Source organism: Pseudomonas sp. FH1 (assembly GCF_000510895.2).
Taxonomy (GTDB): domain Bacteria; phylum Pseudomonadota; class Gammaproteobacteria; order Pseudomonadales; family Pseudomonadaceae; genus Aquipseudomonas; species Aquipseudomonas azotoformans_A.
Map to the genome: position 1 here is coordinate 1 of NZ_AOHM01000005.1, position 57,671 is coordinate 57,671.

A 57,671-nucleotide genomic window follows, 5' to 3' on the forward strand; every position below is an offset into this window, starting at 1 on the left:
CGGAGCATTCGCACTTTTTTGGCGAGCGGGCTTGTTGTGGCGAGCGGGCTTGCCCCGCGTTGGAGCGCGAAGCGCTCCCAAATAACCAATCGCGAATAAGCGGGGCCGCTACGCAGCCCAACGCGGGGCAAGCCCGCTCGCCACAGGAAGCTTGCTCGCCACAGACCCCGCGTCAACCTGACATAAAGTTACAAGTTTTTTGTCCTACAAAATTTCCGTAGAAAGCCTACAAGCTCTAGGATCTGTCCTAGACTCATGACCGATGGGTCCGTTCGAAAACAAAAACCCCGCAAAAAATCGAAACTTTCCAACTCTGCCGTAGGTCCAGTTTTAAGGTAAGGCGAGCACCCGCGGTTCACGCGAAATGCCCGTCCATCCAATCTTTTTTGGCTAACCGTGCAACTGGCATACGCCTTGCCAGTTTGTACAGTGCTTGTGCGCCTGGCCGCAGGATGTGGCCATCGGAGCTAATGGCAGCGGGCCATTAGCCGACCAACATGTGGGAGAGAACTATGATCAGTGCCGCTGTAGATATTCAGGGAGAGCGTGTCAGTCAGCCGGTAGGGGGACCTTCGTTGGTCGACCTGCCCACCACTGTGCGGCCGATCGTGAGTCAGAATCCTAATCGCAAGAAAGTCCTGTTCGTGACCTCCGAATTTGCCGATCTGGTGAAAACCGGCGGCCTGGGCGATGTGTCCGCGGCCCTGCCCCGCGCCATGGCCCACCTGCACGATGTGCGGGTGCTGATTCCCGGTTACCCCCAGGTGATGGAAAGCGATAACCCGATCCATATCATCGGCGAGCTGGGTGGCCACGCCGCGCTGCCGCCGTGCAAGATCGGGCGCATGGACCTCAAAGACGGCCTGGTCATTTATGTGTTGATCTGCCCCGAATTGTACGAGCGTGAAGGCACGCCCTACGGCGCCAATAACGGCCGCGACTGGCCGGACAACCATATCCGTTTCGCCCGCCTGGGCCTGGCTGCCGCCGACATGGCCGCCAACCTCGCGCAGATCCACTGGTGCCCGGACCTGGTGCACGCCCACGACTGGCCCGCTGGCCTGGCGCCGGCGTATATGCACTGGCGTGGGTCACGCACGCCGACGCTGTTCACCATTCATAACCTGGCCTATCAGGGCGTGATCAGTTTGGCTTCCACGCCGGAACTGGGCATTCCACCCCACGCCCTGCAGCAGGAAGGCATGGAGTTCTACGGCAAGATGTCGTACCTCAAGGCCGGCATGGCGTATTCCAGCCACATCACCACGGTGAGCGCCACCTACGCCCGGGAAATCACCACCCCGGAATTCGGCTGCGGCCTGGATGGCTTTCTTGCCAGCAAGACCCAGCAAGGCTTGCTCAGCGGCATTCCCAACGGCATTGAAGACAGCTGGGAAACCTCCACCGACCCGCACCTGACCCACAACTTCAACATCGGCGACTGGGAAGGCAAAGCGGTAAACGCCAGCCAGGTGCGCGAGCTGTTCGGCCTGAATGAATCCACCGGCCCGCTGTTCGCCGTGGTCTCGCGCCTGGTGTTCCAGAAAGGCCTGGACCTGACCGAAGCCGTCGCCAGCTTTATCGTCGAGCAAGGTGGGCAGATCGCAATCATCGGTCGCGGCGAGCCGGAAGAAGAAAACGTTATGCGTGAATTGGCGCTGCGTTTCCCCGGCCAGATCGGTGTGCGCATCGGCTTCAACGAGACCGACGCACGGCGCATGTTCGCTGGCAGTGACTTTTTGCTCATGCCGTCGCGCTACGAGCCGTGCGGCCTGAGCCAGATGTACGCCCAGCGCTTCGGCTCGCTGCCCGTCGCGCGCAATACCGGTGGCTTGGCTGACACCATCGAAAATGGCGTGACCGGCTTTCTGTTCAATGAGTCCACGGTCGACAGCTACAAAGAAGCCTTGAGCCGCGCGTTCAAGGTGTTTGCCTACCCTGGCCTGCTCAATGCCATGCGCTGCCGGGCGATGACGCAACCGTTCAACTGGAGCCAGGCGGTGGAACCCTACGCCGAGCTGTATGAGCAACTTGTGGCCAAGGCCTTGGGGAAATCCGCTAAATAATCAACGGGAGGTCTCTATAGATGCCGTTACGGACTCTGGAAACCTGGCCCCACGGCGCAATCATGCTGGACGCGCAACACACGCGTTTTGCCTTGTGGGCGCCAGACGCGTTTTATGTCAGCGTTGAATTGGAAAATGGCAAGTCCGTCGCCATGCTGCCCCAGGCAGATGGCTGGTTTGAAACCGAAATAGCGTGCCCGGCGGGCACGCGCTACCGCTTCAATATCGATGGGGAGATGGATGTTCCCGACCCTGCCTCCAGGGCACAGGCCTCGGATGTGCATGGCTGGAGCCTGGTGGTCGACCCCCTCGTTTATCAATGGCGCCACAGCCAGTGGCAGGGCCGTCCCTGGCACGAAGCCGTCATCTATGAACTGCACGTCGGCGCGATGGGTGGCTATGCCGGCGTCGAGAAGCACCTGCCGCGCCTGGCCGAGCTGGGCGTGACCGCGATTGAATTGATGCCGCTCGCGCAGTTCCCCGGCGAACGCAACTGGGGCTATGACGGTGTCCTGCCCTACGCGCCCCAAGCCTCCTACGGCACGCCCGATCAACTCAAGCACCTGATCGACAGCGCCCACGAACAGGGCCTGGCGGTGATTCTCGATGTGGTCTACAACCACTTCGGCCCCGACGGCAACTACCTCGGCCAATACGCCAAAGGCTTCTTCCAGGAAGACGTGCACACCCCATGGGGCGCCGGTATCGACTTTGACCGGCGTGAAGTGCGGGATTTCTTCCTCGATAACGCCTTGATGTGGCTGCTCGAATACCGTTTTGACGGCCTGCGCCTGGACGCGGTACACGCCATCGACAACCCGGACTTTCTGAAACAACTGGCGCACCGGGTTCGCGAGCAAGTCGACACCGGTCGACACGTCTGGCTGATGCTGGAAAACGAGCTCAATCAGGCCAGCCTCCTGCAGCACGATTTTGACGCGCAATGGAATGATGACTTTCATAACGTCCTGCACGTATTGCTGACCGGCGAAACCGACGCCTACTACAGTGACTTTGCCGAAGAGCCTACCGCCAAACTGGCGCGCTGCCTGGGCGAAGGCTTCATCTACCAGGGGCACACCACCCGGCATGGCCATGAACGCGGCGAACCCAGCGGGCACCTGCCGCCGAGCGCGTTTGTGACGTTTTTGCAGAACCATGACCAGATCGGCAACCGCGCCCTGGGCGAGCGCCTGCATCAACTCTGCTCGCCCCCGGCTTTAGAGGCGGCGACAGCCCTGCTGCTGCTCTCGCCGATGATCCCGATGATGTTCATGGGCGACGAGGTCAACGCCAGCGAACCGTTCCTGTTTTTCACTGACCATCATGGCGAACTGGCGCAAGCCGTGCGCGAAGGTCGGCGTAACGAATTCGCCGACTTTGCTGCGTTCCACGACCCTGAGCGACGTGAACGCATTCCTGACCCCAATGCCCTGGAGACCTTTCAGCAATCGTCCCCGGCCTTTGCAGACCATCCGCATGCCCAGCTCTACCGCCAACTACTGAACCTGCGCCACCAGCATATCGTGCCGCACTTGCCCGGCAGCCTTGCCTTGGGCGCGCAGGTGCTGGCGGAAGGTGCCGTGAGCGCCCGCTGGCACCTGGGCAACGGCAGCCTGTTGCAGATCGATCTCAACCTGAGTGCCGCGCCGCTGGATTACCCGGCGACCGGCGCCGTCCTTTTCGAAACGCCTGCCAACCTCGGCGCCCAGCTGCCGGCGTACAGCGCACGCGTTACCCTATCCCCTGTTGGAGAGCACCCTTGAGCGAAGCGAACCTGGAAATCCTCGCCAGCCGAGCGGGCCTGGCCGTCGATTGGATCGACGCAAACGGCCGCCCGCAACGTGTGAAACCCCACGCCCTGCGCGCCGTTCTCAAAGGCCTGGGCCACCCGGCCGACAGCGATGCCGAGATCGACGCCAGCCTGCTCGAACTGGAACAGGCGCAACACGACAAACACCTGCCACCCTTGATGACCATCGACAGCGGCGAAGGCCTGGACCTGGCCCGTTACTTCGAACCGGACACCCTGTGCCGGGTCAGCCTCGAAGATGGCGAAACCCTCGACTTGCGTCTGGATGGCGACGCCGTATTACCCGGCGTCATCGCCCTCGGTTACCACCAGGTGCGTATCGCCGAGCAGACCTTCACTTTGGCCGTCGCCCCCACCCACTGCTACAGCGTGGCCGAGGCCGTCGACAGTCGCCCCGCCCGCGCCTGGGGCCTCAGCGCGCAACTGTATAGCCTGCGCCGCCTGGGTGATGGCGGCTTTGGCGACACCCTGGCCCTGGAACACTTGGCTCGTTCGGCCGCCGAGCGCGGTGCCGACGCCCTGGCCATCAGCCCGATGCACGCCATGTTCAGCGCCGACACCGAGCGCTACAGCCCGTATTCGCCGTCGAGTCGTTTGTTCCTCAACAGCTTGTACGCCTCGCCCGGTTGCATTCTAGGGGAGCGCGAGGTGCGCAACGCCATCGAAGCCCTCGGTCTGACAGACGAGCTGCACGATCTGGAACAACACAGCCTGATCGACTGGCCGAGAGCCGCCAAGGCCAAGCAGCGTCTAATGCGGGCGCTGTATGAGGACTTCCGCCACGGCCAGCATCCACAACACGCCGACTTCCTGAGTTTCCGCCAAGCCGGTGGTGAAGCGCTGGAAAATCACTGCCGCTTCGAAGCCGTGCAGGCCGTGCGCGCCGCCAAGGGGGAAGACCTCGACTGGCGCCACTGGCCAGAAGACTGGCGCAACCCGCAGAGCCCGACACTCGCAGCATTTGCCGCAGAAAACCCGGATGAGATCGGCTACTTCGCCTTTAGCCAATGGCTGATCGCCCGTTGCCTGGAACGCGCGCAACAAGCGGCCCGTGGCAGCGGCATGGGCGTCGGCTTGATTGCCGACCTGGCCGTGGGCGCTGACGGCGGTGGCAGCCAGGCATGGAGCCGTCAGGACGAGCTGCTCGCGGACCTGACCGTGGGCGCGCCACCCGACATTCTCAATCGCGCAGGTCAGGGCTGGGGCATCTCCGCGTTCTCGCCTGAAGGCCTCAAGCGGAACGGCTTCCGTGCCTTTATCGAAATGCTGCGCGCGAACTTCGCCCATGCCGGTGGCCTGCGTATCGACCATGTGATGGGCCTGCAACGCCTGTGGGTGATCCCCATGGACGCTTCGCCGCGTGAAGGCGCCTACCTGTATTACCCGGTGGAAGATCTGTTGCGCCTGCTGGCCCTGGAATCCCATCACCACCACGCCATCGTGCTCGGTGAAGACCTGGGCACGGTGCCGGACGGCCTGCGCGAAAAACTCATCGCTCGCTCGATCCTCGGCATGCGCGTGTTGCTGTTCGAGCAAAACCACGAGGGCCAATTCAAGCCGATCCTCGACTGGCCGGACAATGCCCTGGCCACCACCAGCACCCACGACTTGCCGACGCTCAACGGCTGGTGGCACAGCCGCGATATCGACTGGAACATCCAGCTCGGCCTGATCGACGCGCCCACCGCGGAGCAATGGAGCGAACACCGCCTGCGCGAACGCCAGGCACTGCGCCAGGCCTTGAGCCAGGACCCGCAGAACTTCGTTGAAGAAATCCGCAATGAAACCGACCACATGATCGACGCCAGCGTGCGCTACCTCGGCCATACCCGTGCGCCGTTGGTGCTGTTGCCGTTGGAAGATGCGCTCGGCGTCGAGGAGCAGGCCAACCTGCCCGGTACCACCGACACCCACCCCAATTGGCGCCGCCGCTTTGTGGGGGAGGCCTCCAGCCTGCTCGACAATGCCGGTGCCGCCCGCCGCCTCGAACTGTTGGCCGTCGCGCGCAACCAAGCCTATGAGCGTGACCGATGAACGCACTGCCCCTGCGCGCGACCCAGCGCCTGCAATTCCATAAAGGTTTTACCCTGGATGACGCGGTGCCGCTGGTGCCCTACTTCGCCCGCCTCGGCATCAGCCACCTCTACGCTTCGCCGCTGCTCAGCGCCCGCGCCGGGTCCATGCACGGCTACGACGTGGTCGACCCCACCCGCGTCAACCCGGAACTGGGGGGCGAAGCTGCCTTGCGCCGCCTGGTTGCCGCCTTGCGTGAACACGAGATGGGCCTGATCCTGGATATCGTCTCCAACCATATGGCCGTCGGTGGTGCGGATAACCCTTGGTGGCTGGACCTGCTGGAATGGGGGCGCATGAGCCCCTACAGCGAGTTCTTCGATATCCAGTGGCATTCACCCGACCCCTTGCTCAAAGGCCAGTTGCTGATGCCGTTCCTCGGCAGCGATTACGGCGAAGCCTTGCAGAGCGGCAGCGTGAGCCTGAAGTTCGATGCCACCCATGGCGCGTTCTATGTTGAGCATTACGAGCATCGCTTTCCGATCTGCCCACGGGACTACGCGACGATCCTGGGCAGCGATGAATTACTCAAGCCATTGTCCGACCGTTTCAGCGCCCTGGCCTATCAGGACGACGCTTACCACGAGGCCGCCTGGCTCAAACAGGCCCTGGCCGAGCGGGCCACTGAGGACGAAGTGCGCCAGGCCATCGACGCACAACTGGCGAGCTTCGACTTCGACCGCCTGCACCAACTGCTTGAACAACAGGCTTACCGCCTCGCCAGCTGGCGCACCGCCGCGGACGATATCAACTGGCGGCGCTTCTTCGATGTCAATGAACTGGGCGGCCTACGCGTAGAACGCACGGCGGTGTTCGAGGCCACCCATGGCAAGATTTTCGAACTGATCAGCGAAGGCTTGGTGGATGGCCTGCGTATCGACCATATCGACGGCCTGGCCGACCCGCGCGGGTATTGCCGCAAGCTGCGGCGCCGGGTGGATTCGTTGTCACCGCAGCGGCATCTGCCGATCTTCGTGGAAAAAATCCTCGGCGAAGGCGAAACCCTGCGCGAAGACTGGCAAGTGGACGGCACCACCGGCTACGAATTCATGAACCAGCTGTCGCTGCTGCAACATCACCCCGACGGCTTTGAGCCATTGGCCCAATTGTGGACCCGTCACAGCGAACGGCCTTCGGCGTTCATCGAGGAGGCGCGGCTGGCACGTCAGCAAATCCTTAACGGTTCCCTCGGCGGCGACTTTGAAAGTGTGGCCCAAGCCCTGCTGCAAGTAGCCCGCGACGATGTGATGACCCGCGACCTGACCCTAGGCGCCATCCGCCGCGCCTTGCAGGAACTGATCGTGCACTTCCCGGTGTACCGCACCTACATCAGCGCACGTGGCCGCAGCGACGCCGACGACCAGGTGTTCCAACACGCCATGGACGGCGCGCGCACCACCTTGGGCGAAGGCGACTGGCCCGTACTCGATCACCTGGAAAAATGGCTGGGCGGCCAGCCCTGGCGCAATCGCCCGGTGGGCCGCGAACGCAAGATCCTCAAGCACGCTTGCGTGCGTTTCCAGCAACTGACCTCCCCCGCTGCCGCCAAGGCCGTGGAAGACACTGCGTTCTATCGCTCGGCGGTATTGCTGTCGCGCAATGACGTGGGCTTCATCACCGAACAGTTCAGCGCGCCATTGGCCGACTTCCATGCCGTCAACCAGCAGCGCTTGCAGACCTTCCCCGACAACCTGCTGGCCACCGCCACCCATGACCACAAGCGCGGCGAGGACACCCGCGCGCGCCTGGCGGTGTTGAGTGAATGCGCGCCGTGGTTTGTTGAGCAGGTGGAACACTGGCGCACCCTGGCCGCCCCGTTACGGACCGACACTGCGCCCTCACCGGGTGATGAATTGATCCTCTATCAAGTCTTGCTCGGCAGTTGGCCGCTGGATCAGGGCACCGACTTTGACGGCTACCAGCAGCGCCTGTGGCAGTGGCAACAAAAGGCCCTGCGCGAAGCCAAGTTGCAGAGCAGCTGGAGCGCGCCCAACGAAGCCTATGAACAAGGTGTCGAAGCATTCCTTTCACGGCTATTGCTCAGTGAAGAAGGCCACGCACTACGCACCGCCATTGGCAATGCCGCTCAGGCGATTGCCCCGGCCGGCGCGCTGAATGGCCTGGCGCAATCCTTGCTTCGCATGACCGTACCGGGTGTACCGGACTTGTACCAGGGCGATGAGTTCTGGGACTTCAGCCTGGTCGACCCGGACAACCGCCGCCCGGTGGATTACAGCGCACGGCAACAGGCGCTGGCGACCCCACCGGACATCGGCGAACTGTTGTTCAACTGGCGCGACGGGCGTATCAAACAGGCGTTGATTGCCCAGGTGCTGGCCTTGCGCAAGGCCCAGCCTGACCTGTTCCGCAGCGGCACCTACACGCCGCTGGAAGTGGTCGGCGCACACGCCGAACGGGTGGTCGCATTCAGCCGCGAACATCACGGTAAACGCTTGCTGATGGTGGTGCCACGCTGGCCCCATTACCTGCTTGAAAACGGTGTGCATCCCCAGATCAACGCGCAGGTTTGGGGCGATACACGGGTGAAATTACCGTTCGCCGCCACAACGCAAAACTGGAAGGGACTTTTTCATACAGGCGCAGTCACACCAGACAAGGAGCTGTTGGTTAGCGCTGCCCTGGGGGATTTCCCGGTCAATGTCTTTATCAATCCTGATGATCAAGAAAGCTGAAAATTTTCTGTGAGGAGCATTGTGATGAGTACTGAAGACAAACGCATACGCGAACTGGCGCATCAGATCTGGGAGTCCGAGGGCAAACCCCATGGTGAAGATGCACGCCACTGGGAGATGGCGCGCAAACTGGCAGAAGCCGAAGCGCTGACGCCGAGCAAGCCCAAGGCAGCCGCCAAGCCCAAGGCCAGCGCCCCAAAGCCGCCGGCGAAAGCCAAACCCGCGGCACCTGCGGCCAGCAAGCCGGCGCCACCGGCCGCTAAAAAACCACCGGCGCCCAAAAAGCCCAAGCCTTGACCCCTCGCCTCTTGTCGGCGCTGTCGGCAAGAGGTGATTTCACCTTCCAGACTCTCAGCTGAAATTTCGTCAGCACGGCCGCGTTCGGCCCGAAAAAAGACCCTTGCAGGAGCAACTCAATGAGCAAACCCGATAAAACCCCTTCGACGCCGGGCAGCGAGCCGTCGCGGATTCGTGAAGGTTTGCCCTTCCCCCTCGGCGCCACCTGGGACGGCCTGGGTGTCAACTTTGCCTTGTTCTCGGCCAACGCGACCAAGGTCGAACTGTGCCTGTTCGATGATTCCGGCGAAGTCGAGCTGGAGCGCATCGAACTGCCCGAATACACCGACGAAACCTTCCATGGCTACCTGCCCGACGCCCATCCAGGGCTGATTTACGGCTATCGCGTATACGGTGCGTATGACCCCGCCAACGGCCACCGTTTCAACCACAACAAATTGCTGATCGACCCCTACGCCAAGCAATTGGTGGGCGAGCTGAAATGGTCCGAGGCGTTGTTCGGCTACACCATCGGCCACCCGGACGACGACCTCAGTTTCGATGAACGCGACAGCGCACCCTTCGTGCCCAAATGCAAAGTCATTGACCCGGCACACACCTGGGGCAACGACCAGCCGGTGCGCGTGCCGTGGGATCGCACCATCATCTACGAGACCCATCTGCGCGGCATCAGCATGCGCCATCCATCCGTCGCTGAATCCGTGCGTGGCACCTGCGCCGGGCTCATGGAAGACGACGTGCTCAAGCACATTCGCCAGTTGGGCATTTCATCAGTCGAATTGCTGCCAGTGCATGCCTTTGTCAATGACCAGCACTTGCTGGAAAAAGGCATGACCAACTACTGGGGCTACAACAGCATCGCGTTTTTCGCGCCAGACCCGCGCTACCTCGCCAGTGGCAAGATCGCCGAGTTCAAGGAGATGGTCGCGCACCTGCATGAGCAGAAGCTCGAAGTGATCCTCGACGTGGTCTACAACCACACCGCTGAAGGTAACGAGCGCGGCCCGACCCTGTCGATGCGCGGTATCGACAACGCTTCGTACTATCGGCTGATGCCGGATGACAAACGCTTCTACATCAACGATTCCGGGACCGGTAACACCCTGGACTTGAGCCATCCGTGCGTACTGCAGATGGTCACCGACTCCCTGCGTTACTGGGCAACCGAGATGCACGTGGACGGTTTCCGCTTCGACCTGGCAACCATTCTTGGCCGCTACCGCGATGGTTTCGACGAACGCCACAGCTTTCTCGTGGCGTGCCGCCAGGACCCGGTGTTGCGCCAGTTAAAAATGATTGCCGAGCCCTGGGACTGCGGCCCTGGCGGCTATCAAGTGGGTAATTTCCCGCCGGGCTGGGTGGAATGGAACGACCGTTTCCGCGACACCGTTCGGGCGTTCTGGAAAGGCGACGACAGCCAGTTGGCCGACTTCGCCGCACGCATGACGGCCTCCGGCGAAATGTTCAACCATCGTGGACGTCGCCCTTACAGCTCGGTGAACTTCATCACCGCCCACGACGGTTTCACCCTGTACGATCTGGTGTCTTACAACGACAAGCACAACGAGGCCAACGACGAAAACAACCAGGACGGCAGCAACAACAACCTGTCCTGGAACCACGGCGTCGAAGGCCCCACCGACGACCCGGACATCAACGCACTGCGCCTGCGCCAGATGCGTAACTTTTTTGCCACGCTGTTGCTGTCTCAAGGCACACCGATGATCGTGGCCGGGGATGAATTCGCTCGCACCCAGCACGGCAACAACAACGCCTACTGTCAGGACAGCGAGATCGGTTGGATCAACTGGGACCTGGACGAAGATGGCAAGGCGCTGCTCAAGTTCGTCAAGCGCTTGATCAAGCTGCGCCTGGCCTACCCGATCCTGCGTCGTGGGCGCTTCCTGGTAGGCGACTACAACGAAGACATCGGTGTGAAGGACGTTACCTGGTTGGCGCCGGATGGCAATGAAATGACTACTGAGCAATGGCAGGACAGCCATGGCCGCTGCCTGGGCATGCTGATGGATGGCCGCGCGCAGGAGACGGGCATTCGCCGGCCCGGCGCGGATGCCACCTTGTTGCTGGTGGTCAACGCCCACCACGACATGGTCAACTTCCGTTTGCCGGCGGTGCCTGAGGGCGAATTCTGGACGTGCATGCTCGACACCAACTCCCCGGCAGTCCGTGGCCAGGAACGCTTTGATTTCGATCATGAGTACGCGGTGACTGGCCGCTCGCTGCTGCTGTTCGAATTGCAGCGTGAAGACGAGGTGTGAAATGGCACTGCATGGATTCCTTCAAGGCTACCGGGGCTATGCGGACACGCAAGCCCTGGGCGCGGCCCTGAAGGCGCTTCAGGAGGAAGGCCTGGACCAACTGCCCTTGCCGGGCAGCGGTCAGACATTGGCGCGGTTCAGCCGCTTGGCACAGGTGGCAGGCCATGACCTGCGCCTGTGCAAGTTGTTCGAAGGCCACACCGACGCCTTGGCGATCATCGCCGAACTCAACAGTCCGTTGCCGCCCTTGGGCAGCATTTGGGGCATGTGGGCGGCGGAGCCACCCACCGCTAAGGTACGCGTCTTCAACGACGGCCAGCGTTTGAAGGTGCAAGGGCGTAAAGCCTGGTGTTCCGGCGCGGCAGTGGTCAGCCATGGCTTACTGACGGCCTGGGACGAAGAAGACCGCCAGCAACTGGTGGCAGTGCCTATGGATCAACCGGGCGTCGTCGTCACGGACGAAGGCTGGAACGCCGTGGGCATGGCCGCCACCGGCAGTGTGGAAATCGTGTTTGACCAGGCCTGGGGGCTGGCCGTGGGCGGACCCGGTGATTACCTGGCTCGGCCCGGATTCTGGCAAGGCGGCATTGGCATTGCTGCCTGCTGGTATGGCGCGGCGCAACGCCTGGCGGAAGTCTTGCGTGAGCAGTGCAGCAAACGCCCCGAACCCCACGCCCTCGCCCACCTCGGCGCAGTCGACAGCGCACTCAACAGCGCCGCCTGTGTACTGCGCGCCAGCGCGGAACAGGTCGATCGAGAACCCAGGGCCAATGCCAGGGAGTTGGCGCAACAGACTCGGGCGTGCATCGAAGACACCGTCGAACAGGTGATGCGCCACGTGGGTCGGGCCGTCGGTGCGGGGCCCTATTGCAAGGATCCGCATTTCGCCCAGTTGATGGCGGACTTGCCGGTGTATATGCGCCAGAGTCACGCCGAACGCGACTTGGCCGGCCTTGGCGAGTTGGTCGCCGGCGAACCCACAGGGAGGTGGCAGTTATGAAACCCAATCCAATCGTTGGCCCAGGCACGCCGCTGCATCGCTGGCAGGCGTCGCCGAAGATGGCCGAGCTGCCGCCGATCAGCGTTGAGCAGTTGGTGCCCGAAGGCTATCGGGCGGTGATCGTCGCCCCCCATCCGGATGATGAAGTGTTGGGGTGTGGTGGTTTGATGCAGGGGCTCGCGGCACTCGGCCGGGCCATCCAGCTGATTTCAGTCACCGATGGCAGCGCCAGTCATCCGGGCTCGCGGCGTTGGCCGGTTGAGCGTTTGAGTGTGGTGCGCCCGCAGGAGTCGGCCCAGGCCCTGCATCGTCTTGGCTTGCCGCTGCACAGCCTGAAATGGCTGCGGGCCGGGTTTGCCGACAGTCAGGTGGCGGCGCGGGAAGATGAACTCGCGGCGTTCATCCAGCGTTACCTCAAACCCACCGACGTGGTGTTTACCACTTGGCGCGAAGATGGGCATTGCGACCACGAAGCCGTCGGTCGTGCCAGCGCCAAGGCAGCCTCGGCTGTAGGCGCAACCCTGTACGAACTGCCGGTATGGACCTGGCACTGGGCAACGCCCGAAGACAACCAAGTGCCCTGGCATCGCGCCCGCAAGATCCCATTGACCTGTGAAGCGGTCGCCCGCAAACGCCACGCCATCCACGCCTTCGCCAGCCAGTTGGAGGGCGACCCGCAGATCGGCCTTGCGCCCGTGCTTGCACCCTATGTAGTGGAACGTCTACTCCAGCCTTTTGAAGTGGTATTCGTATGAGCGTGGCTACACCGTACTTCGACCAATTGTTCGCCAACAACGATGACCCCTGGGCCTTTCGCCAACGCTGGTACGAACGGCGCAAACGCGCGATGACCCTGGCCATACTCACACGACCACGTTATGCCTCGGTATTCGAGCCCGGTTGCGCCAATGGCGAGCTGAGCTTCGAACTGGCGCCCCGCTGTGACCGCCTGTTGTGTTGCGACACGGCTTCGGCCGCTGTTGCCCTGGCGCGCAGTCGTTTGCAGGGCTTTCCCCAGGCTCAGGTGCAGCAAAGCCGTTTGCCCGAACAGTGGCCCACGGGCCGGTTCGAGCTCATTGTATTGAGCGAGCTGTGTTACTACCTCGATGCCGACGACTTGTGCCGGTTGATCGAACGCGTGCGCACCTCGTTGACCGACGACGGCCAGGTGCTGGCCTGCCATTGGCGCCCGCCTATCGAAGGTTGCCCGCAAACGGCCGAGCAGGTGCATGCCCTGCTTCAGGAACGGCTGAATATGCCTCGCGTGACCAGCCACCACGAACACGACTTCCTGCTCGACCTGTGGAGCCGCGACGGCACTTCGGTCGCCACCCTTGAGGGCCTGCGATGATCGGCATTCTGATCCCGGTACACAACGAAGAGGCCCTGCTGGGCGACTGCCTGAGAGCGGCACTGATCGCGGCCAGTCATCCGGGTTTATTCGGCGAAGCCGTGACTGTCTTGGTGGTACTCGACAGTTGCAGCGATGCAAGTGCCGCCATTGCCCAGGCCTATCCCGTGCAATGGCTTGAAGCCCAGGCACGCAATGTCGGGCATGTTCGAGGCGTGGGTGCGCGGCATCTGCTCAACCAGGGCGCCCGCTGGATTTCGTGCACCGATGCCGACAGCCGCGTGGCGCCTGATTGGCTGGTGGCCCAGTTGGCACTGGGGGCCGACGCAGTATGCGGCACCGTCACCGTGGACGCCTGGAGCGAAGGCTTCGACCCGGCTGCGCAGATTCGCTACAACCAGGGTTACGAGGCGCGAGACGGCCATCGACACATCCATGGTGCCAACTTGGGCGTGAGCGCAGGCGCTTATGTGCGCGCGGGTGGGTTCGAGCCACTGGCGTGCCATGAGGATGTGCAACTGGTGCGTAACCTGGAGCTGTGCGGCGCCTCCATCGCCTGGAGCCACAGCCCGCAAGTGATCACCAGTGCGCGCCTGGATGCTCGCGCACAGGGCGGTTTCGGCGATTACTTGAAGAGCCTGATGCACGCCACTTGAAAAAAACGACATTACCGAATGTAAAACCGACCAATCCTTGTCTATGCTGATGACGCCTTGCTGGCGTTCCAGGGTTGGGGCGTCATGCAGCCACTGCGGCGGAGCCTGTGGTGGATAAAAGAGTGTCGTCCCGTCAACGGGCCACGACCCAGCATCAATCGACAAGGATGTGACACCCCATGAAGCTTGCTTCCTTAAGCGACGGCCGTAGCGGCCCTGCGCAAATCTGGAACAGCGCCCCGCAGCTGGCGCAAATTCCCCCGATCACCTCGTCCTCACTGGTGCCGCCTGGCGCACGCGTGGTCATCATCGCGCCCCACCCCGGCGACGAAGTGCTGGCCTGCGGGGGCCTGCTGCAACTGCTCAGTACCTTGGAGCATCCCCTGCAACTCATCTCCATCACGGATGGCAGCGCCAGTCACCCAGGGTCCAACGTCTGGCCGGCCAGCCGCCTGAGCGTGGTGCGGCCCCAGGAAAGCGTCGAGGCCATGCGCCGCCTGGGCATGCCCCTGCACAGTTTGAAGTGGATCCGCGGTGGGTTCTGTGACGACGCCCTCGCCAGCCGCGAGCCGCAACTGAGCCAATTCATTGCACGCTACTTGCTACCGGGCGATGTGGTGTTCAGCACGTGGCGTAACGACGGCAATGACGATCACGACACTGTTGGCCGTGCCAGCGCCAATGCCTGCTGCCTGGTGGGCGCGCAACTGTATGAGCTACCTATCTGGGCCTGGCACTGGCCTGCCCGCGAAGGCGCAATCATCCCCTGGCAACGGGCACGCAAGGTGCGGCTGGACACCTGGACCGTGGCGCGCAAGCTTCACGCCGCCCATGCCTATGCCAGCCAGTTGGCCGGCGACCCGGCCATCGGTCTGGCGCCCATGCTGGCCCAGGTGCTGCTGGAGAGAATGCGCGAACCCTATGAGATCGTGTTGTCGTAGCACCCAACTCGTCCATTCCTGTTAGTTCTCACAGTAGCGGCTCGGGGAATGTGTGGCTAAAGTGAAAAAGCGCTGCACCGGTTCAGGTGCAGTCGAGAAAGCCATGCCAACCCTTTGCATTGGCCGGTGTTTTCAGAAACAGGTAACCCGCTGTCCCTGATCCGTATCGCGCGTCACGTTGTCATGGTCTGGCCCGCACCGGCTTTTGCAGGTGCCGGGGCAACGCTCCCCTCGAACGAGGACGGATCATGCGCGCGCAGACACTCTCCTGGATTTATCTTTTCGCCCTGACGGCATGGCCGCTCGCCTCTAATGGGGCCTGCACCGTAAACATTACCGCCGGCAACGATACCTCCACTTGCACTAGCGCAACGGCGCCGGGTTTTACCGACACAGGCGGCAGTAACACGCTCGACATCACCGCGACGGGGCGGATTTCGGGCAACGTGACCTTTGGTGCCGGCAATGATCTTGTGGACGTGAACGGGCCCAGCGCGGGGATCGATGGCAACCTCGACCAAGGCGACGGCGCCAATATCTTCAGGCTCAACCTCGGAAGTATTACCGGCTCGGTGACACAAGGCGCGGGCACGGACGTTGTGCAGATATCGGGGGGGCAGGCCGGGGCGGTGCGCCAAGGCGTCGGCATCGACAACTTCTCCATGAGCGGCGGCACCCTCTTGCTGCTGGAGCAAGGCGACGGCTTGGACGATTTCTTCATGAGCGGCGGTACGATCACCGGGGCATTCGAAGACGGAGACCGCGCCAAGATGACCGGCGGCAGCATTGGCCGCGTCGATATGAAACTCGATAACAACGTCTTTGATATGTCGGGCGGGCGCATCATCGGCAACCTGGTGACGGGGTTTGGCAACGACACCATCCTGATCTCGGGCACAGCGTTCGTGGGTGGCAATATCAGTGTCAGCGGCGGCGATGATCACGTGACCGTGTCGGGTGGCGAAGTCAACGGGCAGATTCTGCTCAGTTTTGGCGACGACAGCTTCATCTGGACGGGCGGCAACCTGCATTCGTCCGTGCTGATGGGCGCGGGTGACGATACGGCATTGCTGAAAAACCTGGTCAATTCGCAACTGGCGGCAGCACAACTGATCGATGGCGGCCTGGGTAACGATACGCTGACCCTGGACAACACCCAGGCGGGTAACCCGGGCCTGTTCACAAATTGGGAAACCCTGCAGCTGGACAACGGCTCGCAGCTGACATTGGGCGGCACCTTGACCCTGGGTGACAGCGATACAGGCACGGGTGTGCTGAATGTGGATGGCGCCAGTGGCCTTCTGGTCAGTTCAGGGGTGATAGCCCCTTTCACCGCCGGTCAAGCGGTCAATGTCAACAACAGCGGCGTGATCAACATGATCGCAGGCAGTTCAAGCGCCAACGACACCCTGACCATCAATGGCAACTACACCGGTAACGCAGGTGTGCTCGCACTGCAAACAGCACTAGGCAATGACAGTTCTGCCAGCGACAGACTGATCGTCAACCAGGGCGTGATCAACGGCACTACAGCCATCCAAATCACTAACCTGGGAGGCATCGGCGCCGCCACGACTGCGGACGGTATCAGGGTGGTCGACGCACAAAATGGGGCCACCAGCGCCAGCACTGCGTTTTCATTGAACGGGACAGCGGCGGCAGGCCCTTACAACTATTACCTGTATCACGGCGGGGTCAGTGCAGGCACCCAGGACAGTTGGTTCCTGCGCTCGGAAGCCCCCGTGGAAGCGCCGGTTACCCCGCTGCCCGCGCCGGGCAGTCCGCCGTTGCCAACCGCAACGATCCGGCCAGTGCCCTTCATTCGCCAGGAAGTCTCACTCGCTGCAACGATCTACCCGGCGGCCCAGCACCTGGTGCGCAATGCACTCGGGACGTTTCACGAGCGCGTGGGTGAACAAGGCCGGCAGCGAGAAACGGGGGCGTTCCCAACGGGTTGGGCACGGGTCTACGGCGGCAGTAGCCGTCAGGCGTTTGCCGGGGATTTAAGCACCTCACTGGATAGCTCGATCAATGGCTATCAAGTCGGTACGTCCCTTGTATCAAGGACCACCGAGGCCGGAGCTACCCAGCATCTGGGCGTTTTGGCAGGGCAGAGCCGACTGAGGGGCAAGGTCAAAGGGCTCATCGATGGCCAGCCTGACCGGGAAGCCGGCGACACCACCTTACGCGGCGCCAGCCTGGGTCTGTCCGCGACCCACATCTGGCAGAACAATGCGTATGCGGACGTGGTCTTGATGGGCACCCGGTTCAGTGGGAACAACGAGTCGGACCGAGGCATAAAGATGAAGACCCAGGGCCACGATCTGGCGCTGTCGGTAGAGGTCGGTAAACCGTTTGCGATCACCCCGACCTGGAACATCGAACCTCAATTGCAAATGATCTGGAACCGCACCTGGCTCGATAGCCAGAGGGACCTGTTCTCCAAGGTGTCCTATGACGCGGATTCACAGCTCACCGCCCGTGTGGGCGTGCGCGCCAGTGGCAACTACCTCGTGCACAACCTGCCCGTCAGCCCCTACGTTCGGGCAAACGTCTGGCATAGCCCGCAAGGCAAAAGCACGGTGACCTTCAACACCGTGGATTTTGCTACCGAACAAAAATCCACCACGTTGGACCTCAGCCTTGGCGCAACCGCCGCGATTGCACCCGGCGTTGACCTCTACGCAGAAGTGAGCCACAGCCAGAACCTCGATAGCCTTGACCTTAGCGGCACACGGGGCACGCTCGGGTTGAGGGTGGATTTCTAGGCCGGGGTTTGTATCGCAGTGTGTACAGGGCCCGTCGCGATACACCGTCTTTAACTCAACGCACTTCCTGAAACAGGCCAGATACAGCGCAGCGTTCAACTGGGCTCCAGGCACACATCCAGCCACAGGAGGCTCGCCATGCACGCTCAGTTGAATCGCCGCTTCAAACGCCACGCCCTTTCCCTGGTCTTTGCCCTGCTGCCGCTGGGCGCAATAAGCGTGGCCCACGCTGAAATGCCCGAAGCGCCCACTCGGGCCGTCGCCAGCAGCCAAACTGCCTTCGGCGCACTCAAGCACGTCAAGGCCGGTCTGCTGGACGTGGCCTACGCTGAAGTCGGCCCGGCCACGGGACCGGCGGTGATCCTGCTGCATGGCTGGCCCTACGATATCGACAGCTACGCCCAGGTCGCCCCACTGCTGGCAGCCAAGGGTTATCGCGTATTGATCCCCTACGCCCGGGGTTACGGCGACACCCATTTCCTTTCGGACAAAACCCTGCGCAACGGCCAACCGGCAGCACTGGCCAGTGACGTGATCGACTTCATGGACGCGCTGAAGATCAAGCAAGCCGTACTGGGCGGCTACGACTGGGGCGCACGTTCGGCGGACATCGTTTCGGCGCTGTGGCCGGAGCGGGTCAAGGCGCTGGTGTCGGTCAGCGGTTACCTGATCGGCAACCAGGCGGCGGGCAAGAATCCTTTGCCGCCCAAGGCCGAACTGCAATGGTGGTATCAGTTCTACTTCGCCACCGAGCGCGGTGCCGCCGGTTACCAGAAAAACACCCATGACTTCGCCAAGCTGATCTGGCAACTGGCGTCGCCGCAATGGAAGTTCGACGATGCCACCTTTGACCGCAGCGCCAAGGGCCTGGAGAACCCGGACCACGTCGCGATCACCGTGTTCAATTACCGCTGGCGCCTGGGCCTGGTCCAGGGTGAAACGAAGTACGACCCACTGGAGCAGAAACTCGCCCAGGCACCGTCAATTGGCGTGCCGACCATCACCCTTGAAGGCGACGCCAACGGCGCGCCACACCCGCAGCCTGAGGATTACGCCAAACGTTTTACCGGTAAATATGAGTTCCGCCTGATCAATGGCGGCGTCGGCCACAACCTGCCACAGGAAGCGCCCGAGGCGTTTGCCAAGGCGGTCATTGATGCGGATCACTTGTGACCGAGTGCAGCGTCTTCATCCAATGGCCGCCCTTGAAACGTGAAAATGGGTAGGCAATCCCCAGCCAGATAAACCAGGCCGGCATCACGCACAGCGCCAAGCGTGTATCCGGCCGCAACGCCAGCAGACCCAGCACAAACGCGAGGAAACCCAGGGAAAACCAGGCCATCGGCACGCCACCGGGCATCTTGTAGGTGGACTTGGCATGCAGGTCCGGACGTTTCTTGCGGTAGGCGATGTAGGACGCCAGGATTGTCGACCAGGTGAAAATTACCAGGATCGCCGACACCGTCGACACGATGGTGAAGGCGGTCATCACCTCCGGCACCACAAACAACAACACCAGCCCCAGCAGCATCAGCAGCGTCGTAAACGCCAGACTGATAAACGGCACGCTGCTCTTCGACAAGCGCCGAAAAATTCCCGGTGCATCCCCCAGGTCAGCCAGGCCGAACAACATACGGCTGGCGGAAAACACCCCGCTGTTGGCCGAGGAGGCCGCCGAGGTCAGCACCACGAAATTGACGATGCCCGCCGCCGCCGGAAAACCCGCCACCAGAAACAACTCAACGAACGGGCTTTTGCTCGGCGAGACTTGCTGCCATGAGGTCACCGCGATGATGCACGCCAAGGCCAGCACGTAAAACAGGATGATACGCAGCGGAATCGAATTGATCGCCTTGGGCAAGGTCTTTTCCGGGGCACGGGTTTCAGCAGCGGCGGTGCCGATCAGCTCGGTACCGGCAAAAGAAAAAATCGCCATCTGGAACCCGGCGAAAAAGCCGAACAAACCATTGGGAAACGCGGCCTGTTTATCCAGCAAATGAGTCAGCGAAGCCGTAACGCCCGTCGGTGAGACAAACGAGCTGGCAATCAGCACCACACTCACACCGATCAAGGTCAGCACGGCAATGAGCTTGATGATCGCGAACCAGAATTCCACTTCGCCAAACAACTTGACCGTCAGCACATTCAACGCGAACAGCGTGAGCAGCATGCCCACTGCTGGCATCCAGGCTGGCACATGGGGAAACCAGTACTGGAAGAAGCCACCGACCACCACCGCATCCCCCACCACCGCCACGCTCCAGCTCAACCAATATGACCAGCCGAGAAAGAACGCCGCACGCGGCCCCAGATAGGCGCCGGCAAAGTCGGCGAAGCTCTTGAAGTTGAGATTGGACAGCAGCAGTTCGCCCATGGCACGCATCACGAAATACACGAACAGCCCGATGATCATGTAGATCAGGATGATCGAAGTGCCGGACAGCGCAATGATCTTGCCGGAGCCCATGAACAGGCCGGTGCCGATTGCACCGCCCATGGCCATCAATTGGATATGGCGGTTGCTCAGGGTGCGTTGCAACGCAGGCTTTTCATAAAGCCCGGACGTGGTTGTTTTCATCACAAAACCTCTTGTTATGTTTTTGAGTTTTGGCAGAAGAAAAGTCGACGGGTTGTTGTTATCGGGTATTGCTTTCGAAACCGTGCAGCACGTTGACGGCGTTGATGCCGATTTCATCGACCATGTAGCCGCCTTCCATCACGAACAGGGTGGGCACGCCGAGGCTGGCAATGATTTCGCCCATGCCGAGGAAGTCCTGGCTGTCGAGGAGGAAGTGGCTGATGGGGTCGTCCTTGAAGGTGTCGACCCCCAGGGAGATCACCAGCACCTCGGGCGCGAAGTCGCGCAGTTGCTGGCACGCATTGATCAAGGCGATTTGGTAGTGCGCCCAGGTGGTGTTTTTCGGCAACGGATAATTCAGGTTGAAGCCCTCCCCAGCGCCCGCACCGCGTTCACTGGCCGCACCGGAAAAGTACGGGTAAGAGACTGCCGGGTCGCCATGCAGGGAGATGAACAGCACGTCTGGGCGGTCGTAGAAAATGTTCTGCGTGCCGTTGCCGTGGTGGAAATCCACATCCAGTATCGCCACGCGCTTGGCGCCTTGGGTAATGGCTTGCTCGGCGGCAATCGCGGCGTTGTTGAGGTAGCAATAACCGCCCATGTATTCGCGGGCTGCGTGATGGCCCGGCGGGCGGCACAGGGCGAAGGCGCTGTGATGGCCCTCGTCGATCAGCGCCAGGCCGGTCAAGGCGATGTCCGCGCTGGTTTTGACCGCCTCCCAGGTGGTGCGGGTAATCGGCGAGCCGGCGTCCATCGCGTAGAAACCAAGCTTGCCGTCGATGAACTCCGGGACTTGATGGTTCGCCAAGTCACGCACCGGCCACACCAGGGGCAACGCGTCATGGCTGCGGCCAATGGCGGTCCATTCGGCCCAGGCGGTTTCGAGGAACGCTACGTAGCGCTCGCTGTGGGCATTGACGTAACAGGCCCGATCGAAGCGGCGCGGTGTGACGATATCGCCCAGGCCCACCTGCCTGACGCGGTCACGCACCGTGTCGGCGCGGCTCGGTTGTTCGAATGAAGGTTTGAGCACGCCGTCCTTCAGTTCAGTGCCGTGGTGCAAACGGTGGGCTTCGCTAAAAACAGTCAACATGGGTGGGCATCCGCCAGTAAAAGACAGGGTCTATTTTGTTCTGGCAACCTGGGGTTTTCTTTGCTTTTACTTACGGCACTGTTAGCTTTATCGGGAATATTTACCTCTGTGGCGCACAATTATGAAAAATAAAACCAGACAGGTCGCTCTTGATGACACCGATCTCGCCATCCTCGCTTTGTTGCAGGAAGACGCCAGTATTTCCAACGCGCAGTTGAGCGAACGCCTGTCACTGAGTCTCACCCCCTGCTGGCGTCGGCGCAAACGCCTGGAGGAAGAAGGCGTGATCAAGGATTACCAGGCCAACCTCGACCGCAAGATGCTCGGACTGGACATCATGGCGTTCGTCCATGTGCGTTTCGCGATCCACACCGATCACGCGCCGGATGCGTTTGAAGCCGTGGTGAAGGAGCTGCCGCAGGTGCTGTCCTGCCACAAGATCACCGGGGATGCGGATTACCTGTTGCAGGTCCTCGCGCAAGACCTGGACAGCTACAGCGAGTTTGTCGAGAGCGTGTTGCGACGGCAGTTGGGGATTGCGTCGATTCAGTCGAGTCTGGCGCTGAGGGAAGTCAAGGCGACCAGTCGGGTGGCGATTCCACAAGGCGAGACCCCATAAGCAGGTGCCGGTAAATAACAGGTGCGTCCTTTCGTCAAGTTGATGGCAAAATGCCCTTTTTCCCGCACTCATGGAGCGATTGTGACGCTAGTTCTTGCTACCCCTGACACCACCCTCCCCTCAGATCTCCTAGCGCAGTTCCGCTTCTTTAAACGCCTCGGGATGTTCGTACTGGCGGCACTGATCTTTGTGCTGGCCCCGGTACCCGGATTCCTGCTGGTGCCGCCAGCGATGCAGAGCTACCTCATGTTTGCCATCACCAGTGGCCCGATCGCGTTATTGCTGTCCGCCCTGTTCGTTGTGCAACACCGAAAAAACCTGTCCGCAACGTTTTACGGTCACCACATCCGTCAGACATTACGTCTCGGCGCCATAGGCCTTATCGGCGCCTATTTGCTCAGCGGGTTGCTCGTCATTGTGATGGGGCAGCCGCGAGAAGCGTTTATGGCGGACCTGCTGAGTGGCCTGACGCAGGGACAGATTCTGTTCAAATTGGCCTCCTTGCTGATCCTTCCGGCCATTGCCGAAGAGTTGATGATTCGTCACTACCTGCTGCGCCTGTTTCCCTACCAGCGCAGCGTGATCTGGAAATGGATAGCGGTGGTCGCTACTTCGCTGTTGTTCGCCATCATCCATACCCAGTACGACAGTTGGACCACCCTGGCACTGATCTTTGTCGTGGGCTGCCTGTTTGCATGGGTGCGAATTGTCAGTGGTGGTTTGCTGGTGCCCATCCTGCTGCACATGCTGGCCGAAGTGGTTGCGGCAAGCCTGGATTGGACCTGGGCTTGGGCTGGTTTTTACAGTTGAGTCAACCCAACACATGCTTTGGGCGCACGGCCAATGTGTGCGCCCATACTCGTAGTTAGTGGCAAAACGCCGCGCCTCTAGATGTGAAAAAATCATTAACCAATTCTCTTTTAAGGCTTTTTCCCACACGTTCAATCTGCCACACTGATGCGAATAATTATCAACACCTTTATTATTCGCCAGGGACGGCATTCGGGGAGAGTCAGTTCCATGTCTGTGCAACAACACGGCGGCAAAGGTTTTTCACCCAGTCTGATGGCGTTGGCGGTCTGTCTTGCAAGTTCACCTGCGGCCTTTGCCGCCGAGACCCAGGCACCCGCCGCTACCCTTGAACTGGGGGCCACGCAAATCTCCGGCGAAGCGCAACTGGGCGAAACCACCGAAGGCACGCAGTCCTACACCACCGGCGCGATGAAAACCGCGACCAAGCTGCCGTTGACCATGCGTGAAACCCCGCAGGCCGTTACCGTCATTACGCGCCAACGCATGGATGACCAGGCGATGACCAGCATCAATGATGTGGTCAAAGCCACACCCGGTCTGTTCCTCAACTTCTCCAGCGGTCCTGGCCGGCAGTCCTATACGTCCCGCGGTTTCGACATCGACAACCTGATGTACGACGGCATCCCCACCGGCTATAACGGCGTCTCCGTAGGCTCTCAGCCGAACCTGGCGATGTTCGATCGCGTCGAGATCGTGCGCGGCGCCACTGGCCTGATAACCGGCGCGGGTAACCCTTCGGCGGCCATCAACCTGGTACGCAAGCGGCCACTGGACGAACAAAAAGTCACCCTCACCGGCGCCGCCGGCAGTTGGGACGACTACCGTGGCGAACTCGACGCCTCCAGCCCCCTCAACGACAGTGGCACCTGGCGCGGCCGGGTCGTCACCTCCTACCGCGATGCCAATAGTTTCATCGACAATGCCGAGGAATATCACGGCCTGTTCTATGCCGTCACCGAAGCCGACCTGAGCGAAGACACCACCCTGACGCTCGGTTTCTCGAACCAGAAAGACAAGACCAACTATTTCTGGGGTTCGTCGATGGTCGGCCAGGATGGTCATCACCTGAACCTGCCACGGTCCTACAATCCAGGCACTGACTGGGAGAACAAAGACCAGGAAGTCAACACGGTATTCGCTGAACTGCGCCAGCAACTGGCCAACGACTGGAAACTGCAAGTCAACGCCAACTACGCCGAACAGAACGCATTGTTCTCCGGCTCCTACCAGTCACGCTGGGTCAATAACACGCTGGCACGCACCGTCTACCAGGCGGCCTACGATGAAAACCAGGCAGGTGTCGACGCCTTTGCCAGCGGCCCCTTCCAAGCGTTCGGACGTACCCATGAACTGGTCGTGGGCGGCAGCCGACGCATCTACGACATGACCACCCACAACTACAGCCCCTACAACCTCAACTGGCCGCTCACGGCAGGCAAACCGGACTTCGTCCACACCACCAACAAGCGTAACGTGACCACCCAGGATGGTGTCTATATCACCACGCGCCTGAACCTGGCCGACCCGTTGAAGCTGATCCTCGGCGGGCGCCTGGACTGGTATGACTACGATGCCCACGGCGGCGCCGACAACTCCGGCGACTACAAGGTCACGCGTAACCTCACCCGCTACGCCGGCCTGATCTACGACCTGGACGACCATCACTCGGTGTATGTCAGCTACAGCGATATCTTTACGCCGCAAAGCGCCAAGGACACCTCCGGCAACCCCGTCAAGCCGATTGTCGGCAAGAACTATGAAGTGGGCATCAAGGGCGAATACCTCGGCGGTGCGCTGAATGCGAGCGTGGCGCTGTTCCGCGTCGACCAGGAGAATCGCGCGGTGGATGTGGTCGTGCCTAACTGTCCGCAGGCCAGCTGCTCCGAAGCCTCAGGCGAAATCCGCAGCCAGGGTATCGACTTTGAACTGCAAGGCGCCCTGACCGAGAACTGGCAGGTCGGCGGTGGCTACACCTACGCGCGTACCCACACCATCAAGGATCAAGCCAACCCGCAGAACGTCAACCAGCAGTTCGACACCGACACCCCGGAACACCTGTTCAAACTGACCACTAACTACCACTTCCAGGGCGCCCTGGAAAAACTCCGCGTGGGCGGCAACGTCTCCTGGCAGAGCCGCATGTACAACGACTTCAAAGTCGCGGACGGCAGCACCTACCGCCTCAAGCAAGGCGCCTACGCCGTCACCGACCTGATGGCCGGTTACCAGGTCAACCAGCACCTTGACCTGCAACTCAACGCCAACAACATCTTTGACCGTCGCTACTACCAGTCCATCTCCAACTCCGTGAGCTATGGCGGTGATTCCTACGGCACGCCCCGCAACATGATGCTGACTGCCAAATACAGCTTCTGATCGCGATCCGATCAACGGCTACCCGCCCGGGTAGCCGTTCCTCAAGTCCCTCCCCCGCAAGCCGATAACCGTTTGGCATCACTGAATCCTATAAAAACCAAAAACACCTGATTCGCTCCACCCTGCCCTCACTTTGATTCGGCCAGACCACAGGGAGTAAGTGTGAATGCCCACCCGCGCGCGTTTTTTCGAGCACTACCGCAAAGCCGACCGCATCATGCTGGCGTTGATCTGGCTGATGTTTCTGTTTTCCCTGGGCTTGGCCTTCTGGCACGACACCTTGATGCAAGCCGCCATAATCGGCGGCGGCACCAGCGTGGTGCTCACGGCGCTGTACCGTGCCATAGGCGGCACCCGCGTGATGCGCTGCGCCCTCGGCGCAGGCCTCATGGTGATGGCGGCGCTGCACATCAACCAGGCCCAGGGCGTGATCGAATCGCACTTCGGGATTTTCGCGCTGTTGGCGGTGCTGACGTTTTATCGTGACTGGCTGCCGATCCTGGTCGCGGCCGCCACCATCGCCGTGCATCACGTGGTGTTCCATGCCCTGCAACACCAAGGCTTCCCGGTGTTTGTGATGGAACATCACGGCGGCTGGACCATGGTGTTCGTCCACGCGTTCTACGTGGTGATGGAAACCGTCGCCCTGCTCTACCTGGCCGTACACAGCCAGGCTGAAGCGGTCGAAAGCCAGGAAATGCTGGAGAAGATGCTCGCGGTCACCTCCCAATTCAGCGCGCAGACCACCCAAGGTGACGGCAAGGTGCATGTGTCCCTGGCCAAGCGTTTCGACCACTTCCTGCAACAGATCACCCACCTGATCGACGGTGTCGCCCGCGACTCCCACGGCCTCGGCCAACTCGGCCAGGCACTGGCCAGCGCCAGCGGCACCCTGGAAAAAGGCGCACGGCACCAGTTGGCGGAAATCACCCAGATGACCGGCTCGATGCAGCGCATGGAAGACGCCATGGGCCACATCGCCGTGCACGTCGAGCAAGCGGTGGATCACGCCGGCAAGGCCAGCCAACAGATCCTGCGCGGCCAGGAAAGCGTCAGCCGTGCCCAACAGGAAATCACCCAGTTGGCCTCGCGCCTCAACGGCACCCATGAAACCGTGCAGGGCCTGGCCGTGCAAGCCGAGCAGATCGGCAGCGTGCTTGAAGTGATCAACAGCATCGCCAACCAGACCAACCTGCTCGCCCTCAACGCCGCCATCGAAGCCGCCCGCGCCGGCGAGCAAGGCCGTGGCTTCGCCGTGGTCGCCGACGAAGTGCGCAGCCTGGCGCAGCGCACGGCGGTGTCCACCCAGGAAATCAAAACCATCATCGAAGGCCTGCAACACGGCAGCCGCCAGGCCGTCGAAGCCATGCACGACAGCCGCCAAGGCGTGGAGCGTTGCGTGGAAGACAGCCAGGTCGCCGTCGACATGCTGCGCGCCGTGGGCAACGACATTGCGCACATCGACGACCTGAACGGCCGGATCGTGACCACCACCCGCGAGCAGACCACCGCTAACCTGGAGATTGTCGGGCGGTTGCAGTCGGTGCAGAGCATTGCGCAAAGCACCGCCAACGATGTGGAAACCCTGGCGCGCAGCAGTGAGCAGCTACCGCCGATTGCGGTGCGGTTGGATGCGTTGGGACGCAGGTTCCACCCCTAGGCCCAGTAGCCGCCAATCCCATCCCACAGCAGCTTCAGCGCGGTGACGATCAGCAAGCCATAGCAGGCGCGATAGAGTTGGCGCTGATCCAACCGCGCATGCAGCCGCCAGCCCAGCCACACGCCACTGGGCACGGCGAACAGACAGATAAGTGCCAGGCCCAACACGTTGCCGGTCGGCCTGGCAAGGATCAACCAGGGAATCGCCTTGAGCACATTGCCCACGGTGAAAAACAGGCTGGTGGTCCCGGCGTAAAGCTGTTTGCTCAGGCCAAGCGGCAGCAGATACATCGCCAACGGTGGCCCACCGGAATGCGCAACCATGGTGGTGATTCCCGAGGTGACCCCGGCGGCCAAGGCCTTCGGTGTTGAACGCGGCTTCACACTGACGCTGCCCCCGGCCTTGAACCACAGGCCGACAAACACCAGCGTGACCGCTGCCATCACGATGGCTATCGCTCGGTGATCCAGCACGCGAAAAAGCAGGTAGCCAACGCCAATTCCGACCACCAACCCAGGCACCAATACCTTGAGGTCTGGCTTTGACCAGGTTGACGGCTTCCAATAGCGCAGGCCGAACAGGTCCATGGCGATGAACAACGGCGCCAGCAAGCCGCCAGCAGTGATCGGATCCATCACCAGCGACAGCAGCGGAATTCCGACGATGGCAAAGCCGCCGCCGAAGGCGCCTTTCATAAAGCAGATCAAAAAGACCCCGGCAAAGGTCACCAGAATCGTCGTGGTTGTCAGCTCAAGTTCCATGGTGTGCATTCATTTCGCAGCGAAGAGACGTCATAATCTCGCGCATCACCGGCACCGCAAAAAGTACCAGTTTTGAGGTTTTTTCCATGGGCCAGTTGTCGAACCCCAGGCGCGGCGCGGAACGCCGCCTCTACACCCAGCTGCGAGCGCAGATAGAGGACGGCACCCTGGTGCCCGACGCCAAGCTGCCCTCCACCCGTGCCATGGCGCAGACGCTAGGGGTCTCGCGCACCACGGTCACCGCCGCCTACGAGCAATTGGCTGCCGAAGGGTTTGTGGTGACCGCCGTGGGCAAGGCCGCCAGGGTTGCAGCCGTTGCCGTTGCGCGCCCTGTCGTTGCCCTGGTGTCCCCGAAGAGCCCGCCACCGGCACTGTCGCGTTATGGGCAGCGGGTTGCCGCCCTCACGCCCTATCACATGGCCTCGCCCTCCGCGCACATCGACTTTCGATACGGAGCAGTCGCATCGCGGGACTTTCCGTCACTGGGCTGGAACCGCGCCTATCGTGCCGAACTGACCAAGCGCCAACCCACCCGGTCTTACGGCCAAGCCCAAGGCGAAGCCGCTTTGCGCCAGGCGTTGCAAGGCTATCTGCGCCGCGCCCGTGGCTTGACCTGCGATGCCGAGCAGATAGTGGTGGTGCACGGCTCCCAGCAAGGGCTCGACCTGTGTGCCCGCTTGCTGCTCAACCCTGACGACGCCTTCATCTTCGAAGATCCCGGCTACCGCATGGCCCGCTATTGCTTCGAGGCGACCGGCGCAACGGCATTGCCCATCCCTGTGGACGCCTCCGGTTTGCAGGCACAGCTGTTGCCGGATAACCCGCGCGCGCGGTTGGCCTACGTCACCCCGTCGCACCAATTCCCGATCGGCGCCGTGCTGTCCATCGCGCGACGCGTCGAACTGCTCAACTGGGCAAACCGCCATCGCGCGTGGATCATCGAGGACGATTACGGTGGCGAGTTCCGTTACGGCCAGCGTCCCATCGACGCCTTGCAATCGATGGATGCCGAGGCGCGCGTGATCTATGTCGGCACCTTTTCCAAAGCACTTTCACCCCAGTTGAGGCTCGGTTACCTGGTGCTGCCGCGCGAACTGGTAGGCGTGTTTCGCGAGGCCAAGCGGTTGACCGATCGCAACGAACCCCGTTGGGAGCAAAACGTGCTGGCCTCGTTGATCGACAGCGGCGCCTACGAGCGCCACCTACGACGCTTGCGCCGCGACAACGAAGGCCGTCGAAAGGCCCTGCTGGACGCCGTCGACCGCCACCTGCCGGGTCTGGGAAAACTGGAGGGTATGGCCGCCGGGTTGCATGGCGTCTTATTGTTGCCCGACCTGCACGCTCGGGATGAACACGCATTGCAGGCGATGGCGCTTGAGCGCGGGATCGGTGTTTATCCGCTATCCCCCCTGTTCACTACGCAGGGTGAACGACCGGCAAGCCTGATACTCGGCTATGCCGGGCTTACCGTGCAGCAGATTGATGAAGGCATCCGGATACTTGCGCCAGTGATTCGAGAAGTTATGGGTGCAGCCCGTGCGCCGCTCACACCCCAAAATTGAACGCGATCGAGATCCGTGGCCGCGCGCCCTCAAAGCGTCGTACCGAGTGCATCAACCAGGACGGAAACATGATCAATGTCCCGCTGCTGGCGACACAGATGCTGCTGAAACCGGCAGTCAGGCAATCCTCGACCCGCATGCGCAAGGCGGGATTGTAGGTCGAGGCGACCATGCCCCGTGGATCGACGAATTCCAGATCGCCGCCGACGGTGGCGTCCTCTTCACGCCCCCCCGCATCGACCCAGTAAACACCCGACCAAAATGCGCCAGGGTGCCCATGCAGCGCATTGCTGTGGCCCGCCTCGTTCACATTGGCCCACGCGTTGAGTTTCCACTCGAAACCGGGCTCAGTTAGTCCGAAGCCTTCGTGATGAACGGCGGTCAGCTCAGTGGCAAACCGCGTAGCGAACGCCACCAACGCGCTGCAGGCATCCCCACCCCATGCCTGAAAATCGTTCGCGGACTGCCAACCGCCATCGTTGCTGCGCTGGGCACCAGACTGGTCCTGCGCCATGCGCTGTGTGACCAGCGCTTTGAGCTCAGCGTTGAGCGTGTCTGCATTGGGGTATTGGATGCTGGCCAAGGGCGTTGTGAACAGCCGCCGGATGTTGATCAGCTCCGGATTCAACAGATTGTCGCTCGACTGCATGGGTTACTCATCATGTTTTGCCAGTAGCCACAAACCATACCGGCATCATCGATTCGGCGATGTAAACCATTGTTAAAGTCTTAACGACAGTTGCGCACAAGCGCCCCGCCTCACCTGGCCCAAATCCTGCCTTCACCACCTCCAGCAAGTCGCTGCTGACTACGCGGACGACTCTTTTGAGCCCCGTCGCCCAACAGCCTGCCCCGATAATCAGTCATCCCCGCACCTATCCCGAGGCCTCCCCCCATGACGAGCCCATCCACCGAACAGGTCAGCCCTCAGACTTTGCGAAAGGTCATTATCGCCGCCGGCATCGGTAACTTTGTCGAGTGGTTCGACTTCGCCGTCTACGGTTTCCTCGCCACCACCATCGCGCAGCAATTCTTCCCCAGCGGCGATGCCAGCGCCGCGTTGCTCAAGACCTTCGCCGTGTTTGCCGTGGCGTTTGCCTTCCGCCCCCTGGGCGGGATTTTCTTCGGCATGCTCGGTGACCGCATCGGCCGCAAACGTACGCTGGCCATGACGATCCTGTTGATGGCCGGCGCCACTACGCTGATCGGCCTGCTCCCCACCTACGCCGCTATCGGCGTAGCGGCGCCGATTCTGTTGTCGCTGATCCGCTGCGCCCAGGGTTTCTCTGCCGGGGGCGAATACGCCGGGGCCTGTGCCTATCTGATGGAGCACGCGCCCAGTGACAAACGCGCGTGGTACGGCAGCTTCGTGCCGGTGTCGACGTTTTCCGCCTTCGCCGCCGCCGCGGTGGTGGCGTATGCGCTGGAAGCGTCGTTGTCCGCCGAGGCCATGGGCAGTTGGGGCTGGCGCCTGCCATTCCTGATCGCCGCGCCGCTGGGATTGGTGGGGCTTTACCTGCGCTGGAAGCTGGACGAGACGCCCGCTTTCCAGGCGGTGAAAGAGGAGCACACCGTGGCCCACTCCCCGCTCAAGGAAACCCTGCGCAACCATGGTGCGGCGATCTGCTGCCTGGGCGCTTTTGTGTCACTGACGGCGCTGTCGTTTTATATGTTCACCACTTACTTCGCGACCTACCTGCAAGTGGCCGGCGGCTTGAGTCGGGCGATGGCGTTGCTAGTGTCGCTGATTGCGTTGATCTTCGCGGCGGCGATCTGCCCACTGGCGGGGTTGTATTCGGATCGAGTCGGCCGTCGTGTCACCGTGATGACCGCCTGTGTGTTGTTGATGGTGGTGGTGTATCCGTCGTTCCTGATGGCCAGCTCCGGCTCGTTCGCGGCCTCCATCGTCGGCGTGATGCTGCTGGCGGTAGGGGCCGTGCTGTGTGGCGTGGTCACGGCCGCCTTGCTGTCGGAAACCTTTCCGACCCGCACGCGCTACACCGCCTCGGCGATCACCTACAACCTGGCCTACACGATCTTCGGCGGCACCGCGCCGTTGATGGCGACCTGGTTGATCAGCACCACGGGCAGCAATCTATCACCGGCGTTCTACCTGATTGCCGTGGCGTTGCTGGCGTTGGCAGGTGGGTTGGCGTTGCCGGAGACGTCGAGGATTTCCTTGCATGACGTGGGGCCGGAGGACAAAAGCACCACGCCCTTGCTGTCAAGGTAAACGGAGCGAGGGTGGAAGCCGCTGAACGCAGGTATGATCCAGGCTAAACCGGCCCGATTGGACCCACCCTGATGCCCGTATCCCAAACCCGCCCTTCCCCCGCGCCGTTGCTCAAACCTGGCGAAACCGTGGTGCTGTTCGATGGCGTGTGCAAGTTGTGCAATGGTTGGGCGAGGTTCCTGATCCGTCATGACCGCCAACAACGCATACGCTTGGCGGCGGTGCAATCCCCCGAGGGCCAGGCGTTGCTGGCCTGGGCGGGATTGCCCCTGGATCAGTTCGACACCCTGGCGGTCATTCGTAACCACCACTACTGGGTGCGTTCGGACGCCGTGTTCGAAATCATTGCGCAACTGCCTGCCGCGTGGCGGCCATTGCTGTTGTTGCGCATCATCCCGCGCGGGCTGCGGGATTGGGCTTACGACCGTATCGCACGCAATCGCTATCGGATTTTCGGGCGGTACGACACGTGCCTGTTGCCGCATCCAGACCATGAGCAGCGTTTCTTGAAGGCACCGCTATGACTCCCTTGGTGCGCATCAACTGGATCGCCCGATTCGGGCTGGCGTTCATGTTTGCCTACCATGGGCTGGTGCCGAAGCTGCTGTGGCTAAGCCAGGGCGAGCGGGTAATGATTGAGGCGCATGGCATCGAACAGGTGCAGCTGTTCGCCACGCTGGCCGGAATTGGGGAGATCGTCCTGGCGCTATGGATCGTGCTTTCACCGCGCAGTGTCTGGCCCGTTGCAGTGGCTGCGGCGGCGCTGTCGGGGCTGCTGGTGGATGTGGCGATTGTCAGCCCGGCGATGCTCAGGGAGGCATTCAACCCTGTGTCGCTCTACGTGGCCGGGGTGGCGTTGTGCGCGGTAGCGTGGTGCGCTAGTCCGAGAACCGTACAGAGAGACTCAGGTTCGCCGGGTCGTTGATGGCGGCCATGTACTCGTCGACGGTAATCTCACCGACGCACGGTCGCGCGCCGGGTTCAGGCCGGTAGCCCTGGGCGATCTTGACAGCCAGCGCAACAGCAGCGCAGCTGGGGATTTCCGGGCCTTTGTCATTCAAGGCCGTCAATTGCACGGCCAGTGACAAAGGCTGGCCGTCAGCCCCCACGCCCTGCACATCGATGTACATCGCGCTTTTACCATCGCCAAACCGTTCAAACCAAGTGCCCAACCGATGCAGCCGCGCGGCCCAAGTGACAGGGTCACGCACGATCCCCAGCCGCCGAGCCTGGGCCAGCAACCCGTTGGCGACGCCACCCAGTTTGAGCCCCGCGCCCGCCTTGAAGCGCAAGGTGTGGGCGCCGTAGCGGCTGGCGAAAATATCCATGTCCGGCACGTCCACATTGGCCAGCACTCGCGTGCCCAGTCCAGGCATTTTGCGCAGCGTCAGATCCTGCCAACCCAGCACTTCGTGTACCTGGCCATTCCTGAGTTGCTTGATCGGTTTGCCCGCGTAGGCCAGCACCCCTTCGATCGTCGACAGGCCCGGCATCTTGGCCGAAGAGGAAATGCCATGCTCGATCGAGTCGATGCGCGTAAAACGCGACCGGTACTGGTCGATGAGCGCAGATGACAATGTCGGCACCGAACTGCAACCACTGAGGATGGCCACGCCCGCCTGCTTGGCCTGCGCATCCAGCACGCCCACGCCATTGACGAAGGTGCGGCAGTCGGACAGGTCGCAGTAGTTAACACCCGCCTCGATGCAGCTCAGGGCAACCGCATAGGACTGCCCCTGGAACGGGCCGCCGGTATGAATCACTAACTGGATGCGCTCGGACTGTAAAACACCCGCGAATCCGGCCCCCATGGCATCGCCACACCAGCCTTCGCACGCCGTGCCGGGCTGCGCGTTCAACGCGTCGAGCTTGCGCTGCAACTTGTGTGGATCACGGCCCGAGATCACCAGCTCAATGCCCGGTGCTACCGCCAGATGTCGGCACACGATACTGCCGAAATTGCCGTAGCCGCCGATCACCATCACCCTGAGTGCCATGCCCGTCTTCCCTGAACCATCGATCGTATGCTGCGCCTGCAACAGGCTGGCAGCTGAGGCGGCTAACGATACTCGATTTCCTAAACCGCCGCAGCCATGCGGGTTCTGGAACTCCAGGCAAAGCTCAAGACCATCAGCAGCCCCAAGCCCGCCATCGCGGCGCCGGCCAGGGAAATCGCCGGGTAGCCCAGCCCTGCGTTGATCACTGCACCACCTACTGCTGCGCCAATCGCGTTACCGAAGTTGAAGGCGCCGATGTTTACGGCCGAGGCCAGGTTCGGCGCATCCTTGGCCGCTTCCATCACGCGCATCTGCAACGGCGGCACGACGGCGAAGCTGGCGATACCCCAGATAAGGATGCTCACCGCAGCCGGAATCGGCCAACGCATCAAGAACGCAAAGGCCAGCAGGACCAGGATCAGTGCGCTCAGCGAGACTATCAGGGTCCGGTCGATCGAACGGTCTGCCGCCTTGCCGCCCCACATATTGCCCAGGGTCAGCCCGACGCCAAACAGCACCAGCATGGCCGTGATAAAGGGGGTAGACGCGTGGGTCTCATTGCTCAGGATCGGCGCGATATAGGTAAACACGGTGAACATCGCCCCCGAACCCACCACGGTCAGGGCCAGCGCCGCCAGTACCGAACCACGCCCCAACACCTTGATTTCGGCCAGCACACCGTCGCTTTTCGGCAGTGGTAGGTTAGGCAGCGCGAACCACAGCGCGACCATGGTCACCAGGCCCAACCCGCCAATGCCCCAGAACGCCGTACGCCAGCCAAGCAGCTCACCAAACCAGGTCGCCAGCGGCACACCGCCAATGGTCGCCAGGGTCAGGCCCATAAACATTGCGGCGACGGCTCCGGCGCGCTTGTCCGGCGCGACCACGCTGGCGGCGACGATGGAGCCGACGCCAAAAAACGCGCCGTGGTTAAGCGAAGTGATGACGCGGGCGATCAACAGGTCGTAATAGCCGGTGGCAAGCGCCGACATCACGTTACCCAGGGTGAAAATGGCCATGAGCCCCACCAGCAGGTAGCGCCGGGGAATCTTGCCGGTGGTCAAGATCATCAGGGGCGCGCCGAGCAATACCCCCAGGGCATAGGCGCTGACCAACAGCCCTGCGGTGGGAATGGACACGCCAAGGTCATTGGCGATGGTGGGCAACATGCCCATGGGCGCGAACTCAGTGACACCAATGCCAAAGGCACCGACGGCAAGGGCTACAAGGGGTGGATTGATACGCATGGAAGACTCCTCATTTATGCCGCAAATGCTACGATCAACGCTTTAACGGCACGAGACCGTTTAATTGGCAATCACCTTTGCGCACGAGGCAAAAATGGATTTCAACGGCAGGTCGGGCGAGATGGCGGTATTCGCGATGGTGGCGCAGGAAGGCAGCCTGTCGGCGGCGGCGCGGGCGTTACGCCTGACGCCTTCGGCCGTCAGCCGCGTCATCGCACGCACGGAACAGCGCCTGGGCACCCGCCTGCTGATTCGCACGACCCGCGCCCTAGCCTTTACGGCCGAAGGCGAGGTGTACCTTCGCGGCGCCCGGCGCATCCTGGCCGACATGGACGAAGTCGAAGAGGCCATCGCCGACCAGGGCGCCCCCAAAGGCCGGTTGCGGGTCAGTGCGGCCCTGGGCCACGGTCGCATGGCCATCGTGCCCTTGGTGGCGGCATTCAGCGCCCGCTACCCGAACATTGTGGTGGATTTGACCTTGGGCGACGAAGTGGTCGACATCCTCGGCGGCCAAGCGGACGTGGCGATCCGCTTTGGCGACCTGCCAGACAGCCCGCTGACAGCGCGCCGCATCGGTGACACCGGCCAGGCACTGGTGGCGTCGCCTGCGTACCTCCAGCAACACGGCACACCGCTGGAACCGAACGACTTGCTACGGCACAACTGCCTGCGCTTCAACTTCCGCCGTGCCCAATCCGACTGGCCCTTCGCCCGTAATGGCCGCGAGTTTTCGCTGAAGATCAACGGCAATATCGAATGCAGCAGTGGCGAGGCGCTCGCGCAACTGGCGCGACTGGGCGCCGGTATCGCACGCATCGGCGAATTCACGGTGGCAGAGGACCTGCAACGCGGTGACCTGGTGCGCCTGCTGGAAGCCTGGAACCCCGGCGACAGGGAGCCGATCCACGTGGTGTTTGTCGGCGGTGCGAGCATGCCGGCGCGGATCCGCGTGTTTGTGGACTTTTTGCTGGAGCACCATCGGCTGTAAACCACGCCTGGCGCCAGCGTTGTCACCTGGCGACGTCACCCGCAAAGTGCGGAGACGTACCGAAATACTCGATCAAAAGTTCGGTGAGAACCCGAATCTTCTGGGCCGGATGCTGACCTGCAGGACGGACCATGTAGGCACCCGCAGAAGGGGGTGGATACGCCGTCATGATCGGCACCAGCGCACCGCTGGCCAGGCTGTCATGGGTGAGGCAATCGGGCAGGTACGCGACCCCCAGCCCGGCTACGGCGGCAGCCACCAACGCCACACCGCTGTCCGCCTTGAAGCGCCCCTGGGGACGCACTGCAACGACCTTGTCGCCATCCAGAAATTGCCAGGCTTCGGTGCTCTGCATCAAGGCTTGATGGGCGATCAGTTCCTCCGGCTTCTGCGGGGCACCATGGGCTTTGATATAGCCCGGACTCGCAACCAGTTTGCCCTTGATGGGGCCAATGCAGCGTGCAATCAGGTTGGAGTCCTGCAGGTAGCCGACCCGTATTGCACAGTCGTAACCCTCTGCGATGAGATCAACAAAGCGATCGCTGTAGCAGGTCTGGATATGCAGTTGCGGGTGTCGTCGAGCCATTTCTGCCAGCACGGGGGCGAAATGGGTGGGGCCGAAAGACAGCGGCGCTGCCACTCGCAAGCGACCTCGCAACGCGCCGGCGGGCAGGATCGCTTCCCTGGCAACGTCTATTTCCGCACAGACCCTGGCGGCATAGTCGCGGAACGTGGCGCCAGCCTCAGTCAGTGCGGCCCCGCGCGTAGACCGGGCCAGCAACTGCACGCCAAGTTCTGCTTCCAGGCGCGCCAGCCTGCGACTGACGATTGACTTGGACACGCCAAGCCTCACCGCAGCAGGCGAAACGCCCCCCGCATCGGCAACCGCCACGAAGGTCTGAAGTTCTTCGATATCCAAATCAGTGTTCCCCTTTGAGCGACACAGTTAACCACTGCACGCGACTACCGCATTGAGTGTGGGAAAAGCACAGTGCTGTCCACAAGCAATGCGCCCACCTGCGCACTGCTTGATAGCTGATCCCGCTCACAACGACAACAAAGGATGTATGAATGACTTTTCGTAACGGCATTGACTCGCTGCTTCGCCCGGAAGATTCGGTACTCGTTCTGATTGACCATCAGCCTTACCAACTCACCAACCTGAACAGCCATGAGCCGCAGATGGTGGTCAACAATGCCACGGCGCTGGCCAAAGCCGCCAAGGCCTTCAACGTACCCACCATCCTGACCAGCGTAATCGCCGAACGTGGCGGTTTCATCTTCCCGCAAATCACCGATGTGTTCCCCGGCCAAACCGTCATCGACCGCACGTTCATCAACACCTGGGAAGATCAGGCCGTGGTGGACGCGGTAAAAGCCACTGGCCGCAAGCAACTGGTCATCGCGGGCCTGTGGACTGAAATCTGCGTGGCCATGCCGGTGATCCAAGCCCTCGGCGAAGGCTGGGACGTGACCGTGATCACCGACGCCTCGGGCGCTGTTTCCGTCGAGGCCCATCAGGTAGCGATCCAGCGCATGATTGCGGCCGGCGCGAACATGATGACCTGGCTGGCGATTGCCGCAGAATGGCAGCGCGACTGGGCGCGCAGCGAAACAGCGGGCGCACTGACGGAGGTGCTTCAGCAGCATGCCGCGGGTAGCGGCATTGCGTACCTGTGGGAGCAGCAATTGCTCAACACACCCGTGCCGGCTGTCGCGGGGTAATTAGAACGGGGATGAAGCGACGCTCGCGCGATGCTTCATCCCCGCTCACTGTTCCTTCGCCAAGCCTGTCGGCAGCGGCTCGTGCAGGCGTTCAAGCACTTCATCAGCCGCCTCTGTCCATGCCTGGGACGCTCGGTTATTCCTGAGCACCTCCAGCCCGGCCGCCGTAAAGGTGCCGGGCGTGGCAATGGCCATACCCAACGCTTCGAGACTGGCCGTTGGCTGATGGCGGGCGCTGGCCAGGCAGTCTTGCAGGTTGCCCATCACCAGTTGGGCGGCCTGATCCTTGGACAGGCCTTTATCGGTGAACCACTGCTGAAGATCACTCAGGAAGAAATAGAACCAGCCGTTCATGCAAGCCGCGACGGTGGCCAGTTCGAACGCCTCTTCCTGATCCAACACAACCAATGATCCAAGCGCGCCCAGCAGCGTTGCATGGGGTTCGCCGCCTGGTGTGACGACCACGGTTGTCTGGTTGATCTGGGCAGCATAGGACAGCATGGCGCGCACCACACGCGCCTGCGGGAACCGGCGTTGCAACTCGGCCAGCGGCAATCCCGCCACCAGCGATACCAGCGTTTGCTCAGGTCTGAGCTGCACTTCATCGCAGAGCTGACCGACCACCTCCGGGCGCACGCCCAGCACCAACAAATCCGCCCCATCGACCACCTGTTGATTGTCAGCCATCACCTCGCAGTCCCATTGCGCACTGAGTTGCTGCGCACGTTCGTGGTTGCGCGGGGACAGCAGCACCCGCTCGCCAAAGCCGCTGCGCCGCAGGCCGATCACCACCTTTTCCGTCAGTTCACCGACGCCCAGGATTCCAATGTTCAGCACGCTGTCCACTCCGATCAATTCTGTAGTCGACTGCATCATAGGCATGATTGCCGTCTTCATGCAGGCGGACGTTCACGCTACACTCGCCGCTCGAAAAGATCAGCCAGGGAGGCAAGCATGAGCACTCAAGGTAAAGACCGGCAAATCGACAACATCGAATTCAACGTCAGCGATATTGCCCGCAGCAAAACCTTCTACGGCGGCGCGTTCGGTTGGACGTTTGTCGATTACGGCCCCACCTATACCGAGTTCAGCGATGGGCGTCTGACTGGCGGGTTCACCACGGGGGAGCCGGTTCGGCCGGGTGGCCCGTTAGTTATTTTGTACGCGGATGACCTCGATGCCACGCAGCAGCGACTCAAAGCCCTGGGTGCGGTCATCACCCGCGAAACATTTTCGTTCCCGGGTGGACGCAGGTTCCACTTCACCGATCCGGATGGCTATGAACTGGCGGTTTGGAACGCTGATCAATAGGTCTCCCCCTCAAGCCCCACCCTCACAGGATATGAAGGTTACCCATGCGTTCTCTCTTTCCCCTGGCGCTCAGCTTGACGCTTATCGGCTGCGCCACCACCAAAACCGACGTGCGCAACGAAGCGCAGATCAGCCAATACGACCCGGCCAACTCGGCCCGAATCCGCCTGATCACGGGTGACACCACCAATGCGGGATTCCTCAGTGGCCAGACCTGCGAAGCGTTTTACAACGGGTCCCTGCTGACCAAAACACCTGAAGAAGCCGGATGGCAAAAAGCGCATATCGACTCGGCGGGCCTCTACCCTTTCAGAGCCACCGACAGCCAGAACAGCGTGATTGGCATGCCTGCCAGCAAGGCGAGCAAAGCCATCAACCAGTCGCCCAAAGTGTTTGACGAGCACGTTATTGCGGCGGGTAAACCCTTTATTGCAGGGTTCGCCATGGGCGGTTCACAAATGTCCTGCTTTCCCGCGCCTGTCACACTCGTCCCCGAGCCCGGCAAAGACTATGAAATGGAACTGCAGATGGTCAAAATCAGCACATTCAAGGCAGGTTGCGTGATTGCCGTTCGCCAACTCTCCGTTCAGGGCAACAACACGGTTGAAACACCGCTCAGGCCGCAGGTGTGTGCCAAAACCCCTTCGGGTTGGTACACCGTCACCCCGACACCTTTGCCCTGAACTGCCTGGGCAGGACATCTCCCTGACCTGGGACCCGGCGTGTATTCATGGAGGAAAAATGCGGATCTACATCACAGGTGCATCCTGCGCAGGCGTCACCACGCTGGGTCACAACCTCGCCATACGGCTGGGTCTACGACAAGTCGACGTCGATGACTTTTACTGGATGCCCACAAACCCTCCCTTCACAACCAAGCGACCTCCCGCTGAGCGCGTGTCATTGATGCAGCAAGCATGCGGTGACGACGGCTGGGTGCTGAGTGGTTCCTGCATGGTCTGGGGCGATGCGCTGATTGCTGATGCCGACCTGATTGTCTTTGTGGTCACACCCACGCCCGTTCGCCTCGAACGCCTGGCTGCCCGCGAGAAGGCGCGTTTTGGCGAGCGGATCGCACCCGGTGGTGATATGCACGCAATACACGTGGGCTTTCGGGAATGGGCTTCGCAGTATGACGAGCCGGATTTCTCGGGCCGCAACCGGGCGTGGCATGAGGCGTGGCTGTCACAGCAGACGGCTCCGGTCTTAAGGATTGACGGGATGCGCAGTGCTGAACAGATGGCCGCTGATGGCGCAAACGCCGCGATGGCTCACAACACGAACGACTGAGGCTGTCCAACGACCTCCACTCCCCTTATCCTCACACCTCCCCGCCCCCGCGAACCCGGAGCCGCCATGGACCTCGCCACCCTCGCCCTTTTCCTCCCCGCCTGCTTCGCCCTGAACATGGCGCCAGGCCCGAACAACCTGCTGTCCGTCAGCAACTCCACCCGCTACGGCTACCGCACCTCATGCCTGGCCGGTATTGGCCGCTTGCTGGCCTTCGCCGGCATGATCGCCCTCGCCTCTGCGGGTTTGGCAGTGGTGCTGCAAACGTCTGAGTTGTTGTTCTATGGGATCAAGATCCTGGGCGCGGCGTATCTGTTTTATCTGGCGTTTCAGTTGTGGCGGGCTAATCCGGAGGCAGAGGCGCAGTCCACGACGGCCAAGGTGGGATTGTGGGCGTTGGCGCGGCAGGAGTTCTTAGTGGCGGCGGGCAATCCGAAGGCAATCCTGATCTTCACCGCCTTCCTGCCGCAATTCGTGGTGCCCGGCGAGCCCATCACCCCGCAATTCGCGCTGCTCGGCGCGATGTTCCTGGTGCTGGAGTGGATCGCCATCAGCGCCTACGCCTATATGGGCCTGCATATGCGGCGCTGGTTTGCCGAGCCGCGGGGCAAGCGGATTTTCAATCGGTGCTGCGCGGGGTTGTTGTCGGCGGCGGCGACGGTGTTGTTGATGGCACGCAGGGCTTGAGACATGACTAGAAACGAACTCGCCGCCTTTTACCAAGGCTATATCGACTGCCTGAACCGTCAGGATTGGGAGCACCTGGGTGATTTCGTGCACCCGGACGTAACCTACAACGCCGAACGAGTCGGCCTTGCCGGCTACCGTGCCATGCTGGAACGGGATTTTCGCGAGATACCGGACCTGGTGTTCCGGATCCAGCTGCTGGTGGCCGATCCGCCGACGGTTGCCAGCCGCCTGAATTTCACTGTGACGCCCAGGGGCGAGTTCTTCGGGCTGCCGATCAATGGGCGCACGGTGACGTTCGACGAAAATGTGTTCTACGAAGTGGTGGACGGTAAATTTGTCCACGTGTGGTCGGTTATCGACAAGGGGGCCATCGAGCAGCAACTGGCCGTCTAGACTCTACACGGCCCTTTTCCTGTGGAGACCGATCATGAAAAGCAAGAACACCCTCTGCCTCTGGTACAACGGCACCGCCCTGGAGGCCGCCACCTTCTACGCCATGACCTTCCCCGACAGCAAGGTGAACGCCGTGCACCTGGCGCCCGGTGATTACCCGTCCGGCAAACAAGGCGACGTGTTGACCGTGGACTTCACCGTGTTGGGCATCCATTGCATTGGCCTCAACGGTGGGCCGATCTTCCCCCATACCGAGGCGTTTTCATTCCAGGTTGCCACTGATGACCAAGCCGAGACGGATCGTTACTGGAACGCCATCGTCGGCAACGGCGGCCAGGAAAGCGCCTGCGGCTGGTGCAAGGACAAATGGGGGGTGTCGTGGCAGATCTCACCGCGCGTGCTGACCGACGCGGTCACCCACCCCGACCCGGCCGTCGCCAAGCGCGCCTTTGACGCGATGATGACCATGAAGAAGATCGACATCGCCGCCATTGAAGCGGCGGTGGCCGCTGGCTAAGGCAACGCCTTGAGCATGGCCTTTGCCGCCAGGGCGTGGACCTTGCGGGTGGGGTGCCATTCGTCCCAGTAGTAATGGCTATCGGGGTTGGCGCACGCCGGTTTCACGTCGGGGTAGGTGGGCTGGCATGGCGTGTCCATATCCGTGAACCCATTGGCTGGGGGATTGGCGCGTAGCGCGTCGCTGAACGCCAAATGGTCGAAGTAAGTGACCTTCGCCCCGCCGATCTGCGCCAACGCGGCCGGCAGCTTCTGTGCGAGCAACTGCTGGTAGTGCTTGGCGTTGTCGATCTGGTTGCCCTGCACCACTGCAGGCACATGGCTGAGGTCCGTGGTGCCCACCACCATCACGTGCCTGGCCCCCGCTGCCACCAGTTGCTCGGTGGCAGTGCGGATGTTGGCCAGGCTGGATTCGCTCAGGGCTTCGATGGTTTCAGGATGGGAGAAGTCGGCCCATTCGAAAAAATCGTTGGCCGAGATGAAAATGAAATACAGCGCCTTGGGATCGGCCTTGTGAGACTTTGCGGCCTGCAAATGCTCGGTAACCTGGCCCAGCACGCCGGTGTCCTGGGTCGGCATCATCCACGTGTAGTAGTTGCCGTGGCCACTTTTGGCGCCGCCCACCGCGTAGTCGGTCAGCGGTGTTTTTAATGCCTGGGCCAAGCCTTCAACGGCGGTCGGGCCGTTGCTCCAGCGGCCCTTCCAGTACAGCGGGCCTGGCAGTGCCTGGGCGTCCTTGACCTTCTGCGCGGCAAGCCTTGTGGTGAGCGCGTCGCCCGCGCCATTGTCGGAGTAGCTGTCGCCAAAGGCATACAAGTGATCGTAGGTCGAGGCGCCAAAGGCGCTCGACACAGACAGGGTCAGCAAGGCGGCCAAACACGCGCGTCGGATCATCGAGGTTCTCCCGGAAGGTGCGAATAGACTACCGGCTGGTTGAAAGCACGGCAGGACGATTGCGACGCGCACATATCCGGCGACGGCTACACCCTTGCTGTGCCGGGGCTTGCGACCAGGTTTGGCGCTCCACCAGCAACATCCGGCTAAAGATCCGGCCGCGCCTGCCGTCATCCTTAAATCCCTGAATGGACTCAATGAGGCTCCTGTGCGCTTTATCACTCCCCTTTTGCTGATCGGTGGCATCGCCACCCTGGCCGGTTGCGCCACCCAGAAAGCCAAGATCGATCAAATGTTTTCCCTGGCCCTGAGCCAACCGCTGGTTGAGAACAGTATCGTGCGCGAAGGCGATACGTTGAGCTTCGAGGTGCTGATGCCCACGCTCCCAAACAACCCCGTGCGTCGCACCCTGCAATTTGAGGCCGCTTGTTCTTCCACCCAGTTGCACCTGCTGTACATGGACGCGGTCAAGCGCCTGTATCCAGGCAGCGTAGGCCGCTATGCTAGCGCGCAAAAGCTGTCGCCGGAGTTGCACGCAACCCTGGCCACCAACCAGACGTTCGTACGCGCCTGTGCCGAAACGCCAAAGCCCGACTGGCGCCTGGTACAGGCTAATGAGCGTGGCGATCAGGTGTTGATCGACGCCAACAGCATCAAGACCGTCAACGGCGAAACACGCTTTTGGGCGGCCTTCGATAACCCGACAGTGCTCAACGACCTGCCGTACAACGCCCCTTACGCGCAAAAACGCGAACGCTTCGCGGTGTCGTGCAAGAACGGCACCTACATGGAATTGGCCGGCTACGACATCGACGCCAACAACCGCGTCAGCGACGGCCGTGTCGACAGCTTCCCCACGCCACAGAACATCGCCGGCAGCAATGCCGACTATGCGTTGCTGTTCAACAACGTTTGTACCAGCCCGGAAAAGATCGCCACATTGCCTGCTTTCAAGCCGCGTATGAAAGCACCGGCCACCATCGCCCTGACGTCGGTGCAACCCGCAGTGCTGGCGGCCATCGCGCAGTTGAACCTGGACAAGCCCGCCCATTCGTTCAAGTACGTACAGTTTGTCGGCACCAGCAACTACCGCGGCAAGACCAGCGATAACAAAAGCACCCAGTTCATCAGCCAGGATGCGCCGAGCGGGCAACTGGCCCTGGCGACGCGTGGCGACGGCTATGAAAGCCAGGCGGTGAGCTGGCGTAACTTGTTCCACTTGGTGTCGAAAGCCACCTACGGCGGCTCAGGCATGGCAGAAAGCTCGACCCTGACCCAGCTGAGCTTCACCGGTAACTGGAAGGCCTTGCCCCTGGGCGAAACGGTGACCTATACCACCGCACGCTCCAGCCTCAACAGCCTGATTGGCAGCAGCAACTCGTCACTCACCACGCGTTGCCAGGTTGAACGTGAACTGCAAGCCAGTGAACTCAACGCGAAACTGTCGGGCACCGCCAAGGCCTTGTCCTGCCGCAGCGACGGTGACAAGTACAACCGTGTGAACCACCTGCACTTCCTGGCCGACTACGCCTACTTCTTTGAATCGAGCACCGACAAGAACGAGTTTTTCTACTCCGACTCGCGTATCGATAGATTCGAGTAAGCCCCGTTCGAGTAAGCCCCGTTGACACACTCTGTAATCTTCCATGAAGATGGAGGCCTTATTCAGGGTGTGTCATCTCATGACTGCAACGTCTTCCGTTAACCTTTCCGTCATTGGCTCCATTGCCAAGGCGCAAGGTTGCGTTGCGCACGCCCTCAAATCGAAGAAACAGTCGCTCATGTGACCGGGGCGCGCTGTCCCGTCAGATGAGCTGACAGGACATTGAGCGCGACGGCCTTCCTCCCTTGCACAATTCCCTCTGCCCTTCTGACGGTGACTCCAGCGGTCAATCATCAGGAGAAAGTGCATGTCAGCGTTTCAAGGTATCTGGGTTCCCGTGGTCACGCCGTTCCAGGACGGCGCCATCGATTTCATCAGTCTGCATCGCCTGGTCAGCCATCTGCTGGACAAGCACGTGGCCGGGATCATGGTGTGCACCACCACTGGAGAAGCGGCGTCGCTGAGTCGCCAGGAACAGTTGGCGGTGCTCGATGCCGTGTTGCAATGGGTGCCGGCAAACCGTGTGGTGATGGGCCTGGCGGGCTACAACCAGATTGAGCTGTTGCACTTCCAGCGCGAAATCCTGCAACGCCCGGTCGCCGGTTTGCTGGTGCCGGCGCCCAGCTACATCCGCCCGTCCCAGGCTGGCCTGGAAGCGTTCTTCCGCACAGTGGCAGATGCGTCCAGCGTGCCGATCATTCTGTATGACATCCCCTACCGCACCGGGTCGACCTTTGAGCAGGCCACGTTGCTCAACATCGTCGCCCATGAGCGAATCGTCGCGATCAAGGACTGTGGCGGCAACCTGGGCAATACCCTGGCGCTGCTGGCCAGTGGCAACGTGACGGTGTTGTGCGGCGAGGATATCCAGATCTTCAACGCCCTGTGCCTGGGCGCGACCGGGGCGATTGCGGCGTCGGCCCATGTACACACCGAACGGTTTGTGGCGCTGTGGCAGCAGGTGCGGGACAACCAGCTGTCGGAGGCGCGGGAGACGTTTTTCCAGTTGCTGCCCTTGATCAACACGCTGTTCATGGAGCCCAACCCGGCGCCGGTTAAAGCGGCCCTGGCGTTGCAGGGGTTGATCAGCAGCGAGTTGCGCGCGCCAATGCAGCGCGCCAGCGATGCGGTTGTCACCCGGCTGACGCAGTTATAGGAACCGGCTGACAGAGGCGATCTGATCGCCTCACACAGCCGTTACTAATGGTCATATTTTTGGTTGGCGATAGCGCAGACGGCCGCGTAAGGTCGGCTGCACGTTGCATCGGTCAGGGGATCTGGATGAAATCACTGCGTTTTCTGATACTGCTCAGCCTGGCGGGTTGCTCTGCCCACTCGGCAGTACTGCCATCACCCGCGCCTGACAGTTTTGAACACTACCGTCAGCAAACCCTGTTGGACCTTGAGCGCGACCGACGCTTTCAAGACACCGACCACAGCTTGGAGCTGGACTGGAATGCGCCGCGTGAATGGGTCGCGCAAACGCCCAATGGCCACGGCGTTTTGCTGGTCCACGGCTTGGGCGATTCGCCGGGTTCTTTCAGCGATATTGGCGCGCATCTGGCCTCGCGGGGCTATCGAGTACGCACGCTGTTGCTACCAGGGCATGGCACACAACCCTCGGACATGCTGGACGTCGACATCGAGGATTGGCGCCGAACCGTGGCCCAACAAGTGGAGCTGCTGCGTCGAGAGACGGACCAGGTCTACCTGGGTGGTTTCTCCACCGGCGCCAACCTGGTGCTGGAGTACGCCATGGACAATCCGGACATTGCCGGGCTGTTGATGTTTTCCCCGGCGTTCAAGGCCCGTAATCGCTATATCTGGCTGCTGCCCTGGCTGGCCCACATCAAGCCATGGCTACGTGACCCTGACGGTCCGCGGCAGCAACAAACACCGTTGCGCTACCAGAATGTGCCTACCAATGGCTTTGCCCAGTTCTACCAGACCAGCAAATCAGTCATCGACAAGTTGGAAGAGCGGCCGTTTGATCGGCCCGTGCTGATCGTCAGCGCGGCCCATGACTCAGTGGTGGATGTGGAGTTTGTACGGCAGAGCTTCGCTGAGCGCTTCACCCACCCGGCCTCACGCATGATCTGGTACGGCGAGCCCGCCACGTCGCCGCAACTCCCGCGTTTACTGGTGCGCACTGACCACCTGCCGGCCCAACAGGTCAGTCGGTTCTCCCACATGGGCGTGCTGTTCGCACCCGACAACCCCTTGTACGGGCCCGGCGGCAGCCAGCGCGTGTGCCTGAACGGCCAGACCGATGAGGACTTTGCGCGTTGCCGCGCAGGCGAATCCGTGTGGTACTCGGACTGGGGCTATCGCGAATCGGGCAAAGTGCATGCGCGGCTTACCTTCAACCCGTATTTCGATTGGCAGGCCCAGGTCATGGACCAGGTGATGCAAGCCTCGTCACCGGCATTGACGCAGCGGCAAAAGCAACCCTGAAGGCCAATGCGCCAAAAAAAGATAAACAGCGGACTCCCCGGTTGCGAGTGCCGCGTTCCAGGCCTATGGTCGAAGGCACACTTCGCATTTTGTTGCATTTTGCGGTCCACCCCGACGCCAACTCGCACCAGGTGACACCATGCCCAGCCCTTCCCGCCCCGCCGTCCTGGAACTGATCGGCAATACGCCGCTGGTTCGGGTCAGCCGGTTCGATACCGGCCCCTGCACATTGTTTCTCAAGCTTGAATCCCAGAACCCCGGTGGTTCCATCAAGGACCGCATCGGCCTGGCCATGATCGACGCCGCCGAACGCGACGGCCGTTTGCGCCCCGGCGGCACCATTATTGAAGCCACCGCTGGCAACACCGGCCTGGGCCTGGCGCTGGTCGGTCGGGCCAAGGGCTACCGGGTGGTGCTGGTGGTGCCCGACAAGATGTCCACGGAAAAAGTACTGCACCTCAAGGCCATGGGCGCCGAGGTACATATCACCCGCTCCGACGTGGGCAAGGGCCACCCCGAGTATTATCAGGACGTGGCCGCGCGCCTGGCCAAGGACATTCCGGGCTCGTTCTTCGCCGACCAATTCAACAACCCAGCCAACCCCCTGGCCCATGAAACCAGCACCGCGCCGGAAATCTGGGCACAGACCCAGCATGATCTGGACGCCATCGTCGTAGGCGTCGGCTCAGCCGGTACTCTCACCGGCCTGACGCGCTTCTTCAAGCGCGTACAACCCGAATTGGCGATAGTACTGGCCGACCCGGTGGGCTCGGTGATGGCCGAATACAGCCGCAGTGGCAAGATGGAAACGCCGGGGTCCTGGGCGGTGGAAGGCATTGGCGAAGACTTCATTCCGTCGATTGCCGACCTGTCCAGCGTGCGTCAGGCCTACTCCATCAGCGACGAAGAAAGCTTCGACCACGCCCGGCAGTTGCTCAAGGCCGAAGGCATTCTCGGCGGTTCATCCACCGGCACCCTGCTGGCTGCGGCCCTGCGTTACTGTCGCGAACAGACCGAGCCCAAGCGCGTGGTGACTTTTGTCTGTGACACCGGCACCCGTTACCTGTCGAAGGTCTACAACGACCAATGGATGAACGACGCAGGCCTTTTGCACTACAAGCACTACGGCGACCTGCGCGACCTGATCGCGCGGCGCTTCGAAGACGGTCGTGTGATCAGCGTAAGCCCCGACGACACCTTGCTCACCGCCTTCCAACGCATGCGCCTGGCGGATGTATCGCAGCTGCCAGTGCTGGTGGATGGTCAACAGCTGGTGGGGGTGATCGATGAATCCGACATCTTGCTGGGCCTGCACCAGGACGCCACGCATTTCTCCATGATTGTCTCCAGCGCCATGACCGACACCCTGCAAACCCTCGCCCCCAGCGCCAGCCTTGCGCAATTGCAGGCGGAGCTGGATCGCGGCCTGGTCGCCATTATCGCCGACGCCTCGGGCTTCCATGGCCTGATCACCCGCGTCGACCTGCTCAACCACCTACGGAGATCCCTTGCATGAGCCCATCCGACAAAAGCGCGTTTGCCACCCGTGTGATCCATGCAGGACAGTCCCCCGACCCGACCACGGGCGCGCTGATGCCGCCGATCTACGCCAACTCCACCTACCTGCAAGACAGCCCCGGCGTACATAAAGGCTTCGACTACGGCCGCTCCCACAACCCCACGCGGTTTGCCCTGGAGCGCTGCGTGGCGGACCTGGAAGGCGGCAGCCAGGCATTTGCCTTCGCTTCCGGGCTGGCGGCGATTTCGACGGTGTTGGAGTTGCTGGATGCCGGCGCCCATATCGTCTCCGGCAATGATTTGTATGGCGGCACCTTCCGGCTGTTCGACAAAGTGCGCCAACGCAGCGCCGGGCACCGCTTCAGCTTTGTCGACCTGAGTGACTTGTCGGCCTTTGAAGCGAGCCTGCAGGACGACACGCGCATGGTCTGGGTCGAGACCCCCAGCAACCCGCTGCTGAGCCTCACAGACCTGAGCGCCATCGCCCGAATCTGCCGCGATCGCGGGATCATTTGCGTGGCCGACAACACCTTCGCCAGCCCTTGGATCCAGCGCCCACTGGAACTGGGCTTTGATGTGGTGGTGCATTCCACCACCAAATACCTCAATGGCCACTCCGATGTCATCGGTGGCATCGCCATTGTCGGCGACAACCCCGAACTGGCGGAGCGCCTGGGCTTTTTGCAAAACTCGGTGGGCGCCATCGCCGGGCCCTTCGACGCGTTCCTCACCCTGCGCGGCGTGAAGACCCTGGCGCTGCGCATGGAGCGCCATTGCAGCAACGCCCTCGACCTGGCCACCTGGTTGGAGCAACAACCGCAAGTGGCACGGGTTTATTACCCAGGCCTCAAGTCCCATCCGCAGCATGAACTGGCGCGCAAACAGATGCGTGGGTTTGGCGGGATGATTTCGATTGACCTGAACAGCGACCTGGCCGGCGCCACGCGCTTCCTGGAAAACGTCAAGATCTTCGCCCTGGCCGAAAGTCTTGGCGGTGTGGAAAGCCTGATCGAACACCCGGCGATCATGACCCATGCGAGCATCCCGGCGGCAACGCGGGCGCAGCTGGGGATTGGGGATGGGTTGGTGCGGTTGTCGGTGGGGGTTGAGGATGTGGAGGATCTGCGGGCGGATTTGGCCCAGGCGTTATTACGCATCTAAATAGGTTGGCTTGGCCTGAGTACCGTGCAGGCCGTTGTGGCGAGCGGGCTTGCCCCGCTCGCCACAACAAGCCCCCCAGAGGGATTGGTGTCAGTTTGTGGTGATATTGGCCCGCGCCGCATGCAGCTTCTTGTAGCTGTCAATCAAGCGCAAATGCCGGTCCAGCCCTTCCAGCTTCATGCTGGTCGGCGTCAAGCCATAGAAACGCACATCACCCTGCACCGAGCCAATCACCGCATCCATCCGCTCATTACCAAACATGCGACGGAAGTTGGCTTCGTAGTCGGCCAGTTCCAGGTCGTCGTCCAACTCCATCTCCAGCACCGCATTCATCGCCTGGTAGAACAGGCCACGTTCAGCAGTGTTGTCGTTGTACTGCAGGAACATCTCCACGCACTCCTTGGCCTCTTCATATTGCTGCAAGGCCAGGAAGATCAGCAGTTTCAACTCCAGGATGGTCAGTTGACCCCAGGCGGTGTTGTCATCGAACTCGATGCCGATCAGGGTGGTGATATCGGTGTAGTCGTCAAGCTCGCTTTCGATCAGGCTCTCGACCAAGGCTTGCAACGCTTCCTCGTCGAGGCGGTGCAGGTTGAGAATGTCCTCGCGGAAAAACAGCGCCTTGTTGGTGTTGTCCCAGATCAGGTCGTCCACCGGGTAGATTTCCGAATAATCCGGTACCAGGATGCGACACGCAGTGGCGCCGAGGTGTTCGTACACGGCCATGTAGGACTCTTTACCCATACCCTCCAGAATGCCGAACAAGGTCGCGGCTTCCTGGGCATTGGAGTCTTCGCCTTCGCCTGAGAAGTCCCACTCGACAAACTCGTAGTCCGACTGCGAACTGAAGAAGCGCCACGACACAACGCCGCTTGAGTCGATGAAGTGCTCGACGAAGTTATTCGGCTCGGTCACCGCCTGACCTTCGAAGGTCGGCTGCGGCAAATCGTTTAGGCCCTCGAAACTGCGACCTTGCAACAGCTCGGTGAGACTGCGCTCCAGCGCCACTTCCAGGCTTGGGTGCGCGCCGAACGAGGCGAACACACCGCCGGTGCGCGGGTTCATCAGGGTCACGCACATCACAGGGAATTCGCCGCCCAGGGACGCGTCTTTCACCAGTACGGGAAAGCCTTGGGCTTCGAGGCCCTGGATACCGGCGAGAATGCCAGGGTACTTGGCCAACACCTCGGCCGGTACGTCCGGCAACGCGAACTCGCCTTCGATGATTTCACGCTTCACGGCGCGCTCGAAGATCTCCGACAGGCACTGCACCTGGGCTTCGGCCAAGGTGTTGCCGGCGCTCATGCCGTTGCTGAGGTAGAGGTTTTCGATCAGGTTGGACGGGAAGTACACCACCTCATCGTCCGATTGGCGCACGAACGGCAGCGAAACAATGCCACGTTCTTCATTGCCGGAGTTGGTGTCGAACAGGTGCGAGCCGCGCAGTTCACCCTCGCGGTTGTAGACCTTCAGGCAGTAGGCGTCGAGGATTTCACCAGGCAACTCGTCGTTGGGGCCTGGCTGGAACCAGCGCTCATCCGGGTAATGCACAAACGGTGCATTGGCCAGTTCCTCACCCCAGAACTGATCGTTGTAGAAAAAGTTGCAGTTGAGCCGTTCGATGAACTCACCGAGTGCCGACGCCAGGGCGCCCTCTTTGGTCGCGCCCTTGCCGTTGGTGAAGCACATCGGAGAATGCGCATCGCGGATATGCAGCGACCACACGTTGGGCACGATATTGCGCCACGACGCGATTTCAATCTTCATGCCCAGGCCGGCCAGGATGCCGGACATGTTGGCGATGGTCTGCTCCAGCGGCAGGTCCTTGCCAGCGATATAGGTGCCGCCCTCGGAGGTGGAATTGGGCATCAACAAAGCCTGGGCGTCGGCGTCCAGGTTTTCGACTTCTTCGATGACGAACTCAGGCCCGGCCTGCACCACTTTCTTGACTGTGCAACGGTCGATGGAACGCAGGATGCCTTGGCGGTCTTTGTCGGAGATGTCCGCCGGCAGCTCGACCTGGATCTTGAAGATCTGGTTATAGCGGTTTTCCGGGTCGACGATGTTGTTCTGCGACAGGCGAATATTCTCGGTGGGGATATTGCGCGTCTGGCAGTACAACTTCACGAAGTACGCCGCGCACAACGCCGACGACGCCAGGAAGTAATCGAACGGCCCCGGTGCCGAGCCATCGCCTTTGTAGCGGATGGGCTGGTCGGCAATCACCGTGAAGTCGTCGAACTTGGCTTCAAGCCGGAGGTTGTCGAGAAAGTTGACCTTGATTTCCATGGGGGCACACCAGAATAACGGCTAAACAAAAATGGCCGCCATTATGAGGGGTTTCACCGGGAAGTTTCAGGCTTTTGACCAGTGGCTGGCGAATTGGCCAATGTGGATTAACCTTTTCGCAGATGGCGCCGATGGACTGTGGGCAACCAGGGAGTAGTCGGAATGCGCAATAACCAGCCCGTAACACAGCGTGAGATTTCCCTCGCGCCTTCGCAAAAACTCATCTCCGCCACGGATGTCCGAGGTGTCATCACTTACTGCAACGATGCCTTTGTCGACATCAGCGGCTTTGAACGCGCCGATTTGATTGGCGCCCCGCAGAACATCGTGCGTCACCCCGATGTGCCCCCCGCCGTGTTTGCGCACATGTGGAGTGCACTCAAGCAAGGCCTGCCCTGGATGGGCATCGTCAAGAACCGCTCGAAAAACGGCGACCATTATTGGGTCAACGCCTACGTCACCCCCATATTCGATGGCAGCAAAGTAGTGGGTTTCGAGTCTGTGCGGGTCAAGCCCACGACCGATGAGATCCGTCGGGCCCAGGCCTTGTATCGGCGTATCAGCCAGGGCAAGCCGGGCGTTCCACGCCAGGACGCCTGGCTACCGGCCGCCATCAGCTGCGTGCCGTACGTGGCAACCGGGCTTGTCGGCAGCTTCGCCGGTATCTTCCTGAGTGCGCCCGTCGCCGTTGCTGTGGCCGTTGCAGTTGCAGTACCGGTGGGCGTGCTCTGCTCGCACTGGCGTCAAGGCAGCACAATACGCCTGTTGCAGGGTGTGGAGCCCTCGACCTCGGATGCGTTGATCGCGCAGATGTACAGCGACGCCAGCGGGCCACAGGCACGTCTGGAAACGGCGTTTCTCAGCCAGAACGCACGCCTGAAAACCTGCCTCACCCGCCTGCAAGACAGCGCCGAGCAACTGAGCGCCCTGGCCGGGCAATCCGATCAGTTGGCCACCGCCAGCTCCAAGGGCCTGGACCGCCAGCGCGTCGAAACTGAACAGGTCTCGGCCGCTGTCAACCAGATGGCCGCCACCACCCAGGAAGTCGCCAGCCATGTGCAACGCACCGCCGACGCCACCCAGCAGGCCAACGTCCTGACCGGGCGCGGCCGCGAAGTGGCACGCGACACCCGTGAGGCGATTGAGCGCCTGTCTGCGGTGGTCAGCGAAACCGGCGCTACCGTGGCGCAACTGGCCAAGGACAGCGACGAAATCGGCAGCGTGGTGGACGTGATCAAAGGCATTGCCGACCAGACCAACCTGCTGGCCCTCAACGCCGCCATCGAAGCAGCGCGTGCCGGCGAGCAAGGCCGTGGTTTTGCCGTGGTGGCCGACGAAGTGCGGCAACTGGCACAACGCACGTCCCAGTCAACCACCCAGATCCACGGGTTGATCACTCAACTGCAAGCGTCCTCCAACAATGCCGTGCAAAGTATGGAACACGGCCAACGCCAGGCCCAGGAAGGCGTGGCCTGGGTGCTGGAGGCGGACCAGGCGCTGGTCGGCATCAGCGAAGCGGTGTCCCATATCACTGACATGACCACCCAGATCGCCGCCGCCACCGAGGAACAGAGCGCGGTCGCCGAGGAAATCAGCCGAAACATCACCACCATCGCCGAACTGGCTGACCAGACGTCGATACAAGCCCATCAATCCACGGACCTGAGCAAGGAGCTGACGAACACCGCATCTACCCAATATGCGTTGGTGGAGCGATTCAATCGCTGATACCCCCTAAGCAGGTTCGCCTCTTTGCGGGGCGACCCGGCTTGGGTTAACGTTCTCCCACGCCCCTTGCATGAATCCCCCCATGTCCATCACCGACAACCTCCTCGCCTTCACCTTCGCCGCCACGCTGCTGACGCTCACGCCCGGCCTTGATACGGCGCTGGTACTCAGGACCGCCACGGTGGAAGGCAAGCGCCAGGCGTTGCAAGCCACGTTGGGGATCAACGCGGGTTGCCTGTTGTGGGGCGCGGCGGTTGCCTTTGGCCTGGGTGCGTTGATTGCGGTGTCGGAAGTCGCCTTCAACCTGCTCAAGTACTGCGGCGCCGCGTACCTGGCCTGGCTGGGCTTGAACATGTTGCTGCGTCCACGTCGCTCATTGGCGAGCGCCGAGGTGCAGGGCAAACCTGCCGGCAACTGGTTTATCAAAGGCATGCTGGGCAACGTGCTCAACCCCAAGGTGGGGATTTTCTACGTGTCGTTCCTGCCGCAATTCATCCCCCAGGGTCAGCCGTTGATCCTCTGGACGTTCGGTCTGGTCAGTATCCACGTGCTGCTTGGCGTGATCTGGGCACTGGTGCTGATCGGTGCTACGCAGCCGCTTTCCGGCTTCCTGCGCCGCGAAAAGGTCATCCAGTGGATGGACCGCACCACCGGCCTGATCTTTGTGTTGTTCGCTGCACGGCTGGCGTTCAGCAAGCGTTGAGCAGCGGCTTTCTCGTCAGCAACGCCCAAGCGACCACCCCCGACAGCGCCACCGCGACCGCGCCTGCCAAATACACCGACGCCACCCCTGCCGCCCCAGCCAAAGCCCCAGCCAATGGGCTGGCGATGCCCAGGGAAATATCCAGGAACGCCACATAGGCCCCCATCGCCAACCCACGGGTGTGCGGCGGCGCGCGCTTGATCGCTTCCACTCCAAACCCCGGAAACGCCAGCGAATAACCAAAGCCCGTAAATGCCGCGCCCAGGTATGCCATCAAAGGATCATTCGCGCCCCAGATCAACAACTGCCCCGCCGCCTCGATCAGCACGCAGACCAGCGCCACCTTCGCACCGCCGAGCTTGTCCGGCAGATGCCCGAAGAAAATCCGCGCACCGATAAACGCCAGCCCGAACGCGGTAAACGCAAACGACGCATTGCCCCAATCCTTGGACGCAAACAGCAGCGCGACAAAGGCAGCAATCACGCCAGAGCCGATGCTGGAAAATGCCAGCCCCAAGCCCGGCAGCCAGACCGCCCCGAGTACCGAGTAGAACGACGTACGCCGCTGACTGGTCGGTGCAACGCCCTTCGCACCGATCACGACGCCAACCGCCAACAACGGCATGATCAAGCTGGCAATGGACAGCCCACTGAACCCCCATTGGTTGTTGATTGCCACACCCAACGGCGCACCCAGCGCGAAGGCGGCGTAAATCGCGATACCGATCCAGGCCATCACCTTACCGGTATTCTGTGGCCCTACCCGCCCCATGCCCCAGCCCATGGAGCCGGTGATGACCAGGCTTTCGCCCAGCGCCAACACCACAGGCCACGCATATCAGCAAAGTTGCCGGCCCAAGCCCGCGACAGCAAAGCTGCCGCGAACTGCGCGCCAATCACCACGCCCACCACCAGCGTGCCCATGCCCAATGTCTGATTCAGGTGCAAAGGCAACACGGGCAACTGCATGCCGATAATCAGGAAACCGACGAACACCGCCAACGTAATCGGCAACATACTCATCAGCACGGTTCTGTGTTGTGTCATCAAAACTCTCCGCTCAGCGCCTGAAGTAATCGGCTTGATCAAGGTCTGCCAACAAGCTTGGGCCCGTTGGTGTCCACCGCAGCCGCTCGCGGGTCTGCTCACTGGAAACGGCCATATCAGCGCCGGCCATATTGGCGAACCAGCCAAAATGTTCGCGTGGTCGGGATTCAACCGGCATGCCCAGTCGCCGTCCGATCACCTCGGCAATCGCCTTGAATGGCACCGCCTGGTCCGCGACTGCGTGATACGCAGGCTGGCTAAGGTCATCATCCAGCACCCGGCGATAGACCCGCGCCGCGTCGGTGCGGTACACCCCCGACCAGCAGTTCTGCCCGTCGCCGATATACGCCGACACGCCAGTCTCGCGGGCCAGGCGGATCAGGATCGGCAAGAAACCGTGGTCGCCCACGCCATGCACCGAAGGCGCCAGGCGCACCGTTGCCGCCCGCACGCCGCGTGCAGCCAGCGCCCTCGCGGCGGCTTCGGACTGGCGTGGCGATGCGGCATTAGGCAGGTCTGCCTCGACCGCACCGCATGGCAGGCCGGACAAACCCGAAGTGACGATCAGCGGCGTGTCCGAACCTCTCAACACCGACTCGAACGCCTCGATCACCCGGCGGTCCTGCTCGCAGTTTTCGATAAAGCGCGAGAAGTCGTGATTGAACGCGGTGTGAATCACCGCATCCGCCGTCCAGGCGGCGCGGCGCAAGGTGTCCAAGTCATCCAGGGTGCCGCGCAGCACCTTGGCGCCGGTGGCGGCAAGCGCCTGCGCCTTGTCTTCGGCGCGAGCCAGGCCGGTCACCAGGTAGCCGGCATTGAGCAGGTCCTTGACCACTTCGGAGCCAACCCAACCGGTGGCCCCCGTGACAAATACGTGCATGAGTTGAGTCCTCGATTAGCCCAGGCGCATTGAAAGTTCGATGTCATCGGTAAAGGGCACCGACAAGTAGCCGTTCTCCGGGGCGCGTACGTAGGCCAGGTATTCAGGGCAATAATCGGTGTTGTCTGCCACCACCAGTGCGCCGGGGCGCAGGTGGCGTTCCACCAGGTTCAGCACGTCGCCATACAGTGTTTTGGCGCCGTCCAGCAGCAACAGATCGACAACCTCTGGCAAGTCGCTGGCCAGGGTCACCAGCGCGTCACCTTCACGAATGTGGATCAGGTCGCTCACGCCGCCTTCGATGAAATGCTCGCGCGCCAGGGCGATCTTCGAGGCTTCGAACTCGCTGCCGATCAGCACACCGCCGCCGTTGTCGCGCAGTGCGGCAGCCAGGAACAAGGTCGACAGCCCAAACGAAGTACCAAACTCGACAATCGCCCGCGCCTTGTTGCTGCGAGCCAGCATGTAGAGCAGCTTGCCGGTGTCCTGGGACACGGGTAGCCACAGGTCCTTGAGCATCGAATACAGAGCCACGTACTCGGTTTTGCTGTGCATCAGCCGTTCGCGTTCTGCCTGAGAGACCGAGTTCAGCAGCGGGCTGGTGGCCGCATCGGCCTGGGCGTAAAGACGTTCAATCAGGGGCGCTAGAGGCGCGGTGGTCAGGCTCGACATAATTGATTTCCAGTGAGTTGGGACTAAGATGCGACTAATTCGTCGCATTAAAAGTATGCGAGTGATTCGCATCCTTCGCTATTCGCATTAGCCCTGCTTCAGGAGCCCTGTATGACCAACCGCCAGACCCCGCGTATTTCCACGCGTAAACAGCCGCAACAGGCCCGTTCCACCGAGTTGGTGGCGGCAATTCTGCAGGCGGCTATTCAGGTTTTGGCCAAGGAAGGCGCCACCCGTTTCACCACCGCACGGGTCGCGGAAAAGGCCGGCGTGAGCGTGGGGTCGGTGTACCAGTACTTCCCCAACAAAGCAGCGATTCTGTTCCGGTTGCAGAGTGATGAGTGGCAGCAGACTACCCAGATGCTGCGCGACATCCTGGAGAAACGCGACGAAACGCCACTGGACCGCCTACGCACGTTGGTGCACGCCTTTATCGAGTCGGAATGCGAAGAAGCACAGATGCGCGGCGCGCTGAGCGACGCGGCGCCGCTCTATCGCGATGCACCGGAAGCCCTGGAAGTGCGCGCGGCGGGACGGCAGGCGTTCAAGGGGTTCATGCTGGAGTTGTTGCCTGAGGTGTCAGTTGACAAGCGGATCCTGGCCAGTGATTTGATCCTGACCACGCTCAGTTCAGTGGGGAAGGAGTTTTCCAACAGTCCGCGAACGGCTGAAGAAATTGCGGTGTACTCCGAGGGGATGGCTGATATGTTTCGTGCGTATGTGAATGCGCTCAACCTGGTCGAAAGGGCAACCGATATCTCATTTCTTCCAGAGTGACACCTCCCCTCTGAAGATGACGTTCACTCCCCGGGTCCTCAAGACAGCCCGCCTTGCGATAAAACCGGATAGCCCTTTCATTACGGCTCAAGACCCAAAGCGTCAAACACTCATACCCTTGCTCCATCAAGAACTGCAGGCCCGCATTCCACAACG

Annotated in this window: 50 protein-coding genes and 1 pseudogene (1 of these 51 running past the window's edge); 37 read left to right on the forward strand and 14 right to left on the reverse strand. The window is 61.6% G+C overall.

The window, feature by feature from the left end:
- Positions 1-512 precede the first annotated feature (512 nt).
- The 13 genes from glgA (at position 513) to H096_RS02145 (ending at position 19,110) form a co-directional block, all read left to right on the forward strand.
- Positions 513-2,066, forward strand: coding sequence for a glycogen synthase GlgA (gene glgA / locus H096_RS02085; RefSeq protein ID WP_082461370.1), 1,554 nt, complete (start codon positions 513-515; stop codon positions 2,064-2,066).
- Positions 2,067-2,086: 20 nt separating this feature from the next.
- Entirely contained in the window at positions 2,087-3,832 is a 1,746-nt protein-coding gene (treZ, locus tag H096_RS02090; RefSeq protein ID WP_033896519.1) for a malto-oligosyltrehalose trehalohydrolase, read from the forward strand.
- On the forward strand, positions 3,829-5,913 hold the full coding sequence (malQ, locus tag H096_RS02095; RefSeq protein ID WP_033896520.1) for a 4-alpha-glucanotransferase: 2,085 nt from the start codon (positions 3,829-3,831) through the stop codon (positions 5,911-5,913). Before treZ ends, malQ begins: the two co-directional genes overlap by 4 nt.
- On the forward strand, positions 5,910-8,645 hold the full coding sequence (locus tag H096_RS02100; protein ID WP_033896522.1) for a malto-oligosyltrehalose synthase: 2,736 nt from the start codon (positions 5,910-5,912) through the stop codon (positions 8,643-8,645). Before malQ ends, H096_RS02100 begins: the two co-directional genes overlap by 4 nt.
- A gap of 24 nt (positions 8,646-8,669) precedes the next feature.
- On the forward strand, positions 8,670-8,942 hold the full coding sequence (locus tag H096_RS02105; protein ID WP_033896523.1) for a DUF2934 domain-containing protein: 273 nt from the start codon (positions 8,670-8,672) through the stop codon (positions 8,940-8,942).
- Between the two features lie 119 nt (positions 8,943-9,061).
- Positions 9,062-11,221: a glycogen debranching protein GlgX gene (gene glgX / locus H096_RS02110; RefSeq protein ID WP_033896524.1), complete on the forward strand. Its 2,160-nt coding sequence runs from the start codon at positions 9,062-9,064 to the stop codon at positions 11,219-11,221.
- Between the two features lies 1 nt (position 11,222).
- A complete protein-coding gene (locus H096_RS02115) occupies positions 11,223-12,221 on the forward strand; it encodes an acyl-CoA dehydrogenase (protein ID WP_033896525.1) in 999 nt (332 codons plus the stop codon).
- The gene (locus tag H096_RS02120; protein ID WP_033896527.1) at positions 12,218-12,976 is read left to right on the forward strand and encodes a PIG-L family deacetylase; all 759 of its coding nucleotides are present in this window, start codon (positions 12,218-12,220) and stop codon (positions 12,974-12,976) included. Before H096_RS02115 ends, H096_RS02120 begins: the two co-directional genes overlap by 4 nt.
- A complete protein-coding gene (locus H096_RS02125; protein ID WP_033896528.1) occupies positions 12,973-13,572 on the forward strand; it encodes an SAM-dependent methyltransferase in 600 nt (199 codons plus the stop codon). The genes H096_RS02120 and H096_RS02125 overlap by 4 nt, the downstream gene beginning before the upstream one ends.
- A complete protein-coding gene (locus tag H096_RS02130) occupies positions 13,569-14,228 on the forward strand; it encodes a glycosyltransferase (RefSeq protein ID WP_033896529.1) in 660 nt (219 codons plus the stop codon). The genes H096_RS02125 and H096_RS02130 overlap by 4 nt, the downstream gene beginning before the upstream one ends.
- 179 nt (positions 14,229-14,407) lie before the next feature.
- Positions 14,408-15,169, forward strand: coding sequence for a PIG-L family deacetylase (locus H096_RS02135; protein WP_033896531.1), 762 nt, complete (start codon positions 14,408-14,410; stop codon positions 15,167-15,169).
- 248 nt (positions 15,170-15,417) lie between these two features.
- Entirely contained in the window at positions 15,418-17,937 is a 2,520-nt protein-coding gene (locus H096_RS02140; protein WP_033896532.1) for an autotransporter domain-containing protein, read from the forward strand.
- 138 nt (positions 17,938-18,075) lie between these two features.
- Positions 18,076-19,110 carry an alpha/beta hydrolase gene (locus H096_RS02145; protein WP_033896533.1) on the forward strand — a complete coding sequence of 345 codons (1,035 nt, stop codon included), beginning with the start codon at positions 18,076-18,078 and terminating at the stop codon, positions 19,108-19,110.
- On the opposite strand, the gene H096_RS02150 is transcribed toward H096_RS02145, so the two are convergent.
- Together H096_RS02150 and H096_RS02155 are read right to left on the reverse strand one after the other, a co-directional pair.
- Entirely contained in the window at positions 19,088-20,515 is a 1,428-nt protein-coding gene (locus H096_RS02150) for an amino acid permease (protein WP_033896534.1), read from the reverse strand. The two genes, H096_RS02145 and H096_RS02150, sit on opposite strands and share 23 nt — an antisense overlap.
- A gap of 58 nt (positions 20,516-20,573) precedes the next feature.
- On the reverse strand, positions 20,574-21,608 hold the full coding sequence (locus H096_RS02155) for a histone deacetylase family protein (RefSeq protein ID WP_033896535.1): 1,035 nt from the start codon (positions 21,606-21,608) through the stop codon (positions 20,574-20,576).
- A 121-nt stretch (positions 21,609-21,729) separates the two neighbouring features.
- On the opposite strand from H096_RS02155, the gene H096_RS02160 reads away from it, so the two are divergent.
- The 4 genes from H096_RS02160 to H096_RS34705 all read left to right on the forward strand — a co-directional run bounded on the left by H096_RS02160 (position 21,730) and on the right by H096_RS34705 (position 27,076).
- Positions 21,730-22,227, forward strand: coding sequence for an Lrp/AsnC family transcriptional regulator (locus H096_RS02160; protein ID WP_033896536.1), 498 nt, complete (start codon positions 21,730-21,732; stop codon positions 22,225-22,227).
- Positions 22,228-22,308: 81 nt separating this feature from the next.
- On the forward strand, positions 22,309-23,037 hold the full coding sequence (locus tag H096_RS02165; RefSeq protein WP_051421935.1) for a type II CAAX endopeptidase family protein: 729 nt from the start codon (positions 22,309-22,311) through the stop codon (positions 23,035-23,037).
- Between the two features lie 210 nt (positions 23,038-23,247).
- Positions 23,248-25,416, forward strand: a complete 2,169-nt coding sequence (locus tag H096_RS02170) for a TonB-dependent siderophore receptor (protein ID WP_033896538.1) — start codon at positions 23,248-23,250, stop codon at positions 25,414-25,416.
- Between the two features lie 166 nt (positions 25,417-25,582).
- The gene (locus H096_RS34705; RefSeq protein WP_033896539.1) at positions 25,583-27,076 is read left to right on the forward strand and encodes a methyl-accepting chemotaxis protein; all 1,494 of its coding nucleotides are present in this window, start codon (positions 25,583-25,585) and stop codon (positions 27,074-27,076) included.
- Here H096_RS34705 and H096_RS02180 read toward each other — a convergent pair.
- Positions 27,073-27,837, reverse strand: a complete 765-nt coding sequence (locus tag H096_RS02180) for a sulfite exporter TauE/SafE family protein (RefSeq protein ID WP_156487824.1) — start codon at positions 27,835-27,837, stop codon at positions 27,073-27,075. The two genes, H096_RS34705 and H096_RS02180, sit on opposite strands and share 4 nt — an antisense overlap.
- Before the next feature lie 86 nt (positions 27,838-27,923).
- On the opposite strand from H096_RS02180, the gene H096_RS02185 reads away from it, so the two are divergent.
- On the forward strand, positions 27,924-29,399 hold the full coding sequence (locus H096_RS02185) for a PLP-dependent aminotransferase family protein (RefSeq protein WP_033896541.1): 1,476 nt from the start codon (positions 27,924-27,926) through the stop codon (positions 29,397-29,399).
- Here H096_RS02185 and H096_RS02190 read toward each other — a convergent pair.
- Positions 29,383-30,048, reverse strand: a complete 666-nt coding sequence (locus tag H096_RS02190; RefSeq protein WP_033896542.1) for a TIGR02466 family protein — start codon at positions 30,046-30,048, stop codon at positions 29,383-29,385. The genes H096_RS02185 and H096_RS02190 overlap by 17 nt on opposite strands.
- Positions 30,049-30,294: 246 nt before the next feature.
- Here H096_RS02190 and H096_RS02195 point away from each other — a divergent pair, with 246 nt between their 5' ends.
- The 3 genes from H096_RS02195 to H096_RS02205 all read left to right on the forward strand — a co-directional run bounded on the left by H096_RS02195 (position 30,295) and on the right by H096_RS02205 (position 32,557).
- A complete protein-coding gene (locus H096_RS02195) occupies positions 30,295-31,632 on the forward strand; it encodes an MFS transporter (RefSeq protein WP_033896543.1) in 1,338 nt (445 codons plus the stop codon).
- Positions 31,633-31,703: 71 nt separating this feature from the next.
- Positions 31,704-32,156 carry a thiol-disulfide oxidoreductase DCC family protein gene (locus tag H096_RS02200; RefSeq protein WP_033896544.1) on the forward strand — a complete coding sequence of 151 codons (453 nt, stop codon included), beginning with the start codon at positions 31,704-31,706 and terminating at the stop codon, positions 32,154-32,156.
- Positions 32,153-32,557 (forward strand): DoxX-like family protein, encoded by a 405-nt coding sequence (locus H096_RS02205; protein WP_033896545.1) that lies wholly within the window; start codon positions 32,153-32,155, stop codon positions 32,555-32,557. Before H096_RS02200 ends, H096_RS02205 begins: the two co-directional genes overlap by 4 nt.
- Here the strand turns inward: H096_RS02205 and H096_RS02210 are convergent.
- The gene (locus H096_RS02210; protein ID WP_033896546.1) at positions 32,511-33,629 is read right to left on the reverse strand and encodes a saccharopine dehydrogenase NADP-binding domain-containing protein; all 1,119 of its coding nucleotides are present in this window, start codon (positions 33,627-33,629) and stop codon (positions 32,511-32,513) included. The genes H096_RS02205 and H096_RS02210 overlap by 47 nt on opposite strands.
- A gap of 80 nt (positions 33,630-33,709) precedes the next feature.
- On the reverse strand, positions 33,710-34,876 hold the full coding sequence (locus tag H096_RS02215; RefSeq protein WP_033896547.1) for an MFS transporter: 1,167 nt from the start codon (positions 34,874-34,876) through the stop codon (positions 33,710-33,712).
- Positions 34,877-34,970: 94 nt separating this feature from the next.
- On the opposite strand from H096_RS02215, the gene H096_RS02220 reads away from it, so the two are divergent.
- Entirely contained in the window at positions 34,971-35,864 is an 894-nt protein-coding gene (locus H096_RS02220) for a LysR family transcriptional regulator (RefSeq protein ID WP_033896548.1), read from the forward strand.
- A gap of 22 nt (positions 35,865-35,886) precedes the next feature.
- Here the strand turns inward: H096_RS02220 and H096_RS02225 are convergent, their stop codons facing one another.
- Positions 35,887-36,783, reverse strand: a complete 897-nt coding sequence (locus H096_RS02225; RefSeq protein WP_033896549.1) for a LysR family transcriptional regulator — start codon at positions 36,781-36,783, stop codon at positions 35,887-35,889.
- 152 nt (positions 36,784-36,935) lie between these two features.
- On the opposite strand from H096_RS02225, the gene H096_RS02230 reads away from it, so the two are divergent.
- Positions 36,936-37,589, forward strand: coding sequence for a hydrolase (locus tag H096_RS02230; RefSeq protein WP_033896550.1), 654 nt, complete (start codon positions 36,936-36,938; stop codon positions 37,587-37,589).
- 45 nt (positions 37,590-37,634) lie between these two features.
- On the opposite strand, the gene H096_RS02235 is transcribed toward H096_RS02230, so the two are convergent.
- Complete coding sequence (locus tag H096_RS02235; RefSeq protein ID WP_033896640.1) at positions 37,635-38,426, reverse strand: NAD(P)-binding domain-containing protein; 792 nt, start codon at positions 38,424-38,426, stop codon at positions 37,635-37,637.
- Positions 38,427-38,543: 117 nt separating this feature from the next.
- Between H096_RS02235 and H096_RS02240 the strand changes: the two genes are divergently transcribed.
- From H096_RS02240 to H096_RS02265, 6 genes are all read left to right on the forward strand, one after another.
- Positions 38,544-38,900: a VOC family protein gene (locus tag H096_RS02240; RefSeq protein WP_033896551.1), complete on the forward strand. Its 357-nt coding sequence runs from the start codon at positions 38,544-38,546 to the stop codon at positions 38,898-38,900.
- A gap of 74 nt (positions 38,901-38,974) precedes the next feature.
- A complete protein-coding gene (locus tag H096_RS02245) occupies positions 38,975-39,583 on the forward strand; it encodes a hypothetical protein (protein WP_241495474.1) in 609 nt (202 codons plus the stop codon).
- A 58-nt stretch (positions 39,584-39,641) separates the two neighbouring features.
- Entirely contained in the window at positions 39,642-40,190 is a 549-nt protein-coding gene (locus tag H096_RS02250) for an adenylate kinase (RefSeq protein WP_033896553.1), read from the forward strand.
- Between the two features lie 66 nt (positions 40,191-40,256).
- Positions 40,257-40,877 carry a LysE family translocator gene (locus H096_RS02255; RefSeq protein ID WP_033896556.1) on the forward strand — a complete coding sequence of 207 codons (621 nt, stop codon included), beginning with the start codon at positions 40,257-40,259 and terminating at the stop codon, positions 40,875-40,877.
- Positions 40,878-40,880: 3 nt separating this feature from the next.
- Positions 40,881-41,273, forward strand: a complete 393-nt coding sequence (locus tag H096_RS02260; RefSeq protein ID WP_033896557.1) for an ester cyclase — start codon at positions 40,881-40,883, stop codon at positions 41,271-41,273.
- A 34-nt stretch (positions 41,274-41,307) separates the two neighbouring features.
- The gene (locus H096_RS02265) at positions 41,308-41,790 is read left to right on the forward strand and encodes a VOC family protein (RefSeq protein WP_033896558.1); all 483 of its coding nucleotides are present in this window, start codon (positions 41,308-41,310) and stop codon (positions 41,788-41,790) included.
- Here the strand turns inward: H096_RS02265 and H096_RS02270 are convergent.
- The gene (locus tag H096_RS02270) at positions 41,787-42,683 is read right to left on the reverse strand and encodes an SGNH/GDSL hydrolase family protein (protein ID WP_033896559.1); all 897 of its coding nucleotides are present in this window, start codon (positions 42,681-42,683) and stop codon (positions 41,787-41,789) included. The genes H096_RS02265 and H096_RS02270 overlap by 4 nt on opposite strands.
- 208 nt (positions 42,684-42,891) lie before the next feature.
- Here H096_RS02270 and H096_RS02275 point away from each other — a divergent pair, with 208 nt between their 5' ends.
- The 5 genes from H096_RS02275 to H096_RS02295 all read left to right on the forward strand — a co-directional run bounded on the left by H096_RS02275 (position 42,892) and on the right by H096_RS02295 (position 49,419).
- Positions 42,892-44,286, forward strand: coding sequence for a hypothetical protein (locus H096_RS02275; protein WP_033896560.1), 1,395 nt, complete (start codon positions 42,892-42,894; stop codon positions 44,284-44,286).
- Positions 44,287-44,593: 307 nt separating this feature from the next.
- Positions 44,594-45,442, forward strand: coding sequence for a 4-hydroxy-tetrahydrodipicolinate synthase (gene dapA, locus H096_RS02280; RefSeq protein ID WP_033896561.1), 849 nt, complete (start codon positions 44,594-44,596; stop codon positions 45,440-45,442).
- 125 nt (positions 45,443-45,567) lie between these two features.
- Positions 45,568-46,740, forward strand: coding sequence for an alpha/beta fold hydrolase (locus tag H096_RS02285; protein ID WP_082461372.1), 1,173 nt, complete (start codon positions 45,568-45,570; stop codon positions 46,738-46,740).
- Positions 46,741-46,879: 139 nt separating this feature from the next.
- The gene (locus H096_RS02290) at positions 46,880-48,256 is read left to right on the forward strand and encodes a cystathionine beta-synthase (protein WP_033896562.1); all 1,377 of its coding nucleotides are present in this window, start codon (positions 46,880-46,882) and stop codon (positions 48,254-48,256) included.
- A complete protein-coding gene (locus H096_RS02295) occupies positions 48,253-49,419 on the forward strand; it encodes a cystathionine gamma-synthase (protein ID WP_033896563.1) in 1,167 nt (388 codons plus the stop codon). The genes H096_RS02290 and H096_RS02295 overlap by 4 nt, the downstream gene beginning before the upstream one ends.
- A 90-nt stretch (positions 49,420-49,509) precedes the next feature.
- Here the strand turns inward: H096_RS02295 and H096_RS02300 are convergent, their stop codons facing one another.
- On the reverse strand, positions 49,510-51,708 hold the full coding sequence (locus H096_RS02300; RefSeq protein WP_033896565.1) for an OsmC domain/YcaO domain-containing protein: 2,199 nt from the start codon (positions 51,706-51,708) through the stop codon (positions 49,510-49,512).
- 162 nt (positions 51,709-51,870) lie between these two features.
- Between H096_RS02300 and H096_RS02305 the strand changes: the two genes are divergently transcribed.
- Together H096_RS02305 and H096_RS02310 are read left to right on the forward strand one after the other, a co-directional pair.
- Entirely contained in the window at positions 51,871-53,436 is a 1,566-nt protein-coding gene (locus H096_RS02305) for a PAS domain-containing methyl-accepting chemotaxis protein (RefSeq protein WP_033896566.1), read from the forward strand.
- A gap of 82 nt (positions 53,437-53,518) precedes the next feature.
- Positions 53,519-54,139, forward strand: a complete 621-nt coding sequence (locus tag H096_RS02310) for a LysE family translocator (RefSeq protein ID WP_033896568.1) — start codon at positions 53,519-53,521, stop codon at positions 54,137-54,139.
- On the opposite strand, the pseudogene H096_RS02315 reads toward H096_RS02310, so the two are convergent.
- The 3 genes and pseudogenes from H096_RS02315 to H096_RS02325 all read right to left on the reverse strand — a co-directional run bounded on the left by H096_RS02315 (position 54,126) and on the right by H096_RS02325 (position 56,738).
- Positions 54,126-55,186, reverse strand: a pseudogene (locus H096_RS02315) (MFS transporter). The gene H096_RS02310 and the pseudogene H096_RS02315 sit on opposite strands and share 14 nt — an antisense overlap.
- Positions 55,187-55,199: 13 nt before the next feature.
- Positions 55,200-56,066: an SDR family oxidoreductase gene (locus tag H096_RS02320; protein WP_033896569.1), complete on the reverse strand. Its 867-nt coding sequence runs from the start codon at positions 56,064-56,066 to the stop codon at positions 55,200-55,202.
- 15 nt (positions 56,067-56,081) lie between these two features.
- The gene (locus H096_RS02325) at positions 56,082-56,738 is read right to left on the reverse strand and encodes a class I SAM-dependent methyltransferase (RefSeq protein WP_033896570.1); all 657 of its coding nucleotides are present in this window, start codon (positions 56,736-56,738) and stop codon (positions 56,082-56,084) included.
- 111 nt (positions 56,739-56,849) lie between these two features.
- Here H096_RS02325 and H096_RS02330 point away from each other — a divergent pair, with 111 nt between their 5' ends.
- Positions 56,850-57,515, forward strand: a complete 666-nt coding sequence (locus tag H096_RS02330; protein WP_033896571.1) for a TetR family transcriptional regulator — start codon at positions 56,850-56,852, stop codon at positions 57,513-57,515.
- Here H096_RS02330 and H096_RS02335 read toward each other — a convergent pair.
- Positions 57,469-57,671 carry the final stretch of a GNAT family N-acetyltransferase gene (locus H096_RS02335; RefSeq protein WP_033896572.1) on the reverse strand. 319 nt of this gene lie beyond the right edge of the window, so 203 of the gene's 522 nt are visible here — the last part of the coding sequence; the start codon falls outside the window, past its right edge; its stop codon occupies positions 57,469-57,471. The two genes, H096_RS02330 and H096_RS02335, sit on opposite strands and share 47 nt — an antisense overlap.

Excerpts from the sequence above, each read along its gene's own strand:
- H096_RS02300 (WP_033896565.1), bottom strand. The coding sequence starts at position 51,708 with ATGGAAATCAAGGTCAACTTTCTCGACAACCTCCGGCTTGAAGCCAAG.
- H096_RS02205 (WP_033896545.1), top strand. The coding sequence starts at position 32,153 with ATGACTCCCTTGGTGCGCATCAACTGGATCGCCCGATTCGGGCTGGCG.
- H096_RS02230 (WP_033896550.1), top strand. The coding sequence starts at position 36,936 with ATGACTTTTCGTAACGGCATTGACTCGCTGCTTCGCCCGGAAGATTCG.
- H096_RS02250 (WP_033896553.1), top strand. The coding sequence starts at position 39,642 with ATGCGGATCTACATCACAGGTGCATCCTGCGCAGGCGTCACCACGCTG.
- H096_RS02130 (WP_033896529.1), top strand. The coding sequence starts at position 13,569 with ATGATCGGCATTCTGATCCCGGTACACAACGAAGAGGCCCTGCTGGGC.
- H096_RS02290 (WP_033896562.1), top strand. The coding sequence starts at position 46,880 with ATGCCCAGCCCTTCCCGCCCCGCCGTCCTGGAACTGATCGGCAATACG.
- H096_RS02260 (WP_033896557.1), top strand. The coding sequence starts at position 40,881 with ATGACTAGAAACGAACTCGCCGCCTTTTACCAAGGCTATATCGACTGC.
- H096_RS02115 (WP_033896525.1), top strand. The coding sequence starts at position 11,223 with ATGGCACTGCATGGATTCCTTCAAGGCTACCGGGGCTATGCGGACACG.
- H096_RS02195 (WP_033896543.1), top strand. The coding sequence starts at position 30,295 with ATGACGAGCCCATCCACCGAACAGGTCAGCCCTCAGACTTTGCGAAAG.
- dapA (WP_033896561.1), top strand. The coding sequence starts at position 44,594 with ATGTCAGCGTTTCAAGGTATCTGGGTTCCCGTGGTCACGCCGTTCCAG.
- H096_RS02265 (WP_033896558.1), top strand. The coding sequence starts at position 41,308 with ATGAAAAGCAAGAACACCCTCTGCCTCTGGTACAACGGCACCGCCCTG.
- H096_RS02330 (WP_033896571.1), top strand. The coding sequence starts at position 56,850 with ATGACCAACCGCCAGACCCCGCGTATTTCCACGCGTAAACAGCCGCAA.
- H096_RS02270 (WP_033896559.1), bottom strand. The coding sequence starts at position 42,683 with ATGATCCGACGCGCGTGTTTGGCCGCCTTGCTGACCCTGTCTGTGTCG.
- H096_RS02255 (WP_033896556.1), top strand. The coding sequence starts at position 40,257 with ATGGACCTCGCCACCCTCGCCCTTTTCCTCCCCGCCTGCTTCGCCCTG.
- H096_RS02200 (WP_033896544.1), top strand. The coding sequence starts at position 31,704 with ATGCCCGTATCCCAAACCCGCCCTTCCCCCGCGCCGTTGCTCAAACCT.
- H096_RS02310 (WP_033896568.1), top strand. The coding sequence starts at position 53,519 with ATGTCCATCACCGACAACCTCCTCGCCTTCACCTTCGCCGCCACGCTG.
- treZ (WP_033896519.1), top strand. The coding sequence starts at position 2,087 with ATGCCGTTACGGACTCTGGAAACCTGGCCCCACGGCGCAATCATGCTG.
- glgX (WP_033896524.1), top strand. The coding sequence starts at position 9,062 with ATGAGCAAACCCGATAAAACCCCTTCGACGCCGGGCAGCGAGCCGTCG.
- H096_RS02320 (WP_033896569.1), bottom strand. The coding sequence starts at position 56,066 with ATGCACGTATTTGTCACGGGGGCCACCGGTTGGGTTGGCTCCGAAGTG.
- H096_RS02215 (WP_033896547.1), bottom strand. The coding sequence starts at position 34,876 with ATGCGTATCAATCCACCCCTTGTAGCCCTTGCCGTCGGTGCCTTTGGC.
- H096_RS02150 (WP_033896534.1), bottom strand. The coding sequence starts at position 20,515 with ATGAAAACAACCACGTCCGGGCTTTATGAAAAGCCTGCGTTGCAACGC.
- glgA (WP_082461370.1), top strand. The coding sequence starts at position 513 with ATGATCAGTGCCGCTGTAGATATTCAGGGAGAGCGTGTCAGTCAGCCG.
- H096_RS02135 (WP_033896531.1), top strand. The coding sequence starts at position 14,408 with ATGAAGCTTGCTTCCTTAAGCGACGGCCGTAGCGGCCCTGCGCAAATC.
- H096_RS02240 (WP_033896551.1), top strand. The coding sequence starts at position 38,544 with ATGAGCACTCAAGGTAAAGACCGGCAAATCGACAACATCGAATTCAAC.
- H096_RS02145 (WP_033896533.1), top strand. The coding sequence starts at position 18,076 with ATGCACGCTCAGTTGAATCGCCGCTTCAAACGCCACGCCCTTTCCCTG.
- H096_RS02305 (WP_033896566.1), top strand. The coding sequence starts at position 51,871 with ATGCGCAATAACCAGCCCGTAACACAGCGTGAGATTTCCCTCGCGCCT.
- H096_RS02180 (WP_156487824.1), bottom strand. The coding sequence starts at position 27,837 with ATGGAACTTGAGCTGACAACCACGACGATTCTGGTGACCTTTGCCGGG.
- H096_RS02185 (WP_033896541.1), top strand. The coding sequence starts at position 27,924 with ATGGGCCAGTTGTCGAACCCCAGGCGCGGCGCGGAACGCCGCCTCTAC.
- H096_RS02295 (WP_033896563.1), top strand. The coding sequence starts at position 48,253 with ATGAGCCCATCCGACAAAAGCGCGTTTGCCACCCGTGTGATCCATGCA.
- H096_RS02160 (WP_033896536.1), top strand. The coding sequence starts at position 21,730 with ATGAAAAATAAAACCAGACAGGTCGCTCTTGATGACACCGATCTCGCC.
- H096_RS02105 (WP_033896523.1), top strand. The coding sequence starts at position 8,670 with ATGAGTACTGAAGACAAACGCATACGCGAACTGGCGCATCAGATCTGG.
- H096_RS02285 (WP_082461372.1), top strand. The coding sequence starts at position 45,568 with ATGAAATCACTGCGTTTTCTGATACTGCTCAGCCTGGCGGGTTGCTCT.
- H096_RS02125 (WP_033896528.1), top strand. The coding sequence starts at position 12,973 with ATGAGCGTGGCTACACCGTACTTCGACCAATTGTTCGCCAACAACGAT.
- H096_RS02140 (WP_033896532.1), top strand. The coding sequence starts at position 15,418 with ATGCGCGCGCAGACACTCTCCTGGATTTATCTTTTCGCCCTGACGGCA.
- H096_RS02210 (WP_033896546.1), bottom strand. The coding sequence starts at position 33,629 with ATGGCACTCAGGGTGATGGTGATCGGCGGCTACGGCAATTTCGGCAGT.
- H096_RS02325 (WP_033896570.1), bottom strand. The coding sequence starts at position 56,738 with ATGTCGAGCCTGACCACCGCGCCTCTAGCGCCCCTGATTGAACGTCTT.
- H096_RS34705 (WP_033896539.1), top strand. The coding sequence starts at position 25,583 with ATGCCCACCCGCGCGCGTTTTTTCGAGCACTACCGCAAAGCCGACCGC.
- H096_RS02220 (WP_033896548.1), top strand. The coding sequence starts at position 34,971 with ATGGATTTCAACGGCAGGTCGGGCGAGATGGCGGTATTCGCGATGGTG.
- H096_RS02120 (WP_033896527.1), top strand. The coding sequence starts at position 12,218 with ATGAAACCCAATCCAATCGTTGGCCCAGGCACGCCGCTGCATCGCTGG.
- H096_RS02190 (WP_033896542.1), bottom strand. The coding sequence starts at position 30,048 with ATGCAGTCGAGCGACAATCTGTTGAATCCGGAGCTGATCAACATCCGG.
- H096_RS02155 (WP_033896535.1), bottom strand. The coding sequence starts at position 21,608 with ATGTTGACTGTTTTTAGCGAAGCCCACCGTTTGCACCACGGCACTGAA.
- H096_RS02100 (WP_033896522.1), top strand. The coding sequence starts at position 5,910 with ATGAACGCACTGCCCCTGCGCGCGACCCAGCGCCTGCAATTCCATAAA.
- H096_RS02170 (WP_033896538.1), top strand. The coding sequence starts at position 23,248 with ATGTCTGTGCAACAACACGGCGGCAAAGGTTTTTCACCCAGTCTGATG.